54 protein-coding genes, 1 pseudogene and 2 riboswitches (1 of these 57 only partly in view) are annotated in these 56,022 nt (G+C 70.4%); of the genes and pseudogenes, 18 read left to right on the forward strand and 37 right to left on the reverse strand.

The window, feature by feature from the left end; translation table 11 throughout:
* Positions 1–471 precede the first annotated feature (471 nt).
* Positions 472–1,089: a DUF4126 domain-containing protein gene (locus tag ABTX78_RS29740; RefSeq protein WP_352209872.1), complete on the forward strand. Its 618-nt coding sequence runs from the start codon at positions 472–474 to the stop codon at positions 1,087–1,089.
* A gap of 30 nt (positions 1,090–1,119) precedes the next feature.
* Positions 1,120–2,607: a phytoene desaturase family protein gene (locus ABTX78_RS29745; protein ID WP_352209873.1), complete on the forward strand. Its 1,488-nt coding sequence runs from the start codon at positions 1,120–1,122 to the stop codon at positions 2,605–2,607.
* A gap of 67 nt (positions 2,608–2,674) precedes the next feature.
* Here ABTX78_RS29745 and ABTX78_RS29750 read toward each other — a convergent pair whose 3' ends face one another.
* From ABTX78_RS29750 to ABTX78_RS29775, 6 genes are all read right to left on the reverse strand, one after another.
* Positions 2,675–3,532: a hypothetical protein gene (locus tag ABTX78_RS29750; RefSeq protein ID WP_352209874.1), complete on the reverse strand. Its 858-nt coding sequence runs from the start codon at positions 3,530–3,532 to the stop codon at positions 2,675–2,677.
* A 51-nt stretch (positions 3,533–3,583) separates the two neighbouring features.
* Positions 3,584–4,501, reverse strand: coding sequence for a methylenetetrahydrofolate reductase [NAD(P)H] (gene metF, locus ABTX78_RS29755; protein WP_352209875.1), 918 nt, complete (start codon positions 4,499–4,501; stop codon positions 3,584–3,586).
* A gap of 75 nt (positions 4,502–4,576) precedes the next feature.
* Positions 4,577–5,227: a thiamine phosphate synthase gene (thiE, locus tag ABTX78_RS29760; RefSeq protein WP_352209876.1), complete on the reverse strand. Its 651-nt coding sequence runs from the start codon at positions 5,225–5,227 to the stop codon at positions 4,577–4,579.
* An 86-nt stretch (positions 5,228–5,313) separates the two neighbouring features.
* Positions 5,314–5,679, reverse strand: a complete 366-nt coding sequence (locus ABTX78_RS29765) for an Rv2175c family DNA-binding protein (protein WP_313946845.1) — start codon at positions 5,677–5,679, stop codon at positions 5,314–5,316.
* Positions 5,680–5,800: 121 nt separating this feature from the next.
* Positions 5,801–7,030, reverse strand: coding sequence for an NAD(P)/FAD-dependent oxidoreductase (locus ABTX78_RS29770; protein ID WP_352209877.1), 1,230 nt, complete (start codon positions 7,028–7,030; stop codon positions 5,801–5,803).
* Positions 7,031–7,071: 41 nt separating this feature from the next.
* Positions 7,072–7,413: an avidin-fold protein gene (locus ABTX78_RS29775; RefSeq protein WP_352209878.1), complete on the reverse strand. Its 342-nt coding sequence runs from the start codon at positions 7,411–7,413 to the stop codon at positions 7,072–7,074.
* Between the two features lie 83 nt (positions 7,414–7,496).
* Positions 7,497–7,609: riboswitch (TPP riboswitch) on the forward strand.
* Between ABTX78_RS29775 and thiO the strand changes: the two genes are divergently transcribed.
* From thiO to ABTX78_RS29800, 5 genes are all read left to right on the forward strand, one after another.
* Positions 7,607–8,779 (forward strand): glycine oxidase ThiO, encoded by a 1,173-nt coding sequence (gene thiO / locus ABTX78_RS29780; RefSeq protein ID WP_352209879.1) that lies wholly within the window; start codon positions 7,607–7,609, stop codon positions 8,777–8,779. Its footprint overlaps the riboswitch before it by 3 nt.
* Positions 8,776–8,976, forward strand: coding sequence for a sulfur carrier protein ThiS (gene thiS, locus ABTX78_RS29785; protein WP_352209880.1), 201 nt, complete (start codon positions 8,776–8,778; stop codon positions 8,974–8,976). The genes thiO and thiS overlap by 4 nt, the downstream gene beginning before the upstream one ends.
* A gap of 6 nt (positions 8,977–8,982) precedes the next feature.
* On the forward strand, positions 8,983–9,777 hold the full coding sequence (locus tag ABTX78_RS29790) for a thiazole synthase (RefSeq protein WP_352209881.1): 795 nt from the start codon (positions 8,983–8,985) through the stop codon (positions 9,775–9,777).
* Between the two features lie 449 nt (positions 9,778–10,226).
* A complete protein-coding gene (gene pknB, locus ABTX78_RS29795) occupies positions 10,227–12,167 on the forward strand; it encodes a Stk1 family PASTA domain-containing Ser/Thr kinase (protein WP_352209882.1) in 1,941 nt (646 codons plus the stop codon).
* Positions 12,168–12,173: 6 nt separating this feature from the next.
* Entirely contained in the window at positions 12,174–13,025 is an 852-nt protein-coding gene (locus tag ABTX78_RS29800; RefSeq protein ID WP_352209883.1) for a deoxyribonuclease IV, read from the forward strand.
* Between the two features lie 43 nt (positions 13,026–13,068).
* Here the strand turns inward: ABTX78_RS29800 and ABTX78_RS29805 are convergent, their stop codons facing one another.
* A complete protein-coding gene (locus ABTX78_RS29805) occupies positions 13,069–13,701 on the reverse strand; it encodes a sulfite oxidase-like oxidoreductase (protein ID WP_352209884.1) in 633 nt (210 codons plus the stop codon).
* Positions 13,702–13,857: 156 nt separating this feature from the next.
* Here ABTX78_RS29805 and bfr point away from each other — a divergent pair, with 156 nt between their 5' ends.
* A complete protein-coding gene (bfr, locus tag ABTX78_RS29810) occupies positions 13,858–14,337 on the forward strand; it encodes a bacterioferritin (protein ID WP_313946836.1) in 480 nt (159 codons plus the stop codon).
* Between the two features lie 135 nt (positions 14,338–14,472).
* Here the strand turns inward: bfr and ABTX78_RS29815 are convergent, their stop codons facing one another.
* Together ABTX78_RS29815 and ABTX78_RS29820 are read right to left on the reverse strand one after the other, a co-directional pair.
* Entirely contained in the window at positions 14,473–14,718 is a 246-nt protein-coding gene (locus ABTX78_RS29815; RefSeq protein ID WP_313946835.1) for a (2Fe-2S)-binding protein, read from the reverse strand.
* Between the two features lie 134 nt (positions 14,719–14,852).
* Complete coding sequence (locus ABTX78_RS29820; protein ID WP_352209885.1) at positions 14,853–16,205, reverse strand: class II 3-deoxy-7-phosphoheptulonate synthase; 1,353 nt, start codon at positions 16,203–16,205, stop codon at positions 14,853–14,855.
* Positions 16,206–16,300: 95 nt separating this feature from the next.
* On the opposite strand from ABTX78_RS29820, the gene ABTX78_RS29825 reads away from it, so the two are divergent.
* Positions 16,301–16,357, forward strand: coding sequence for a trp operon leader peptide (locus tag ABTX78_RS29825; protein ID WP_352209957.1), 57 nt, complete (start codon positions 16,301–16,303; stop codon positions 16,355–16,357).
* A 97-nt stretch (positions 16,358–16,454) separates the two neighbouring features.
* Positions 16,455–18,320 (forward strand): anthranilate synthase family protein, encoded by a 1,866-nt coding sequence (locus ABTX78_RS29830; protein WP_352209886.1) that lies wholly within the window; start codon positions 16,455–16,457, stop codon positions 18,318–18,320.
* 71 nt (positions 18,321–18,391) lie between these two features.
* On the opposite strand, the pseudogene ABTX78_RS29835 reads toward ABTX78_RS29830, so the two are convergent.
* The 5 genes and pseudogenes from ABTX78_RS29835 to ABTX78_RS29855 all read right to left on the reverse strand — a co-directional run.
* A pseudogene (locus ABTX78_RS29835) lies at positions 18,392–19,373 on the reverse strand (2-hydroxyacid dehydrogenase); the annotation flags it as partial.
* A 111-nt stretch (positions 19,374–19,484) separates the two neighbouring features.
* A complete protein-coding gene (locus ABTX78_RS29840) occupies positions 19,485–20,513 on the reverse strand; it encodes a 6-phosphofructokinase (protein ID WP_352209887.1) in 1,029 nt (342 codons plus the stop codon).
* A 169-nt stretch (positions 20,514–20,682) separates the two neighbouring features.
* Positions 20,683–21,369 carry a response regulator gene (locus ABTX78_RS29845; RefSeq protein WP_352209888.1) on the reverse strand — a complete coding sequence of 229 codons (687 nt, stop codon included), beginning with the start codon at positions 21,367–21,369 and terminating at the stop codon, positions 20,683–20,685.
* The gene (gene macS, locus ABTX78_RS29850) at positions 21,366–22,583 is read right to left on the reverse strand and encodes a MacS family sensor histidine kinase (RefSeq protein WP_352209889.1); all 1,218 of its coding nucleotides are present in this window, start codon (positions 22,581–22,583) and stop codon (positions 21,366–21,368) included. Before macS ends, ABTX78_RS29845 begins: the two co-directional genes overlap by 4 nt.
* 29 nt (positions 22,584–22,612) lie before the next feature.
* On the reverse strand, positions 22,613–23,371 hold the full coding sequence (locus ABTX78_RS29855) for a lysophospholipid acyltransferase family protein (RefSeq protein ID WP_352209890.1): 759 nt from the start codon (positions 23,369–23,371) through the stop codon (positions 22,613–22,615).
* Positions 23,372–23,523: 152 nt separating this feature from the next.
* Between ABTX78_RS29855 and ABTX78_RS29860 the strand changes: the two genes are divergently transcribed.
* Positions 23,524–24,303, forward strand: a complete 780-nt coding sequence (locus ABTX78_RS29860) for an alpha/beta hydrolase (protein WP_352209891.1) — start codon at positions 23,524–23,526, stop codon at positions 24,301–24,303.
* Positions 24,296–24,868: a hypothetical protein gene (locus ABTX78_RS29865; RefSeq protein ID WP_352209892.1), complete on the forward strand. Its 573-nt coding sequence runs from the start codon at positions 24,296–24,298 to the stop codon at positions 24,866–24,868. The genes ABTX78_RS29860 and ABTX78_RS29865 overlap by 8 nt, the downstream gene beginning before the upstream one ends.
* A gap of 109 nt (positions 24,869–24,977) precedes the next feature.
* On the opposite strand, the gene ABTX78_RS29870 is transcribed toward ABTX78_RS29865, so the two are convergent.
* The 6 genes from ABTX78_RS29870 to ABTX78_RS29895 form a co-directional block, all read right to left on the reverse strand.
* Complete coding sequence (locus ABTX78_RS29870; RefSeq protein ID WP_352209893.1) at positions 24,978–25,739, reverse strand: endonuclease/exonuclease/phosphatase family protein; 762 nt, start codon at positions 25,737–25,739, stop codon at positions 24,978–24,980.
* A 146-nt stretch (positions 25,740–25,885) separates the two neighbouring features.
* Positions 25,886–26,827 (reverse strand): ROK family glucokinase, encoded by a 942-nt coding sequence (locus tag ABTX78_RS29875; RefSeq protein ID WP_352209894.1) that lies wholly within the window; start codon positions 26,825–26,827, stop codon positions 25,886–25,888.
* A 65-nt stretch (positions 26,828–26,892) separates the two neighbouring features.
* Positions 26,893–27,339: a DUF5304 domain-containing protein gene (locus ABTX78_RS29880; protein WP_352209895.1), complete on the reverse strand. Its 447-nt coding sequence runs from the start codon at positions 27,337–27,339 to the stop codon at positions 26,893–26,895.
* Between the two features lie 84 nt (positions 27,340–27,423).
* Entirely contained in the window at positions 27,424–28,635 is a 1,212-nt protein-coding gene (locus tag ABTX78_RS29885; RefSeq protein WP_352209896.1) for an ArsA family ATPase, read from the reverse strand.
* Complete coding sequence (locus ABTX78_RS29890; protein ID WP_352209897.1) at positions 28,635–29,084, reverse strand: SRPBCC family protein; 450 nt, start codon at positions 29,082–29,084, stop codon at positions 28,635–28,637. The genes ABTX78_RS29885 and ABTX78_RS29890 overlap by 1 nt, the downstream gene beginning before the upstream one ends.
* Before the next feature lie 203 nt (positions 29,085–29,287).
* On the reverse strand, positions 29,288–30,055 hold the full coding sequence (locus ABTX78_RS29895) for a metallophosphoesterase family protein (protein WP_352209958.1): 768 nt from the start codon (positions 30,053–30,055) through the stop codon (positions 29,288–29,290).
* A gap of 291 nt (positions 30,056–30,346) precedes the next feature.
* On the opposite strand from ABTX78_RS29895, the gene ABTX78_RS29900 reads away from it, so the two are divergent.
* The gene (locus tag ABTX78_RS29900; RefSeq protein ID WP_352209898.1) at positions 30,347–32,143 is read left to right on the forward strand and encodes an AMP-dependent synthetase/ligase; all 1,797 of its coding nucleotides are present in this window, start codon (positions 30,347–30,349) and stop codon (positions 32,141–32,143) included.
* Between the two features lie 196 nt (positions 32,144–32,339).
* On the opposite strand, the gene ABTX78_RS29905 is transcribed toward ABTX78_RS29900, so the two are convergent.
* A complete protein-coding gene (locus ABTX78_RS29905; protein WP_352209899.1) occupies positions 32,340–33,482 on the reverse strand; it encodes a glycosyltransferase family 4 protein in 1,143 nt (380 codons plus the stop codon).
* A 102-nt stretch (positions 33,483–33,584) separates the two neighbouring features.
* Here ABTX78_RS29905 and ABTX78_RS29910 point away from each other — a divergent pair, with 102 nt between their 5' ends.
* Positions 33,585–34,823, forward strand: coding sequence for a glycosyltransferase 87 family protein (locus tag ABTX78_RS29910; protein WP_352209900.1), 1,239 nt, complete (start codon positions 33,585–33,587; stop codon positions 34,821–34,823).
* Positions 34,824–34,842: 19 nt separating this feature from the next.
* Here the strand turns inward: ABTX78_RS29910 and ABTX78_RS29915 are convergent, their stop codons facing one another.
* From ABTX78_RS29915 to ABTX78_RS29935, 5 genes are all read right to left on the reverse strand, one after another.
* Positions 34,843–36,033 carry a hypothetical protein gene (locus ABTX78_RS29915; RefSeq protein ID WP_352209959.1) on the reverse strand — a complete coding sequence of 397 codons (1,191 nt, stop codon included), beginning with the start codon at positions 36,031–36,033 and terminating at the stop codon, positions 34,843–34,845.
* A 166-nt stretch (positions 36,034–36,199) separates the two neighbouring features.
* On the reverse strand, positions 36,200–37,231 hold the full coding sequence (locus ABTX78_RS29920; RefSeq protein WP_352209901.1) for a C40 family peptidase: 1,032 nt from the start codon (positions 37,229–37,231) through the stop codon (positions 36,200–36,202).
* A gap of 182 nt (positions 37,232–37,413) precedes the next feature.
* Positions 37,414–38,439 (reverse strand): C40 family peptidase, encoded by a 1,026-nt coding sequence (locus ABTX78_RS29925; RefSeq protein WP_352209902.1) that lies wholly within the window; start codon positions 38,437–38,439, stop codon positions 37,414–37,416.
* 318 nt (positions 38,440–38,757) lie between these two features.
* On the reverse strand, positions 38,758–40,119 hold the full coding sequence (locus ABTX78_RS29930) for an NYN domain-containing protein (protein WP_352209903.1): 1,362 nt from the start codon (positions 40,117–40,119) through the stop codon (positions 38,758–38,760).
* Positions 40,120–40,154: 35 nt separating this feature from the next.
* Complete coding sequence (locus ABTX78_RS29935; RefSeq protein ID WP_313946813.1) at positions 40,155–40,397, reverse strand: hypothetical protein; 243 nt, start codon at positions 40,395–40,397, stop codon at positions 40,155–40,157.
* A gap of 187 nt (positions 40,398–40,584) precedes the next feature.
* Here ABTX78_RS29935 and ABTX78_RS29940 point away from each other — a divergent pair, with 187 nt between their 5' ends.
* Both ABTX78_RS29940 and ABTX78_RS29945 read left to right on the forward strand, forming a co-directional pair.
* Positions 40,585–41,310 (forward strand): rhomboid family intramembrane serine protease, encoded by a 726-nt coding sequence (locus ABTX78_RS29940; protein WP_352209904.1) that lies wholly within the window; start codon positions 40,585–40,587, stop codon positions 41,308–41,310.
* Positions 41,307–41,588: an Lrp/AsnC family transcriptional regulator gene (locus ABTX78_RS29945; RefSeq protein ID WP_307663983.1), complete on the forward strand. Its 282-nt coding sequence runs from the start codon at positions 41,307–41,309 to the stop codon at positions 41,586–41,588. The genes ABTX78_RS29940 and ABTX78_RS29945 overlap by 4 nt, the downstream gene beginning before the upstream one ends.
* 87 nt (positions 41,589–41,675) lie before the next feature.
* On the opposite strand, the gene ABTX78_RS29950 is transcribed toward ABTX78_RS29945, so the two are convergent.
* The 6 genes from ABTX78_RS29950 to ctaE all read right to left on the reverse strand — a co-directional run bounded on the left by ABTX78_RS29950 (position 41,676) and on the right by ctaE (position 48,956).
* On the reverse strand, positions 41,676–43,124 hold the full coding sequence (locus ABTX78_RS29950) for an aminotransferase class V-fold PLP-dependent enzyme (RefSeq protein ID WP_352209905.1): 1,449 nt from the start codon (positions 43,122–43,124) through the stop codon (positions 41,676–41,678).
* A gap of 176 nt (positions 43,125–43,300) precedes the next feature.
* A riboswitch (SAM riboswitch) is annotated at positions 43,301–43,418 on the reverse strand.
* Positions 43,419–43,525: 107 nt separating this feature from the next.
* Positions 43,526–44,596, reverse strand: coding sequence for an anthranilate phosphoribosyltransferase (gene trpD, locus ABTX78_RS29955; protein ID WP_352209906.1), 1,071 nt, complete (start codon positions 44,594–44,596; stop codon positions 43,526–43,528).
* 159 nt (positions 44,597–44,755) lie between these two features.
* Positions 44,756–46,381 carry a cytochrome bc1 complex cytochrome b subunit gene (gene qcrB / locus ABTX78_RS29960; RefSeq protein ID WP_352209907.1) on the reverse strand — a complete coding sequence of 542 codons (1,626 nt, stop codon included), beginning with the start codon at positions 46,379–46,381 and terminating at the stop codon, positions 44,756–44,758.
* Positions 46,378–47,451: a cytochrome bc1 complex Rieske iron-sulfur subunit gene (gene qcrA, locus ABTX78_RS29965; RefSeq protein WP_352209908.1), complete on the reverse strand. Its 1,074-nt coding sequence runs from the start codon at positions 47,449–47,451 to the stop codon at positions 46,378–46,380. Before qcrA ends, qcrB begins: the two co-directional genes overlap by 4 nt.
* Positions 47,448–48,257: a cytochrome bc1 complex diheme cytochrome c subunit gene (qcrC, locus tag ABTX78_RS29970; RefSeq protein WP_352209909.1), complete on the reverse strand. Its 810-nt coding sequence runs from the start codon at positions 48,255–48,257 to the stop codon at positions 47,448–47,450. Before qcrC ends, qcrA begins: the two co-directional genes overlap by 4 nt.
* A gap of 78 nt (positions 48,258–48,335) precedes the next feature.
* The gene (gene ctaE / locus ABTX78_RS29975) at positions 48,336–48,956 is read right to left on the reverse strand and encodes an aa3-type cytochrome oxidase subunit III (protein ID WP_352209910.1); all 621 of its coding nucleotides are present in this window, start codon (positions 48,954–48,956) and stop codon (positions 48,336–48,338) included.
* Positions 48,957–49,134: 178 nt separating this feature from the next.
* On the opposite strand from ctaE, the gene ABTX78_RS29980 reads away from it, so the two are divergent.
* Entirely contained in the window at positions 49,135–49,536 is a 402-nt protein-coding gene (locus ABTX78_RS29980) for a DNA-binding transcriptional response regulator (protein ID WP_352209911.1), read from the forward strand.
* A 19-nt stretch (positions 49,537–49,555) separates the two neighbouring features.
* Here the strand turns inward: ABTX78_RS29980 and ABTX78_RS29985 are convergent, their stop codons facing one another.
* The 4 genes from ABTX78_RS29985 to ctaC all read right to left on the reverse strand — a co-directional run bounded on the left by ABTX78_RS29985 (position 49,556) and on the right by ctaC (position 54,061).
* Positions 49,556–50,818, reverse strand: a complete 1,263-nt coding sequence (locus ABTX78_RS29985) for a L,D-transpeptidase (RefSeq protein WP_352209912.1) — start codon at positions 50,816–50,818, stop codon at positions 49,556–49,558.
* Between the two features lie 119 nt (positions 50,819–50,937).
* A complete protein-coding gene (locus tag ABTX78_RS29990) occupies positions 50,938–51,336 on the reverse strand; it encodes a cytochrome c oxidase subunit 4 (protein WP_352209913.1) in 399 nt (132 codons plus the stop codon).
* Complete coding sequence (gene ctaD / locus ABTX78_RS29995; protein ID WP_352209914.1) at positions 51,333–53,072, reverse strand: aa3-type cytochrome oxidase subunit I; 1,740 nt, start codon at positions 53,070–53,072, stop codon at positions 51,333–51,335. The genes ABTX78_RS29990 and ctaD overlap by 4 nt, the downstream gene beginning before the upstream one ends.
* The gene (ctaC, locus tag ABTX78_RS30000; RefSeq protein WP_352209915.1) at positions 53,069–54,061 is read right to left on the reverse strand and encodes an aa3-type cytochrome oxidase subunit II; all 993 of its coding nucleotides are present in this window, start codon (positions 54,059–54,061) and stop codon (positions 53,069–53,071) included. Before ctaC ends, ctaD begins: the two co-directional genes overlap by 4 nt.
* A gap of 249 nt (positions 54,062–54,310) precedes the next feature.
* Between ctaC and ABTX78_RS30005 the strand changes: the two genes are divergently transcribed.
* Positions 54,311–55,672 carry a cysteine desulfurase/sulfurtransferase TusA family protein gene (locus tag ABTX78_RS30005; RefSeq protein ID WP_352209916.1) on the forward strand — a complete coding sequence of 454 codons (1,362 nt, stop codon included), beginning with the start codon at positions 54,311–54,313 and terminating at the stop codon, positions 55,670–55,672.
* 193 nt (positions 55,673–55,865) lie between these two features.
* Here ABTX78_RS30005 and ABTX78_RS30010 read toward each other — a convergent pair whose 3' ends face one another.
* Positions 55,866–56,022: the 3' end of a carbohydrate kinase family protein gene (locus ABTX78_RS30010; protein ID WP_352209917.1), read on the reverse strand. 818 nt of this gene lie beyond the right edge of the window; 157 of the gene's 975 nt are visible here — the last part of the coding sequence; its start codon lies beyond the right edge, outside the window; the stop codon is at positions 55,866–55,868.

The raw sequence follows: 56,022 nt of genomic DNA on the forward strand, positions 1-56,022 counted from the left end.
ACGTCGAGGCCTCGTCCAAGGCGGAGTAGAAGCAGTGGGCGGCGGAACTCGACGCGGTGCTGGACGCCCGTTTCGAGGACTCCGACGCGTAGGAGATCTCCGTGGCGGCCAAGGCGGTTCGGTCTCCCGAGCCGTGCCGGACCGGCGTCCTTGTCCCCCGTAGGTCCCCCGTGCTTCCCCATCCCCCGTCCCCCCGGGGCCCCGTGCTCCGCGTCCCCCCTGTGGTGCCGGACAACCCGTGGTCGACGAGTTCTCCGTCGTGCACCCCCCGTTCCGTCAGGGGAGCCGCGCCGTTCCGCCGCCCCGTGTCGGCGGTGCCGGCGCCGCGCCCCTTCCGTGGTCTCCACTCTTCCCTCTGCGCAGGTGGCGCCCCATCCGCCCGCCTACTCATCTCTCCCCCTAGGTACAGGTACTCAGTCGTCCGCGCTCGTCCCCACCCGCGGCGGCCCGCCTCTGGTTACGATCGCGTCCGTGTCCGTACTCCCCCTCGTCTTCACCAGTGGCTGGGCCAGCGGGATCAACGCCTATGCGGTGATCCTCCTGTTCGGCGTCTTCGGCGCCACCGGGGTCTCCGACGAGGTGCCCGAGTCGCTGCAACGCACCGACGTCCTGATCGTCGCCGGTGTGCTCTTCCTCTGCGAGGCGGTGGCGGACAAGATCCCTTACGTCGACTCGATATGGGATGCGGTGCACACCGTGATCCGACCGGTTGCGGGCGCGGTCGTGGCCGCGCTGCTGGCCGGGGAGAGCGGGTCGCTGCCGGAGATCACGGCCGGCGCCATCGGCGGCTCGACCGCCCTGATGAGCCATCTCGTCAAGTCCGGCACCCGGATGGCGATCAACACCTCGCCCGAGCCGTTCAGCAATGTCGCGATGAGCGTCGCCGAGGACCTGGGCGTCGCGGGGATCATCACCTTCGCCGTCTTCAACCCGGTGGCCGCGGCGATCATCGCCGCCACGCTGCTGGTCCTCGGCATGGTCGTCGTGGTGTTCCTGGCCTCCAAAATCCGCCGGTTCCTGCGCCGCAGAGCGCAGCGGCGCGAGGAGAAACGACTGGCCGCCACGGTGGCCGGCCGCCCACCGGACTGAGTGTCACAGGCTGCCGATACAGTCCCTGACATGGCACGGATTGCGGTGATCGGCGCCGGGATGGGCGCCATGGCGGCTGCCGCCCGGCTGGCCGTGGCAGGCCACCGGGTGACGGTGTACGAGCGCTCGGCGACGTACGGCGGCGCGCTGGGCGCCTTCGAGCACGACGGGTTCGTCTTCGACACCGGCCCGGGTCTGCTGCATCTACCCGCCGTCTGGCGGGACTTGTTCCTGAAAACCGGCAAGGAGCCGCTGGAGCGGTGCGTCGGTCTGAGCGAGGTCGACCCCGCGAGCCGGCACCTGTTCGCCGACGGCTCGGCGGTGACCCTGCCGAACGCCTCGCGGGCCGGCATCGTCTCCGCGCTGGAGTCGTCGCTGGGCGCCGGAGCCGGTGAGCGGTGGGGCGACTTCCTCGGACGGGCGCGGGACACCTGGGACCGCTCCCGCCGGCCGCTGCTTGAGGAGCCCCTGTGGGACGACTGGCAGGTGCTGGGCCGGGATCCCTACCCGGCCGTGCGGCAGCGCAGAATGTTGCGCACCCGGCAGGCAGCCACCGTCGCCGAGGTCGGCGTCCTGGAGCTGGCCGACCCCCGGCTGGCCGCGCTCTTCGAGGGCTGCGCCCTGGCGTACGGCCTGGACCCCCGGCTCGCCCCCGCGAGCGCCGCCCTGCTGCCGTACATGGAACAGACCTTCGGCAGCTGGTATGTCGCGGGCGGCATGCGGGAGTTGGCCCGCGCGGTGTACGAGCGCTGTCTGGCCCGCAAGGTGGAGTTCGTCTTCGGGTCGGAGGTGACGTCGGTCGTGGTGCGGGACGGTCGCGCGGCCGGTGTCGAGCTCGCCGAGGGCGCTTTCGCCGGAGCCGACCATGTGGTGGCAGGCGCGGACACCCCGCTTCCGGCCGGGCAGGAGCTGTGGGGGGAAGGTGACGTTCGTCCGCAAGTGGCGCCCGAGGGAGGGCAGTTGACGGGCCGGTTCACCGTTTTGCTGGGGCTGCGCGGGGCACGGCCCGCCTCGGCCGTCCACCGGAGCGTGGTTCACTCCCCCGACACCGGCGCGGAGGCGGCGGCCGTCTTCGGCGGCCGACTCGCCGAGCGGCCCACGGTCACCGTGCTGCGGCCCGACGACCCGCGCACCCGCCCGGACGACACACACGAGGCGGTCACCGTCACCGCGACGGTGACCGGCCACGGCGGCGCGGTCGACTGGAGGGACAAGGCGCTGCGCGAGCGCTGCACGGAAGCGCTGATCGACGCAGCGGGCACAGCGGTCGAGGACCTGCGCGCACGGGCGCTGTGGCACGAGATCCTGACGCCCGCCGAGACGGGTGCCGTCCCGGCGCCGTCGCTCGCCGGGTTCGGCGGCCGGTATCTGCACCCCGCGAACAGCACCCGGCTGCCCGGGCTTCATCTGGTCGGCGGACGCTCGCATCCCGGCGGCGGACTGGCGCACGCCGGCATGTCGGGGGCGCTCGTGGCCGGACTCGTCGTGGAGGGCGCGGACTTCCGCGGCTCGCGGTGAGGCGCGGGGGGCTCCGCCGCTGACGTTACGACAGTCGGCGCCGGCTCGGACGGGGTCCGACCGCGGCTCAGAAGCGGTACTGCTGCTCGTTGTACTCGTTGTCGTAGCCGTACGGCGACTGCTGTTCCCCGGGCACCTGCTGGTCGGTGTCCCGCTGCTGCGGAACCCACACCCCGCCGGGCGGAGTGTCGCTGTACGACGGCTGCGCGTAGTACGGATCGGTGTACTGCTGCTGCTGCGGGCTGCCGAAGCTGTCGTAGTTCTCGTAGGTGCTGTACTGCTGGCCGCCCACGTAGGGGTCGGAGTACGCGGCGTACTGCTGCTGGTCGGTGCCGTAGTCGTACTGCCCGGCGAAGGCGTCCTGGCCCGTGGGCTGCTGGTCGTAGCCGTAGTACGGGTCGTACTGGCTGTCGGTGCTGCTCGCGGGCTGCCCGTAGTTATCGGCGTTCTGGGCGTTCTGGTCCTGCTGCATCGCCGCGTAGGCCGCGTCGCTGTAGACGCCGTACTGCCCGGTGTCGTCGGGCAGCGGCTGCGGCTCGTAGACCGGCTCGGGGTCCAGGTCGGGGGCGGCGGGAGCCTCGTAGGCGAGGTCCGACACCTCCAGCGTGGGTTCACGCGTAACGGCTTCGCCCTGCCGCCCACCGGACTTGCGGCGGCGGCTCGCGCCGGGGCTGCCGCCGAGGGCCCAGCCGGTGGAGAAGCCGCGACGGAAGGAGAGCGTCACATAGGTCTGTCCCACGGCGAAGGCGATGGCACCGAGCGCGATCACGACCACGGACGGCAGCAGCACGCCGAAGACGACGCACAGGAATCCGCCGAAGGCCAACAGCCGCCAGCGCAGCCGCGCCTTGTACTGCAGCAGCACCTCGCCGAGCAGCCACAGCGCGACGACTCCGAACGCGACGTAGAGGACCGTCCAGCCCATGCCCGCCCCTCTCCTTCGGCCGCCGCCCCCGGTCGGGTCGGGTACGACCGATCACAACTGCTCGTGCAGTCCGAGATTCTCGTAGATTTCGAGCGTCGCCGTGGAGTTGTTGAGCGTAATGAAGTGCAGTCCGGGGACACCCTCGGAGAGCAGCTCGGCGCAGAACTCCGTTGCGAACTCGATCCCCATGGAGCGTACAGCCGCCGGATCGTCCTTGACCGTGAGGATGCTCTCTTTCAGGTCCCCAGGGATGGATGCGTTGCTGAGCTGGGCAAACCGCTCGAGCTGTTTGACGCTGGTGACGGGCATGATCTCGGGGATGATCGGGGTGGTGCAGTCCGCGGCCGCGACCCGGTCACGCAGCCGCAGATAGTCCTCGGCCTTGAAGAACATCTGGGTGATCGCGTAGTCCGCGCCCGCGCGGCACTTGTCGACGAAGTGCCGGGTGTCGGTCTCCCAGTCGGCGGACCGGGGATGCATCTCCGGGAAGGCTGCCACGCCGACACAGAAGTCGCCCGACTCCTTGATCAGGCGCACCAGTTCGGCCGCGTACTGCACGCCGTCGGGGTGCTTGACCCAGTCGCCCATCGGGTCGCCGGGCGGGTCGCCCCGGACGGCGAGGATGTTGCGGATCCCGGCGTCGGCGTACTGACCGATCATGTTCCGCAGTTCGGCGATCGAGTGGTTGACCGCGGTGAGGTGCGCGACGGGGGTGAGTGTCGTGTCCGCGGCGATCTGCTCGGTGGCCTTGACCGTGCCGGCGCGGGTGGAGCCGCCGGCGCCGTAGGTCACGGAGACGAAGCTGGGGGCGACCGCCTCGACCCGGCGCAGAGCGTTCCAGAGGTTGCGCTCGCCCTTTTCCGTCTTAGGCGCCCAGAACTCGAAGGAGTAGGACGTCTTGCCGGTCGCGAGCAGCTCACGCACCGTCCGTGCGCGGTCCGTCCTGGTGGAAGCTGTTCCGAGGGCCATACCCGCAGGTTATCCACGCCCAGGGGGTGACCCAACCGGAGTCCACCCATCGGACACCGATTGTTCGCCCTCGGCCTACTCTCCGCGCTCGCGGATCCGCTTGGCCAGATGGGCCGCCGCGGCCGCCGGATCGGCCGCCTCGGTGACCGCCCGGACGACGACGGCCCGGCGGGCGCCCGCGTCGAGGACTTCGTCAAGATTGCCCGCGTCGATGCCGCCGATCGCGAACCAGGGGCGGTCGGTGCCCAGCGCGGCGGTGGAGCGCACGAGGTCCAGGCCGGGGGCGTGCCGGCCGGGCTTGGTGGGCGTCGGCCAGCAGGGGCCCGTGCAGAAGTAGTCCACGCCGGGCTCGACGGCCGCCGCGGCGGCCTCGGAGGCGGCGTGCGTGGAGCGGCCGATGAGGACCTCGTCACCGAGAATGGCGCGGGCGGCCGGGACGGGCAGATCGCCCTGGCCCAGATGCAGGACCGCGGCGCCGATGGCATGGGCGACGTCCGCGCGGTCGTTCACGGCGAGCAGCTTGCCGTGCCGGCGGCAGGCGTCGGCGAAGACCTGGAGGTGCTCCAGCTCCTCGGCCGCCTCCATGCCCTTGTCGCGCAGCTGCACGATGTCGACGCCGGAGGCGAGCACCGTGTCGAGGAACGCGGCGAGGTCGCCCTGCTTCTTGCGGGCGTCCGTGCACAGATACAGCCGGGCGTCGGACAGCAGCGCGCGAGCCGTGGACATGGCGATTCCCCCCGGGGCGGGTCGGCGGTGTGCGGGCAGGGCGCTACGGCCCCGTCCGCACACCGCTTGATGGTGTCTTCAGGGCGTCAGACGGCGAGCGCCTGGGCCCGGCGCTTCACCTCCGTGCCGCGATTCTCGCTGAGCGCCTGCGCGGGGGTGCCGGGCAGGGTCGGGTCGGGGGTGAAGAGCCACTCCAGCATCTCTTCGTCGGAGAAGCCGTCGTCCCTCAGGAGCGTCAGGGTGCCGGAGAGGCCCTTGACGACCTTCTCGCCGCTGATGAAGGCGGCGGGAACCTGGAGCACCCGGTTCTCACCTCGGCGCACCGCGATCAGCTGGCCCTCCTTGACCAGCTGCCGGACGCGCGTCACCTCGACATCGAGCATTTCCGCGATGTCGGGGAGGGTGAGCCAGGCGGGGACGAGAGCATCGATCTTTGCGTCAATCTCGGTCACAGGACAAGCCTGCCATCTGGGACTGACAGTGGGTAGCGCTGCCTCGCGCACCGACGCCCCGATCAGCCCGGAATCGGGAAGAATGCGCAGGTCAGCGCGGAACTGTCGGGAGAGAGCCTGCTCACAGCGAAGCGGCCTTCAGAGGGACCGAGGGGTCCGCGGCCGTCGTCGGATCCAGCCGTGTGCCCGTCAGGACGAGTTTGCGGCCCTGCGCCAGATCGCGCGGCCTGCCCACCGCGAGGAGGGCGACGAGCGCTCCCTCCCGCAGCCACAGCACCGACCAGGAGGCACCCGCCGGGTCCCCGCGCCACACCATCGTGTCGGCGACGGCGTGGTGGCCCACGTACTGCACGAACCGGCCGAACTGCTCGGACCAGAAGTACGGGACGGGGTCGTAGATCTGCGCCGGTTCGCCGAGATCCTCCGCGATCACGTTGGCGGCGACCGTGCGCGGTCCCTGGAGTGCGTTGTCCCAGTGGTGCACGAGCAGCCGCTGCCCGTACCGGGAGGACGGGAAGGAGGCGCAGTCACCGACGGCGTACACATCGGGCAGCGAGGTGCGCAGATACTCGTCGGCGGTGATCGCGCCGTCCGGACCGAGCGCGATGCCGCAGCCGGTGAGCCAGCGGGTGGCGGGCCGTGCGCCGATGCCGACGACGACGGCCCCGGCGGCGAGCCGCCTGCCGTCCGAGAGAATCACCGTGCCGGGCTCGATCTCCTCCACCCGTGAGCCCGTGAGCAGTTCGATGCCGTACTCCGCGTACCAGTCGGTCATCGTGGCGGCGACCTCGCCGGGCAGCGCGCCGGCGAGGGGGCGGTCCGCGGCCTCGACGACTGTGACCGTGCAGCCGGCCTCGCGCGCCGCGGTCGCGAACTCCGCGCCGATCCAGCCCGCGCCGACGACCACGATGTCGTGCTGCCGCGCGAGCACGGGACGCAGCCGGGCGGCGTCGTCGAGGGTGCGCAGCAGATGGACGCCGGGCACCGACGCGGCCCCCGGCAGATGGACGGGTTCGGCGCCGCTGGCGACGACCAGGACGTCGTAGGGGACGGGCCCGGCCTCGGTGTCCAGTTCGTGTTCCTGCGGACGGACACCGGTCACCTCGCAGCCGAGCCGCAGCCCGATGCCGAGGGCCTCGAAATCGACGTCGAAGGCCGAGCCCTCCGCCTTGCCGAGGAGGACGGCCTTGGACAGCGGGGGACGGTCGTACGGCTGATGGGGTTCGGCGCCGATGAGGGTGACCGGACCGGTGAAGCCCTGTTCGCGCAGGGCCACGGCGGTCTGCACGCCCGCCATCCCGGCTCCGACGACGACCACGCGCCGCGCCTGCTGTGTCTGCTGCTCGCTCACCCGTCAACCTTACGCATCCCGCGACCTCACCTGACACCTCGTCAGGACAGCGGCTGCTCCACGACGCTCGTCCCGCTGCCCTCCTGCGACTCCCACTCCCAGCTCTCCTCCAGGCGCAGTCTGCCGTCCGGCAGCTCGGCGACCGTCGAGACGCAGTGCCCTGACGCGGTACGGCCGTCGGTCTTCAACTGCACGTACCGGAAGTCGATCCGGTCCCCCTCACGGGTGCCCACCAGATGACCGCGGACGACGTCGCCGCCCGCGTACTCGGCCCAGATGTGCCCGTCCCGCTCGTGGTACGTGAAGCGGGTACGGGTGCCGACCTGGCCCGGAGCCTGGTCCGCGACCGGCACCAGAACGACTCCGTCGAGCGACCCCGCCATCGGATACACCTCCTGTACCGCAGGCCATGGGAGGCCGTCGCTCCCTTACTGCGACACCGGGCCCGGGGTTAGGCTGGCCACCGTAAGACACTCGCGGGAGTCCGGACGCACCGGGCTGAGAGGGAGGCTGGACGGCCTCCGACCGTACGAACCTGATCCGGGTCATGCCGGCGAAGGGAGGGGCTGGACGCCCATGTCGCGTATCCCACACACGCGCGCCTCAGACGTTCTCGTCGTCGGGGGCGGAATCATCGGACTGGTCACGGCCTGGCGCGCGGCCCAGCGCGGACTGGCCGTCACCGTCGCCGATCCGGAGCCGGGCGGCGGCGCGGCGCAGGTCGCCGCGGGCATGCTCGCCGCCGTCACCGAACTGCACTACGGCGAGCAGACGCTGCTCGCGCTCAACGTCGCGTCCGCACAGCGCTATCCGGCGTTCGTCGCCGAGCTGGAGGAGGCGAGCGGACAGGGCGTCGGCTACCGCGCCTGCGGGACGCTCGCCGTCGCTCTCGACGCCGACGACCGCGCCCATCTGCGGGAACTGCACGCCCTGCAACGGCGTTCCGGGCTCGCCTCCGAGTGGCTGACCGGCCGTGAGTGCCGGCGCCTGGAGCCCATGCTCGCTCCCGGTGTCCGCGGCGGTCTGCGGGTGGACGGCGACCACCAGGTCGACCCGCGCCGCCTCGCGTCCGCGCTGGTCACGGCGTGCGAGCGGGCGGGAGTGGTCTTCCGTCACGGCTGGGCGGAACGGCTGACCGTCACGGGCGACCGGGCGGCCGGTGTCGTCCTCGCCGACGGGGAGGAGCTCACCGCCGACCAGGTGGTGCTCGCCGGCGGCAGTCTGAGCGGCAGGCTCCAGGGCGTCCCGGCGGACGTGCTGCCTCCCGTCCGTCCGGTGAAGGGCCAGGTCCTGCGGCTGACCGTGCCTTCCGCGTACGCGCCCTTCCTGTCCAGGACCGTCCGTGCGGTGGTCCGCGGCAGCGATGTCTATCTGGTGCCGCGCGAGAACGGCGAGCTGGTCGTCGGCGCGACCAGCGAGGAGCTCGGCTGGGACACCACGGTCACCGCGGGCGGTGTGTACGAGCTGCTGCGCGACGCCCACGAGCTGGTGCCCGGCATCACGGAGCTGCCGCTCACCGAGACCCGCGCGGGCTTGCGCCCCGCCTCCCCCGACAACGCGCCGCTGCTCGGCCCGACCGCGCTGCCCGGCCTGCACCTGGCCACCGGTCACCACCGCAACGGGGTCCTCCTGACGCCCGTCACCGGTGATGTGATGGCCGCGGCCCTGGTCTCCGGCTCGCTCCCCGACGAGGCCCGCCCCTTCACCCCTCGCCGCTTCTCCACCGTCTCCCAGGAGCAGCCCGCATGAACGTCTCCGTCAACGGCGAGACCAGGATGCTCGCCACCGGAACCACACTCGACACCCTGGTCACGGAGCTGACCGCCGCCCCGTCCGGCGTCGCCGCCGCCGTCAACGAGACCGTGGTCCCGCGCAGCGCGTGGGCGGGCACCCAGCTCGACGACGGCGACCGTGTCGAGGTCCTCACCGCAGTCCAGGGAGGCTGATCAGCCATGGCCGACGACCGTCTCACCATCGGTGACACCACCTTCAACTCCCGGCTGATCATGGGCACCGGCGGTGCGCCCAGCCTCGATGTCCTGGAGCGCTCCCTGATCGCGAGCGGCACCGAACTCACCACCGTCGCGATGCGCCGCCTGGACCCGACGGTCCAGGGTTCCGTGCTCTCCGTCCTGGAGCGGCTCGGCATCCGCGTCCTGCCCAACACGGCCGGCTGCTTCACCGCGGGCGAGGCCGTCCTGACCGCCCGGCTCGCGCGCGAGGCGCTCGGGACGGACTGGGTGAAACTCGAGGTCGTCGCGGACGAGCGCACCCTGCTGCCCGATCCGATCGAGCTGCTCGACGCGGCGGAAACCCTGGTCGACGACGGGTTCACGGTCCTGCCGTACACCAACGACGATCCGGTGCTCGCGCGCAAGCTGGAGGACGTGGGGTGCGCGGCGATCATGCCGCTGGGCTCCCCCATCGGCTCCGGCCTCGGCATCCGCAACCCGCACAACTTCCAGCTGATCGTCGAGCACGCGCGCGTCCCGGTGATCCTGGACGCGGGCGCGGGCACGGCGTCCGACGCTGCGCTGGCGATGGAGCTGGGGTGCACGGCGGTGATGCTGGCGTCGGCGGTCACCCGGGCGCAGGAGCCGGTCCTGATGGCGGAGGCGATGCGGCACGCGGTGGAGGCGGGCCGCCTGGCGTACCGGGCGGGCCGCATCCCCCGCCGCCACTTCGCCGCGGCGTCGTCGCCCCAGGAGGGCCGAGCCCGTCTGGACCCGGAACGCCCGGCGTTCTGACAACATCGAGCCCCCGCTGACGGTGGCGGGTGGTCCGGGGGCAGCGCCGCCGCACCCGCCGACGGTGGCGGAGGTCCGGGGGCAGTGCCCCCGCAAGCCCCCGCACCGGCCCGGCTCGGCCCCATCCGGCGGCGCACGCTTCGTCCTCGACCGCCGGACGGGCCGACACCGCCCACCCCCAGGAGTCACATCGAGTCCCGCCGGCGATGGAGGCGGGGGGCGAGTTTCAGCCGCGCCGGTGATTGAGGCGCGACCCCCCGAACACCACCGCCCCGCAACGCCCCGCACCCGTCCCCCTCCGCCCGTCCCGCCGGCCGTCCCACGTCGAAAGCCGGTCGCGCGGGACCCGGCCCGCACAAGCGCGTCTGCTGTCACAGCTCGGCTGCAGTACGGCTCCGGTCCCGCCCCGGGACGTCAGGGGTGTCCGTGGTGACTCGTAGAATCTCCACGTGGACACGACCCTCAAGGACCCCCTCGTCGGGCAGCTGCTCGACGGCCGCTACCGCGTCGACGCGCGTATCGCCGTCGGCGGTATGGCCACGGTCTACCGGGCGGTCGACACCAGACTCGACCGGGAGCTCGCCCTCAAGGTGATGCACCCGGCCCTCGCGACGGACGCCGCCTTCGTGGAGCGATTCATCCGCGAGGCCAAGTCCGTCGCCCGGCTCTCCCACCCCAATGTGGTGGGGGTCTTCGACCAGGGCGCCGAAGGTGCGTACGTCTATCTGGCCATGGAGTACGTGGCGGGCTGCACCCTGCGTGACGTCCTGCGCGAGCGCGGCGCGCTCCAGCCGCGGGCCGCGCTGGACATCCTGGAGCCCGTGCTCGCCGCGCTCGGCGCGGCGCACCGGGCCGGGTTCGTCCACCGGGACATGAAGCCGGAGAACGTGCTGATAGGGGACGACGGCAGGGTCAAGGTCGCCGACTTCGGCCTGGTGCGCGCGGTCGGCTCCGTCACCAACACCACCGGCACCGTCCTCGGCACCGTCTCCTACCTCGCCCCGGAGCAGATCGAGTACGGCACGGCCGACACCCGCGCCGATGTGTACGCCTGCGGTGTCGTCCTCTACGAGATGCTGACCGGGGGCAAGCCGCACTCCGGCGACACCCCGGCCCAGGTACTCTTCCAGCATCTGAACGAGGACATTCCGGCGCCGTCCGCGCTCGTCCCGGGCCTCGCCGTCGAGCTCGACGAGCTGGTCGCGAGTGCCACCGCCCGCAATCCCGAGATCCGCCCGTACGACGCGGTGGCGCTGCTCGCGCTGGTCCGCGAGGCCCGTGCCGCGCTCGGCGACGACCAGCTGGACCTGGTGCCTCCGCAGGCGCTCCAGCAGGAGCCGCAGACGTACGCGACCGGCGCGGACACGGGCCCGGAGGAGCGTACGGACGTCATCCCGCGCGTGCTGCCCGGCGAAGAACCGCAGGTCAACCACACGGCCAGGATGGCGATGCCGCCCGCGCCTCCGCAGCACCGCCCGGACCGTGCCGGCCGCTCCCGCGTGCCGCGGCGCGGTGTGGTCGCGATCCTTGTCGCCGTCTTCCTGGTGCTCGGTGCCGGGGCCGGCGTCTGGTACATCAATTCCGGCCAGTTCACTCGCGTCCCGGCCCTGATCGGCAAGTCCGAGCAGGACGCCCGGCAGGAGCTCAAGGACGCCGGCCTCGAGGTGAAGACCGTCCGGCGCGACTTCAGCGAGACGGTCGACCGCGGCTCGGTCATCAACAGCGACCCCGGCACCAACGAACGCATCCGCGGCAACGACTCGGTGACGCTCATCGTCTCGCGCGGCCCGAAGATCGTCCGGGTCCCCGACGTCGGCGGCGACCCGCTCGCCACGGCCGAGAGCAAGCTCAAGAAGGCCGGGCTCGCGCCCGGGGTGGTCACCAAGGAGTTCAGCGAGGATGTGCCCCAGGGCCGTGTCGTGAGCACCGAGCCGGCGGCCGGGGCCCGGCGCAGCCCGGACTCGGCGGTCGCGATCGTCGTCAGCAAGGGCTCCCCCGTCGAGGTCCCCGGCGTGATCGGCGACTCCGTCGAGGATGCGACCGGCGAGCTGGAGGACGCCGGCTTCACGGTCAAGGTCGCCCCCGCGCAGGTCAACTCGCCACAGGAGGCCGGCACCGTCGCCCGCCAGTCGGCGGCCGAGGGAGCCGAGCTGGCCTCGGGCGACACGATCACGCTGACCGTCTCCAAGGGGCCGCGCGCGATCGACGTCCCCGATGTCGTCGGGATGAGCGTCGACGAGGCCACCGCCGAGCTGGAGGACGCGGGCTTCGAGGTGGACGTCGAGAAGACCTTCCCCTTCCTCGGCGACACCGTCGCGAGCCAGTCCCCGGCCGCGGACGGCAAGGCGCCCGAGGGCAGCACGATCACCATCAAGACCAAGGGAATCTAGCGACACATGCGCAATCCCGTCGGCGGCCACGTCCCCGTGGCCGGCGGACTCGCCAAGGTCGGTCTCGGCTACGCGACGGAGCTACGGGCGGAGACCGTCCAGGTCTTCGTCGCCAATCCGCGCGGCTGGGCGACACCGCCGGGCAATCCCGCGCAGGACGAGCTGTTCCGCTCCGAGTGCGCCGCCGCGGACATGCCGGCGTACGTCCATGCTCCGTATCTGATCAACTTCGGCTCCCACACCGAGGCGACCGTCGAGCGGTCCGTGGACTCGTTGCGCCACTCGCTGCGCCGCGCCCGGGAGATAGGTGCCCAGGGCGTCGTCGTGCACACCGGGTCGGCGACGGGCGGGCGTCCGCGGGAGGTGGCGCTGGCGCAGGTGCGCGAGCGGATGCTGCCGCTGCTGGACGAGCTGACGCACGACGACGATCCGTTCCTGCTGCTGGAGTCGACGGCCGGGCAGGGGTTCTCGCTCTGCTCGCGGACCTGGGACTTCGGGCCGTACTTCGCCGCTCTGGACGCCCATCCCAAACTCGGGGTCTGTCTCGACACCTGCCATCTGTTCGCGGCCGGACACGACCTGGCGGCACCGGGCGGTATGGCGCAGGCGCTGGACCTGCTGGTGGAGACGGTCGGCGAAGGGCGCCTCAAGCTGATCCACGCCAACGACTCGAAGGATGTGGCGGGAGCCCACAAGGACCGTCACGAGAACATCGGCGCGGGTCACATCGGTGAGGAACCGTTCCGGGAGCTCATGCGCCACCCCGCGACCGAGGGGGTGCCGCTGATCATCGAGACCCCGGGCGGCAAGGAGGGCCACGCGGCGGACGTGGCCCGGCTGAAAGCACTCCGCGACTGACCGTCCCACGCTTCCCGGCGGCCGGCGCGGACGACGACGGGCCCTACAGCTCGGGGCCGTCCCCCGGCTCCTCCTGGTACGAGTAGCGCTGCTCGCGCCAGGGATCGCCGAGGTTGTGATAGCCCCGCTCCTCCCAGAAGCCACGCCGGTCGTCGGTCATGTACTCCACACCGCGGACCCACTTGGGCCCTTTCCAGGCGTAGAGATGCGGCACGACCAGACGCAGGGGGAAGCCGTGCTCGGCGGTGAGCAGTTCACCGTCCTTGTGGGTGGCGAAGATCGTGCGCTCCGAGGTGAAGTCGGAGAGCCGCACATTGGCGCTGTAGCCGTACTCGGCCCAGACCATGACATGGGTGACGTTCGTGGCCGGCGGCGCGAGGGCGACCAGTTCGCGGGCGGGAACACCACCCCATTCGGCCCCCAGCATGCTGAACTTCGTCACGCAGTGCAGATCGGCGACGACCGACGAGAAGGGCAGCGCCGAGAACTCCTCGTGGTTCCAGCAGTGTTTGTCGCCGTCGGCCGTGGCGCCGAAAATCCTGAACTCCCAGCGGTCCGGCTTGAACTTGGGTACGGGCCCGTAGTGGGTGACCGGCCAGCCTCGCTGCAGTCGCTGACCCGGCGGAAGCTCGGACTCCTCTGATGCGCGGTATTCCCGGCTTTCCGGCTGACCCATGTCTTCCATGGTGACAGACCGCATGGGGTGGTCATGACCAGGTCTGGGCCGATTCGGGCAACTCCTACTAAGGAGGCACTTACTGGACGGGCTGACGGACACGGTGGAAGGATGCGGCCACTTGCCCCGGTACCAAGCGCGGAAGGAGCCTCTGCGATGCAGGGCGACCCCGAGGTCATCGAGTTCCTCAACGAGCAGCTGACCGCCGAATTGACCGCGATCAACCAGTACTTCCTGCACGCGAAGATGCAGGAGAACTTCGGCTGGACGAAGCTTGCCAAGTACACCCGGTCGGAGTCGTTCGACGAGATGAAGCACGCGGAAGTGCTCACCGACCGGATTCTCTTCCTCGACGGACTTCCGAACTACCAGCGCCTGTTCCACGTACGCATCGGCCAGACGGTCACCGAGATGTTCCAGGCGGACCGGCAGGTCGAGGTGGAGGCGATCGACCGTCTCCGGCGCGGTATCGACATCATGCGCGCCAAGGGTGACGTCACGTCCGCGAACATCTTCGAGTCGATCCTCGAGGACGAGGAGCACCACATCGACTATCTCGACACCCAGCTGGACCTGATCGAGAAGCTCGGTGAGCCGCTCTACATCGCGCAGCTGATCGAGCAGCCCGACAGCTGACGTACGCCGAGGGCGGCGGCCCGGGCCCTGTCGGGCTCTGCGGGCACCGCAGCGGTGCGGTGCGGTGCGGTGCGGTGCGGTGCGGTGCGGTGCGGTGCGGTGCGGTGCGGTGCGGTGCGGTGCGGTGCGGTCAGGCTAGGCGGCCTCGTCGAGCTCCGCGAGGCCGGCTGTGAGAGCGGGTTTGCCCTGCTCCAGCAACTCACGCCGCGGACAGGTGCCGCGGCCGAGGATCGACTGGATCGTGCGCACGCACGAGCCGCAGTCGGTACCCGCCTTGGAGGCGGAGGCGATCTGACGGGGAGTGCAGGCACCCGCGTCCGCGTGCTCCTTGACCTGCTTCTCGGTGACGCCGAAGCATGAGCATACGTACACGCGGTTCACCTCCCGGCCGGTCGTTCGTCTGCCTTCCGATTGCTCGGTGAGGCTAACCTAACCTTACCCGCCATGGCCAGTGCACGAAAGCGGTGTGGGGCGCGGATCACATCGATCCACGCCCCACAGCCGTACTCACAAGATCACTGGTCGCGGTACATCTCCGCGACCAGGAACGCCAGATCCAGGGACTGGCTGCGGTTCAGTCGCGGGTCACAGGCCGTCTCGTAGCGCTGGTGCAGATCGTCGACGAAGATCTCGTCACCACCGCCCACGCACTCGGTGACGTCGTCACCGGTGAGCTCGACATGGATGCCGCCCGGGTGCGTGCCCAGGGCCTTGTGGACCTCGAAGAAGCCCTTGACCTCGTCGAGCACGTCGTCGAAGCGCCGGGTCTTGTGGCCGGACGCCGCCTCGAAGGTGTTGCCGTGCATCGGGTCGGTCACCCAGGCCACCGTCGCACCGGACGCGGTGACCTTCTCGACCAGCTCGGGGAGCTTGTCGCGGACCTTGTCGGCGCCCATGCGGACGACGAAGGTCAGCCGGCCGGGCTCGCGCTCCGGGTCGAGCCTGTCGATGTACTGCAGGGCGTCGTCGACCGTGGTCGTCGGGCCGAGCTTCACACCGATGGGGTTGCGGATGCGCGAGGCGAACTCGACGTGGGCGCCGTCCAGCTGCCGGGTGCGCTCACCGATCCAGACCATGTGACCGGAGGTGTTGTAGAGCCGGCCGGTACGCGAATCGGTGCGGGTCAGCGCGCCCTCGTAATCGAGGAGCAGCGCCTCGTGGGAGGAGTAGAACTCGACCGTGCGGAACTCCGCCGGGTCGGTGCCACACGCCTCCATGAAGTTCAGCGCGTTGTCGATCTCCCGCGCGAGCTGCTCGTAGCGCTGACCCGACGGGGACGACTTCACGAAGTCCTGGTTCCAGGCGTGCACCTGGCGCAGATCGGCGTAGCCACCGGTGGTGAAGGCGCGCACCAGGTTCAGCGTCGCGGCGGACGCGTGGTACATCCGCTTCAGGCGCTCGGGGTCCGGGATGCGGGCCGCTTCGGTGAACTCGAAGCCGTTGACGGAGTCGCCCCGGTAGGTGGGCAGCGTCACGCCGTCGCGGGTCTCGGTCGGCTTGGACCGCGGCTTGGAGTACTGGCCGGCGATACGGCCGACCTTCACCACCGGCACGGAGGCCGCGTAGGTGAGGACCGCTCCCATCTGGAGGAGGGTCTTCAGCTTGTTGCGGATGTGGTCGGCGGACACGGCGTCGAAGGCCTCGGCGCAGTCGCCGCCCTGCAGCAGGAACGCCTCGCCCTTGGCGACGGCCCCCATCCGGGCGCGCAGCTGGTCGCACTCGCCCGCGAAGACGAGCGGCGGATACGACTCGAGGTCCGCGATCACATCGCGCAGAGCCTCGGCATCGGGGTACTCGGGCTGCTGCGCCGCGGGCAGGTCTCGCCAGGTGTTGCCACCGGCGGGGGTGGTTTTAGCGTTCACGGTCACACCGCCCACAGTACGGGGTTGCCGCCGGGCCGTTTCCGTCCGCCCAGCAAATGAGACGAGAAGTCCAGCATTTCTCATGCGGTAGGGTTCCGGACATGCTGACGCACTCGATCCAGAACTGGTGGTGGACCGCACATCCGGCGGCCCACTGACTGATCGCGTGCGAGCAGGAATCGCGAAGGCCGCCCGAGGGGCGGCCTTCGGTGTTTCCGGGAATCGGCCGTTCCTCCCACTCGGAAGGAACACCGGATGCCCCTCGCCCGACTGCTGGACGACGACTGCCCTCCCTTCGCCCTGCTGCGCAGGCGCACCCCCTGCCGCGACCACGACACCGTCGAGGTACTGATCGGCCCGGTGCACGAGGCGCAGGCGCTCGCCGACATCCCCGTCACCGACCGTCCCTCGCTCGCCCTCGTGCCGTTCCGGCAGATCCGGGAGCGCGGCTTCGACGTGCGCGACGACGGCACGCCGTTGAGCGTGCTGGTCGCGGACGAGTACACGGAGATGCCGCTCGCCGAGGCGCTGGAGAGACTTCCCTCGCACCGGGTCCGGGTGGAGGGGGGTTCCTTCGACGTGGACGACGCGGCGTACGCGGACATCGTCCGGCGGGTCGTCGAGGAGGAGATCGGCAGCGGAGAGGGGGCGAACTTCGTCATCCGCCGCACGTACACCGGCAGCGTTCCCGGTTTCGGCCGGGCCGACGCGCTGGCCCTGTTCCGGCGGCTGCTGTCCGGGGAGCGCGGGGCGTACTGGACCTTCGTGGTGCACACCGGCGAGCGCACGCTGGTCGGCGCCAGCCCCGAGGTGCATGTGCGGATGAGCGGCGGGACGGTCGTGATGAATCCGATCAGCGGCACCTTCCGCTATCCCCCCGAGGGGCCGACCCCGGAGGGCCTGCTCCGGTTCCTGGACGACCGCAAGGAGCGCGAGGAGCTCTCCATGGTCGTGGACGAGGAGCTGAAGATGATGTGCACGGTCGGGGACATGGGCGGCGTGGTCGTCGGGCCGCGGCTCAAGGAGATGGCCCATCTCGCGCACACCGAGTACGAGTTGCGCGGGCGGTCCTCGCTCGATGTGCGGGAGGTGCTGCGGGAGACGATGTTCGCGGCGACCGTCACCGGTTCTCCCGTACAGAACGCGTGCCGGGTCATCGAGCGGCACGAGGTGGGCGGCCGCGGCTACTACGCGGGGGCGCTCGCGCTGATCGGTACGGACGCGGGCGGAGCGCAGACCCTCGACTCCCCCATCCTGATCCGCACGGCCGACATCGACTCCCGCGGAGCCCTGCGCGTGCCGGTCGGAGCGACCCTGGTGCGGCACTCCGATCCGGAGGGCGAGGTCGCCGAGACCCATGCGAAGGCGGCCGGTGTGCTGGCCGCGCTGGGGGTACGCCCGGGGCGGCCCCGGGAGGACGCCGAGCGGCCCCGGCTCGCCGACGACCCCCGGGTGCGCGCGGCGCTGGACGCCCGCCGGGCCGACCTCGCGCCGTTCTGGCTGCGGATGCAGGACCGCAGTGCCGAGCTGACCGGCGATGCGCTGGTGATCGACGGGGAGGACACCTTCACCGCGATGCTGGCGCATCTGCTGCGCTCGACGGGTCTCACGGTGACGGTGCGACGGTACGACGAGCCGGGCCTCAGGGAGGCGGCACTGCGTCACCCGGGTCCGGTGGTGCTCGGACCCGGCCCCGGCGATCCGGCGGACGCCACCGATCCGAAGATGCGTTTCCTGCGACCGCTCACCGCCGATCTGCTGCGCGATCACCGCCACGGTCTGCTGGGCGTGTGTCTGGGGCATGAGCTGATGGCCGCCGAACTGGGCCTGGAGATCGTCAGGAAGGACGCGCCGCACCAGGGGGCGCAGGAGCGGATCGACTTCTTCGGACGGGAGGAGACGGTGGGCTTCTACAACAGCTTCACCGCGCGGTGCGACGAGCGGACCGCGGCCGAGCTGGCGATGCACCGCGTCGAGCTGAGCCGGGACGAGGTGAGCGGCGATGTGCACGCGATGCGCGGGCCGGGCTTCGCGGGCGTCCAGTTCCATCCGGAGTCGGTGCTCACGACGGACGGCGCGGCGCTGACGGCGACGATGATCGCGGGTGTGCTGGTCGGCTAGGACGGTACATCCGGCCTTCGGCGCACCCGGCCGGGTGGAGCAGCGACCGGTGTCTGGAGAGTGCCGGGCGGCGCGGCGGGGACCAGGACGTTCTCGCTGCGCCGCCCCGCCGCGTAGTCGTCGATGTTCCGCACCGTCGCCTCGACGATCTGGCCGACCGCGTCCTCGGTGTAGTACGCCTGGTGCGAGGTGACCAGCACGTTCGGGAAGGTGACCAGCCGCGCCAGGGTGTCGTCCTGGAGCGGCTCCAGGAACTTGTCGAGGAAGAAGAGCCCGGCCTCCGCCTCGTACACGTCCAGGCCCATGCCCGTGAAGCGGCCCCTGCGCAGCTCCGTGACGAGGGCGTCCGTGTCGACGAGTCCGCCGCGGCTGGAGTTGACCAGGATCGCGTCGTCCTTCATCGCCCGCAGCGCGTCCCGGCCGATGAGGTGTTGTGTCGTGGGCAGCAGTGGCAGATGGAGGCTGATCAGGTCGGACGCGGCCAGCAGTTCGTCCTTGTCGACGTACCGCATGCCGAGTTCGACGCGGGCGGGGTTCTCGGCGGTGTCCCAGCCGAGGAGGTTCATGCCGAAGCCGTGGGCGATCCTGGTGAACGCCTCACCGATCTTGCCGGTGCCGAGCACTCCGGCCGTACGGCCGCGCAGATCTCGTCCCATCAACCCGTCGAGACGGAAGTCGAATTCGCGGGTGCGGCCCGAGGCGCCGGTTGACGGCCATGGCCAGTGTCCAGGCGAACTCCGCGACGGAGTACGGCGAGTAGGAGGAGACCCGGGCGACGGTGAGGCCGAGTTCCTCGGCCACATCGAGGTCGATGTTGTTGAAGCCGGTGGAGCGCTGGGCGATCATCGACGTGCCGCCGGCGGCCGGCAGCCGGAGCACGCGGCCGTCGAGAATCGCGTTGACGCTGGTGGAGATCGCCTCGTGGCCGGCCGCGATGAGCGCGGTGTCCTCGGTGAGGAAGACATCGAGGCAGTGGATGTCGTGGTGTCCCGCGAAGGCCTTTTCCAGTATCGGCTTCTCGTCGGCCTGCACACCGAAGGCAAGGATCCGCACGGATTCTCCCGGAACGCGTGACCTATGAGCTATGGGCCGGATATCGCGAATATACGGCCCGCAGCCCAGCCGTGCCGGTCTGTGCGGGTGATCGGGGTACGAGCCGGACCGTCAGCCGAAGAAGACGCCGACCTCCTCGTAGAGCTTGGGGTCGACCGTCTTCAGCTTGGCGGTGGCCTCGGCGATCGGCACCCGCACGATGTCCGTGCCCTGGAGCGCGACCATCTTGCCGAAGTCACCGTCGCGTACGGCCTCGATGGCGTGCAGCCCGAAGCGGGTGGCCAGCCAGCGGTCGAAGGCGCTCGGGGTGCCGCCGCGCTGGACGTGGCCGAGGACCGTGGTGCGGGCCTCCTTGCCGGTGCGCTTCTCGATCTCCTTGGCCAGCCACTCGCCGACGCCGGAGAGCCGGACATGCCCGAAGGAGTCGAGCGAACCGTCCTTGAGGACCGCGTCGCCGTCCTTCGGCATGGCGCCTTCGGCGACCACGACGATCGGGGCGTAACTGGCCTTGAAACGCGAGGTCACCCAGGTGCAGACCTGGTCGACGTCGAAGCGCTGTTCCGGGATGAGGATGACGTTGGCCCCGCCCGCCAGGCCCGAGTGCAGGGCGATCCAGCCGGCGTGCCGCCCCATCACCTCGACGACCAGGACCCGCATGTGCGACTCGGCGGTGGTGTGAAGCCGGTCGATCGCCTCGGTGGCGATGCCGACGGCGGTGTCGAAACCGAAGGTGTAGTCGGTGGCGGACAGGTCGTTGTCGATGGTCTTGGGTACGCCGACGCACTTGATGCCGTACTCGTCGTGCAGCCGGGCGGCGACGCCGAGGGTGTCCTCGCCGCCGATCGCGATCAGCGCGTCGACCTCCGCCTTGGCGAGGTTCTCCTTGATGCGGCGGATGCCGTTCTCCGCCTTGAGGGGGTTGGTGCGCGAAGAGCCGAGGATGGTGCCGCCGCGGGGCAGGATGCCGCGCACGGCCGGGATGGCGAGCGGCACCGTGTCACCTTCCAGCGGCCCGCGCCATCCGTCGCGGTAGCCCACGAACTCGTACGCGTACTCCTGAACGCCCTTGCGGACGATGCCACGGATGACCGCATTGAGGCCGGGGCAGTCGCCGCCCCCGGTCAGTACTCCGACGCGCATGGAAAACTTCCCTTCGCCTGATGAGCCCTATGACCGTCACGCTAATGGTGATCCAGGTCACTGCGGGATGGGAGGGAAGGTCAATTCCTGTACGGGATGCGGTGTTTGAGCCGCACCCCCTGTCCGGTTTCACTCGTACGAGGGTCGCCCCGGCGGCGGTACGCCGGCCTCAGACGTCGTCGAGTCCCCGCTCGATCGCGTAGCGCACCAATTCGACGCGGTTGTGCAGCTGAAGCTTGCCGAGGGTGTTCTGCACATGGTTCTGCACGGTGCGGTGGGAGATCACCAGCCGCTCGGCGATCTGCTTGTACGACAGCCCCTTGGCGACCAGGCGCAGCACCTCGGTCTCGCGGTCGGTGAGTTGGGGAGCCTTCGGCTCGTCCCCGCCGGAAGCGGGAACCGGCTCGGAGGCGAGCCTGCGGTACTCGCCGAGCACGAGGCCCGCGAGGCCCGGTGTGAAGACCGGGTCGCCGACGGCCGTACGCCGCACCGCGTCGGTGAGCTCCTCGGTACTGGCCGACTTGAGGAGATAGCCGGTCGCGCCGGACTTGACCGCCTCCAGGACGTCCGCGTGCTCCCCGCTCGCCGACAGCACCAGGACCCGCAGCCCGGGGCGGGAGCCGACGAGTTCCTTGCACACCTGGACCCCGGGCATACCGGGAAGATTGAGGTCGAGGACGAGGACGTCGGGACCGGCCGCGTGGGCGCGGCGGACAGCCTGGGGTCCGTCGCCCGCCGTCGCCACCACCTCGAAGCCGGCGGCGGTCAGATCGCGGGCGACCGCGTCCCGCCACATCGGGTGGTCGTCGACGACCATCACCTTGATCGTCTGCTGGTCCGTCTGCCGGTCCGTCATGCGTGTGCCTTCCCCCGTGGAATCTTCAGTTCGACTTCTGTGCCCTGGCCCGGGACCGAGATCAGCTCGGCGGTGCCGCCCAGGTCCCTCAGCCGCCCGCGGATGGAGAGGGCGACTCCGAGCCGGCCCTCGCCCTCGGCCTGGGCGAGACGGCCCTCCGGAATGCCCGGCCCGTCGTCCCTGACCGTCACGACGACCTCGTCCGGCCAGTCCTCGACGAGGATCCAGGTCCGGGCGTCCTGACCGGCGTGCTGACGGACATTGTCCAGGGCGGCACCGACAGCCGCGGCGAGTTCGGTGGCGGAGCCCGCCGGCAGCAGCACCGGAGCGCCCGGCTCGGAGAGCGTGACTCGGGATCCGGCGTGCCGGGCGAGCAGCGACCGCAGATCGTACTCGTCGGGCGTCCCGTCCGGCGCGTCGTCCTCGTCGACGTCGACGCTGCGCACCACGGCCCCGAGGGAGACGTCCTCGGAGGCACGGGTCGCGGGCACCAGCCCGCTGGAGACCAGCGTCCGCAGGGCGACTTCCTGCTCGCCCGCCATCCGTCCGAGGTCCGCGGCCTCACCACCGATGGCGGCGCCCCGCCGCTGCACCATGGCCAGCACCTGGAGCACGCTGTCGTGGATGTCGCGGGCGAGACGCTCGCGCTCCCGCGTCGCGGCCTCGATCTCCAGGGCGCGGGCGAGGGTGCGTTCCGAGGCCCGGGCGACCTCGACGACGTAACCGATCGCGATGGAGGCGATCCAGACCAGCAGGACGTTGTGGAAGGTGTCCCGGCTCGGCTCGCCCCGCTCGATGATGTTGGCGACCGCGACGAAGGAGGACGCGACGGCGGCCCATCGCCAGCCGCCCTTGATGGCGAACGCGAGGACGGAGCCCGCCGTCCATATCGACGGCAGGGTGGGTCCGTCGATCTGCTGCGCGTGGGTGTCGGCGAGCGGTGTCAGCAGGATGCCGGTGAGCGCGACGGTGAGGTCGGTGACGAGGAAGGGCTTGGTGCAGCGGGCCGCGCTGGAGACCTGGGGCAGCGTGGCGAGGGTCCAGACGCCCATCACCGCCAGGAACACGATCGCCACCCAGGGGCGCTCGAACTTGTCGGGTATGAAGACGAGCAGCAGCACCGCGTAGATCATCGTCAGTACGCGATAGCCGGCGAGCGCACGCCACAGCGGCAGCTCCACCGACATCCGCACGACCCGTTCGCGCTTGACCATGTCCCCCACCCCGGTCCGGACGACGCTCCCTAGGCCGCCGACCGGTCCGTCGTCTCGGCCTGCTGCTCGGCCTTCGCCTTCGCCGCCGCCTTCGCCGCCTTCTCCGCGTCCGCGATCTGCCGCTTGGCGGCGGTGGCGTAGATGTCGACGTACTCCTGGCCGGACAGCTTCATGATCTCGTACATGACCTCGTCGGTCAGCGAGCGCAGGATGAACCGGTCGCTCTCCATACCGCGGTAGCGGCTGAAGTCGAGCGGTTCGCCGATCCTGATCCCCGGGCGCATCAGCTTGGGAACCACCTTGCCGGGCGGCTGGATCTTCTCGGTGTCGATCATGGCCACCGGGATGACCGGCGCGCCGCTGGCGAGTGCCACCCGGGCCAGACCGCCCGGCTTGCCGCGGTAGAGCCTGCCGTCCGGGGAGCGGGTGCCCTCCGGGTAGATGCCGAACAGTCCGCCGGCGTCGAGGACGTCGAGACCGGCCCTGATCGCCGCCTCGCCGGCGCCCCGCGCGCCCGAGCGGTCGACCGGGAGCTGGCCGACACCCTTGAAGAAGGCGGCCGTCAGCCTGCCCTTGACTCCGGGCGAGGTGAAGTACTCGGCCTTGGCGATGAAGGTGACCTTGCGGTCGAGCATCGTCGGCAGGAAGAAGGAGTCCGAGAAGGACAGATGGTTGCTCGCGAGGATCGCCGGGCCGTCGACGGGAATGTTCTCCAGCCCCTCCACCCAGGGCCGGAAGGCAAGCTTCAGCGACCCTCCGATGGAGAACTTCATGGCGCCGTAGATCAACTCGAATTCCTCCTGTTGCTGTCGAACAGACCTTATCCCGGCGCAGGCCGGGGAACCCCGCGGCGGCGGGCTTACGGGCCTGGTCGGTGTCGGTCCGGTCGCGTACGGTGAGGTACACCCTTCGAGCTTCATGCACAGAACAGGAGACCCCGGTGCCGGTGCTTCCCGGAGCCGAGCCGTACCGCCACGAGGGCGGAGAGGTCGGCGTTCTTCTCTGTCACGGATTCACCGGCTCCCCTCAGTCCCTGCGCCCCTGGGCCGAGTTTCTGGCGGAGCGCGGGCTGACCGTGTCGCTGCCGCTGCTCCCCGGGCACGGCACCCGCTGGCAGGACATGCAGCTCACCGGCTGGCAGGACTGGTACGCCGAGGTGGACCGCGAGCTGCGTGAGCTCACCGGCCGGTGCAGCCAGGTCTTCGTCATGGGGCTCTCCATGGGCGGTGCGCTCACGCTGCGGCTCGCCGCCAAGCACGGTGACGCGGTCAGCGGTGTCGTCGTGGTGAACCCGGCGAACAAGGTGCACGGCCTCTCGGCGTACGCCCTGCCGGTGGCCCGCCACCTGGTGCGCACGACGAAGGGGCTGACGAACGACATCGCCAGGGAAGGCATGGACGAGGTCGGGTACGACCGGGTGCCGCTGCACGCGGCGCACTCCCTGCGCCAGTTCTTCCGGCTGGTCGACGGTGAGCTGCCGCAGGTGACGCAGCCGATGGTGCTGCTGCGCAGCCCGCAGGACCATGTGGTGCCGTCGATGGACTCGGCCAGGATCCTCAGCCGGGTCTCCTCGACCGATGTTCAGGAGATCCTGCTGGAACAGAGCTACCACGTGGCGACGTTGGACCACGATGCGGAGCGGATTTTCGAGGAGAGTTACGCGTTCATCGGCCGGCTCGCTCCGAATGTCGGGAAGAAAGGGAGCACCACCGGTGGCTGAGCAGCACGACGCGGACCGCGAGCCGCAGCCGATCGACGAGGAGGCGGCCTGGGCCGCCATCGTGGCGGGGTACGGCGACGAGCCGGTGGACCCGCCGGGCGCCAAGCCGTTCAAGTCGGTCGACGACCTCGCTCTGCTGGAGAGTGAGGTGAACGAGACGCCGAAGGCGGCGAAGGCCGAGCCGCAGCCCGATCCCGACCCGGACGAGGACCGGCCCGGCCTGGGCAGCTCGGTCACCTTCGCACCCGGCGTCGGCGGTCCTCGGGACTACGGTCTGGCGGAGGCCAAGGAGGACGACCTCGACGAGAGCGACGAGGGTCACTTCGTGCCGCCGGAGCCGCCGCCGCTGCCCGAGGCGGACGTCACCGCCAAGTTCGCCTGGCTCGCGGTGGTCGGCGGACCGCTGCTGATGCTGGTCGCGGTGCTTCTCCAGTGGGACATGACCTGGTGGCTGACGACGATCTGCGTGGGCGGCTTCCTGGGCGGCTTCGCCACCCTGGTGGCCCGCATGGCGCACGGCGACGACGAGGACGAGGACGACCCGGGCCGCGGAGCGGTGGTCTGAAGCTCCGGATCGGAGCGGTGGTCCGAACCGGGCGGGAGCGGTCGTTCGACCGCTCCGGAGCCGCCGCGGATCGCGAGGCCGGTCCCGTCCGTCAGACCGGTCCCGTCCGTCAGGCGGGACCCGACGCCGGGATTCTCAGGGCGGCCAGCACCGGCAGATGATCGGTGGCCGCGCTCAGGTCCGCCGTGGTGACGCCGGGAACGTCCAGCGGCACACCGCAGCCCAGCACCTCGATCCCCGCACTGGCGAAGATCGCGTCGATCCGCTGGTGCGGACGGTCCGGCGTCGAGGTGTACTCACCGCCCCAGGGCGCGACCGCCCAGGCGTCCTGGAGTTCGCGGGCGAGCCGGGTGAAGCTCCGCCCGGTGGGCCGCTCGTTGATGTCACCGGCCGCGATCGTGTACGGCACGTCCATGGCGGCGAGCCGGTCGAGCAGCATCCCCGTCTGGGCCAGCCGCTCGTCCGTCTGAAGGCTCAGATGGCAGCTGAGCAGCCCGACGCGGGCGCCGGCGAACCGTACGACCGCGGTGGCGAAACCCCGCCGGTGCAGTCCGCGCGTCAGCGGCAGCAGCACGTCCTCCGTGCGCTCCACGGTCGCGCGCAGTGAGCAGAGCAGCAGAGGTCCCGCGGCACTCGCGCCTCCGCTGAGCACCACGAGATCGGTCTTGGCCGCGAGCCGCGCGGCGTGCTTGCGCCAGCGGAAGAAGCGCGGCGCCTCCTGGACGAACACGAGGTCGGGTTCGCACGCCCGGATCACCCGGGCGAGCGCTTCCTCGTCGTCCCGCAGCGAACGGATGTTGTAGCTGAGCACCCGGATCACGGCCGAACCGTCGGGTTCGGTGCGGGAGTTGGGCAGTGCGGTGATCGCCATGCGAGCACGATACGACGGCGCGGGGGGTGTTCCCGAGCTCCGCCGCGAGCTGCGCGCGGCTGTCGCGGGACCGGCCGGACACTCCGGCCCGTCCCGCGGTCACCGACGTGGCGATGCAGGCGGTTCCGGCCCTGACGGGCCAGGTCCTAGCCCTGTCGGGCCAGGTCCGCCGCGCCCACCAGGCCCGCCTTTCCGCCCAGTTGGGCGGCGAGGACCTGGGCGTGCGGACGCCACTGGCCACCGATGAGCCAGCGGCGGAACGACTTGCGGATCGGGTCCAGGACGAGCTCGCCCTCGTCCGAGACGCCACCGCCGACGATGAACGCCGAGGGGTCGAACAGCGAGGCCAGGTCGGCCAGGCCGGCGCCGGCCCAACGGGCCAGCTCGCGGAAGGAGTCGACCGCCACCGCGTCGCCCTGCCGTGCGGCGGCGCTGATGTGCTTGCCCTCGATGCCCTCGATGGTGCCGTCGCCGAGGCCGAGGAGGATCTGCGCGTTGTCCGGTGTGGCGTTGGCGCGCTGCCTGGCGTACCGCACGAGCGCGCGGCCGGAGGCGTACTGCTCCCAGCAACCCTGGCTGCCGCAGCCGCACAGCAGACCGTCCGGCACCACCCTGATGTGCCCGAATTCCGCGGCCACACCGAAGCGTCCGCGGCGCAGCTTGTTGCCGATGATGATGCCACCGCCGAGACCGGTGCCGAGGGTGATGCAGATGACGTCCTCGTGGCCCTGGCCGGCACCGAAGCGGTACTCGCCCCAGGCCGCGGCGTTCGCGTCGTTCTCGACGACCACCGGCATGCCGACGCGCTGCTCGACCTTGTCCTTCAGCGGCTCGTGCCGCCAGTGGATGTTGGGCGCGAAGAGGACGGTGGCTCGCTTGTCGTCGACGTATCCGGCGGCACCGATGCCGACGGCCTCGATGTCGTGCCCCTTGCCGGCTCCGGCGACGGCGGAGGCGATCGCGTCGACGATGCCTTCGGGAGTCGACGGGGTGGGCACCTTGTGCGTTTCGAGAATGGTGCCCTCTTCGTCGACCACGCCCGCCGCGATCTTGGTGCCGCCGATGTCGACGCCGATGGTGAGTCCCATGTGTCCCTCAGTTTTCGGTCGAGCCCCGCTACGGCAACCGTACCCGAGGGCGGGCACACGGCCGGTCAGTCCAGGTCGATGTGCTCGCTCGGTCCGGGCCCGTCATCACGCGGGTCCTGGGCGTCCTTGGCGGTGCGCGGCTCCTGGGTCCAGCGCCGCTCGTGGCCCTCGACCGCGGACCGGTAGGCGGCCAGCAGCTCGCCGCCCGCGGCGGCCAGGTGGTCGAAGATCTGGGGGTTGCGCTCGATCACCGGCTCGACCGCGGCCTTCGCCTGGTCGACCAGCTGCTGCACGGCGCTCTGGGCGGCCATGCCGGGCAGCGAGCTCTGGATTCCGGACACCTTGTCGGCGACCACGTCCAGGAGGCGGCGCAGTTCCTCGGAGGCGGACCCGGTGGGCTGACCGTACTGGGCCCGGCGGCGGGCCTTCTCCGCCTCGAGGTCCTCCGCGCACGCGTCGGCCCAGGCGTCGGCGTCTGCATCGACTGCGGGACGCTCGGTGGCATCACTCATGGCGTACTCCTGCACAGGGCATGAACCGGCTGACCGGATGTGGGCTCTCGTAAGCTCGACGGTACCCGAACGGCGGTGGCCCGTTCAGTGCCCGCGCGGCCACAGCTGCGGGTCCGGCGCGAAGCGGACCCTCAGCGCACCGTCCGCGAGGGCCGCGCCCGCCACGGTGCAGCGGCGCAGTACGGACGGCAGCGGCAGGATCCTGCGGAACGGTCCGACGGTGAGCAGCAGTTCATCCCCGCGGCGGACCAGGCCGACGTCTCCCTTGACGGCGCCGGGCAGCTCGAGCGTCCAGACGAGGATGCCCTCGTCGGCACGGCGGTCCTCGATCTGCTGCCGGGGGCTGCCGTGGTCCACGCCCGCGTCGGCACCGTCCTGCGATCCGCCGCCGTCCGGCACGGAGAGGTCGCCCAGCAGGGCGAGGTCGTCGAGGCCGCGGGGGTCACGGCCGGCATGGGGAACTTCGAGGAGGGCGGTGCCGGGCAGCCAGTCCTCGGACCACTCGTGCAGGCACTTCTCCTGCTGGGCCGCGAGGGACGCGAGCCAGGTGTCGGCGGAATGCCGGGGCAGGACACGGTTGGCCAGCAGGGCTTCGACCCGCAGGCCGTGCAGTGCGAGTCCGCTGCGGGCGGTCCGCAGGGCGGCGGCGGCCGCGGGTCCGGGTTCGGCGACCACGCGCAGGGCGGTGTCGCCGGACTCGATCACGCTCTGGACGCGGGCCAGTTCGGCGTCCCAGCGCGCGGCTGTCGCGTACAGCCACTGGGCGGGCATCGGGACGCCCGCGAGCTGGGCGAGCACCGGGCGCAGGGCGCGGGCGGCCTGGCGTTCCTGCGGCAGCAGCCGGCGCAGATAGCGGCGCAGTTGCTCGGGCAGGGCGAGCAGGGCGATCGTCTCGCGCAGCGGCGGCAGGTCGACGACGGCCGTGTCCCAGTCACCGGAGGCGGCGACGGTGAGCGCCCGCAGGAGGGCGAACTGCTCGCTCCCGGGGAGCTCGGTGAGCTCGGCCTCTTCGAGCCGGGCGGCGCCGAGCAGGTCGAGCGCGGTCGCGCTGCGCTCCTGGAGGGAGAGGAACTCCGCCCGGAAGTCGGCGCCGGTGTGGACACGGGCCGCCCAGAGGCCGTCCGTGATCTCCTCGGGCGCATCGGGGCGACCGGTGACCGGGGTGCCGAGCACCTCGCCGGGACCGGTGGAGAGGAAGAGCACGCGCTCGCCGCGCTTCACCGCCGCGTGGGCGGTCGCCGCGGCGACGGTCGTACGGCCCGCGCCGCCGAGGCCGGTGACGAGGACCGTGCGCATCAGACGGTGGGTCCGCTCTCGACGCGCTTCTTCAGACCGGCCAGGGCGCGGTCGATGATGACCTTCTCGGCCTTGCGCTTGATCATGCCGAGCATGGGGATCTTGACGTCGACGGTCAGCTGGTAGGTGACCTCGGTGCGGTCGCCGCCGCCGACGGGGGCGAGCGTGTACGAGCCGTCGATGGCGCGCAGCATCTGGGACTTCACCAGCGTCCAGCTGACCTGGTTGTCGCCGTTCCAGGTGTACGCGAGCGTGTGGTCGTCCTTGATCGCACCGGCGTCCAGCACCAGACGGACCTGCTCGGCGCGGCCGTTGCCGTCGGTGGCGAGTACCTCCGCCTCCTTCACCTCGCCGGTCCACTCCGGGTAGCGGGCGAAGTCCGAGATCACCCCCATCACATCGGCCGGCGCCGCCTCGATCGTGATGCTCGAGCTGGTGTGTTCCGCCATCGCTGCGGCTCCTCGGAGTGCGGGTACGGACCGGGGGTGGTGTGGTGTGCAGGCTATCGCGCCTCAGCAGGTCGGATTCCCAGGGCCCGTGCTCACCACTCCACGGACCGCGCTCACTCCTGCGGGGCCGTGCCCGGCAGTCCACGGCACGTGGTCAATGCGCCGCGGCCCTGTTCACCACTCCGGCGTCGCCGCAGCCGTGTTCACCACTCCAGCGTCCAGGGCCGGCCGGTCGAGGCGAAGTGCCCGACGTTCACGCACTCGGTCGCGCCGACCCGCATCCGCCGGACGAGCGGCTGGTGCACATGACCGAACAGCGAGTAGCGCGGCCGGGTGCGGTGGATCGCGTCCAGCAGGGCCCGGCTGCCGCGCTCGAAACGGCGGGCGACCGTGTCGTAGGTCAGCTCGGGGACCTCCGGCGGAATGTGCGAGCACAGGACGTCGACCTCGCCGAGCGCCTCGACCTTCGCCGCGTACTCCTCGTCGGAGATCTCGTAGGGCGTGCGCATGGGCGTGCGCAGTCCGCCGCCGACGAACCCGAAGACGAGGCCGCCGATCTCGACGCGTTCACCGTCCAGGACGGAGACGCCCGGGTGCGCGTACTCCGGCCAGAGTGTCGGCATATCGACATTGCCGTACGTGGCGTACGTCGGGGTGGGGAAGGCGGCGAACAGTTCGGCGTACTGGCGTCGTACGGCCGACTCGATGGCGCTCTCGCGGTCCGTTGCGACCTCGGCCCACAGGCTCCGCCCCAGGTCACGGGCCTCGTCGAAGCGCCGGGCGGTGCGCAGTTCGACGAGCCGGTGGGCGTTCTCGGCGCCGAAGAGATCCGGGAAGATGCCGCGCGAATGGTCGGCGTAGTCGAGGAAGAGGACGAGGTCGCCGAGGCAGATCAGGGCGTCGGCGCCGTCGCCCGCGTGGGCGAGATCCGCAGCATTGCCGTGCACGTCACTGACCACATTGACTCGCATGCCTCGCATGCCGATCACCCTAGGACGCCGCCGCGGCGGCTGGGTAGAGGGGGCGGGACCAGCCGTTCTTCCGACCGCGCACAGGGGTGGAATACTCTGCGCGAAGCACTGCCATACACGTGTGACGCAGGGAACATCTGGCCGGGACCCCCTATCCGGAACCGAGTACTGGTGGGTAACGTCCGGGCAGTCCAGTCGTGCTCACCCCCCATGAGCACCTGCCCGATCTTGGACCGCAGCCGGTGCATCACACAGAGCCGTGGCGCCGGCGCCCGATGAGGAGCAGCAGTCTTGCGCGAGTTCAGCCTTCCGGCCCTGTACGAGGTCCCTTCGGACGGCAACCTGACGGATCTGATCCGCCGCAATGCCTCTCAGCATCCGGATGTCGCGGTGATGGGCAGAAAGGTGGCGGGAGCCTGGGCGGATGTCTCCGCCCGTCAGTTCCTCGACGAGGTACGTGCCGCCGCCAAGGGCCTGATCGCGGCGGGCGTCCGGCCCGGCGACCGGGTCGCACTGATGTCCCGCACCCGCTACGAGTGGGTGCAGATGGACTTCGCCATCTGGAGCGCGGGCGCGGTCACCGTGCCGGTGTACGAGACGAGTTCGGCCGAGCAGGTCCAGTGGATCCTCGGTGACTCGGGCGCGGTCGCGGTGATCGTGGAGGGCGAGGCCCACGCGGCCGCCGTCGAGTCCGTACGGGACCGGCTGCCGAGCCTGCGCGACGTCTGGCAGATCGAGGCCGGCGCGGTCGACGCGCTGATCGCCTCGGGCGCCGGGATCTCCGACGAGGCCGTCGACGCGAGCAGCGCGCACGCCAAGGCGGACGACCCCGCGACGATCGTCTACACCTCGGGCACGACCGGCCGCCCCAAGGGCTGTGTGCTCACCCACCGCAGCTTCTTCGCCGAGTGCGGCAACCTCGTGGAACGCCTCAAGCCGCTGTTCCGTACGGGCGAGAGCTCCGTGCTGCTGTTCCTCCCCGCCGCACACGTCTTCGGACGCATGGTCGAGGTCGCGGCCGTGATGGCTCCGATCAAGCTCGGCTGTGTCCCGGACATCAAGAACCTCACCGACGAGCTGGCCTCGTTCCGGCCGACGCTCATCCTCGGTGTGCCGCGCGTCTTCGAGAAGGTCTACAACTCCGCCCGCGCGAAGGCCCAGGCCGACGGCAAGGGCAAGATCTTCGACAAGGCGGCGCAGACGGCGATCTCCTACAGCCGTGCGCTCGGCACGTCCGAAGGCCCCTCGATCGGGCTGAAGTTCAAGCACAAGGTCTTCGACCGGCTCGTCTTCAGCAAGCTGCGGGCGGTGCTGGGCGGCCGCGGCGAGTACGCGGTCTCCGGCGGCGCGCCCCTCGGCGAGCGGCTCGGGCACTTCTTCCGCGGTATCGGCTTCACCGTGCTGGAGGGCTACGGCCTCACCGAGTCGTGCGCGGCGACGGCGTTCAACCCGTGGGACCGGCAGAAGATCGGCACGGTCGGACAGCCGCTGCCGGGTTCGGTGGTGCGGATCGCGGACGACGGCGAGGTGCTGCTGCACGGCGAGCACCTCTTCCAGGGCTACTGGCAGAACGAGTCGGCGACCGCGGAGGCGCTGGCCGACGGCTGGTTCCACACGGGTGACATCGGCACGCTCGACGAGGACGGCTACCTCGCGATCACCGGCCGCAAGAAGGAGATCCTGGTCACCGCGGGCGGCAAGAACGTCGCTCCCGCGGTGATCGAGGACCGCATCCGCGCGCACGCGCTGGTCGCGGAGTGCATGGTGGTCGGCGACGGCCGTCCCTTCGTGGGCGCGCTGGTCACGATCGACGAGGAGTTCCTGGGCCGCTGGGCCTCGGACCACGGCAAGCCGGCGGGCTCGACGGCCGCCTCGCTGAACGACGACACGGAACTGCTGGCGGAGATCCAGCAGGCGGTGGACGAGGGCAACGCGGCGGTCTCCAAGGCGGAGTCGGTCCGCAAGTTCCGCATCCTGAATGCCCAGTTCACGGAAGAGGCGGGACACATCACGCCGTCGCTGAAGCTGAAGCGGAACGTGGTGGCGAAGGACTTCGCGGACGAGATCGAGGCGATCTACCGCGGCTGAGGTCGTGCGGGGGCGGCAGCCCCCCCCCCCCGGCGGTCCGACAGCCCGGGCAGCCGGCTTCCGTCCCCGCGGGCCACGGCCTGCGGGGACGTCGCGTCAGCGGGAACGGGCAGTCGGCCGGGCGACCCGGCGGCCCGGCCGCCCCCCGACCCGGCGCTCCGCGACCCAGCGGCGCGGCGGCCCCGCAGCTCACAGCTCACAGAAGCGTTCTGAGCTTCTCCGCCAGCAGGTCCCAGCGCCACTTCTCCTCGACCCACTGCCTGCCCCGCTCCCCCATGCGCGCCCGCAGTTCGGGGTCCTCCAGCAGCGTCACGATCCGGTCCGATGCGTCCTCCGCCGAGCCGCCGCGTACCACCCAGCCGGTTTCGCCGTCGAGAACGGCGTCCGGGGCGCCGCCGGAGTCGCCCGCCACCACGGGCAGGCCCGTCGCCGACGCCTCCAGGTACACGATGCCGAGGCCCTCGACGTCCAGGCCGCCCCTGCGGGTGCGGCACGGCATCGCGAAGACATCGCCGGCGCCGTAGTGGGCGGGCAGTTCGGCCCAGGGCACCGCGCCGGTGAAACGGACCGACCCCGCGACTCCGGTGTCCTGCGCGAGTGTGCGCAGGTCCTTCTCGTACGGGCCGCCTCCCACGATCAGCAGCACCGCGTCCGGCACCTTCGAGAGGATCGCAGGCATCGCGAGGATCAGGGTGTCCTGGCCCTTGCGGGGCACCAGCCGGGAGACACAGACGACCACGGGCCGGTCGGTGAGCCCGAGCCGCTCGCGGACCGCTTCGCCGCCGGAGCCCGGGTGGAAGGTCTTCTCGTCGACGCCCGGCGGCAGTTGGACCATCCGGCCCGCCGCCGCGGGCGTGAGCGCGGCGGCGATGCGCGAGCGCGTGTACTCGCCCAGATACGTGATGGTGTCGGTGCCCTCACCGATCCGCCGCAGCAGTTGCCGGGACGCGGGGAGCTGGGCCCAGCCGGCCTCGTGGCCGTGCGTCGTGGCCACCAGCCGCTTCGCGCCCGCCCTGCGCAGGGCGGGACCCATCAGCCCGAGCGGGGCCGCCGCCCCGAACCACACGGACTCGCAGCCGTGTTCCCGCAGGAGCCCGACCGCCCGCCGGGTGACCCGCGGGGTCGGCAGCAGCATGGTCGTACGGTCCCGCACGACGGTGAAGGGCTGCTCCGCGTCGAAGGCCGCCGTCGCCTCCGCGCCCTCCTGCCCGCGCTTCCAGGTGGAGGCGTAGACGACGAGCCGATCGGGGTCCAGCCGCAGCGCCATGTTGTGCAGGAAGGCCTGGATACCGCCGGGCCGGGGCGGGAAGTCGTTGGTCACGATCAAGGTCTTGTGCATCGTCCGCCGACAGTACCGAACGGCCCTGCCTCGTCGCTCCGGCACGGTCCCGCCCGGCATCATGAGCATCTCTCATTTCCGTACGAACAGGACGATACGCTCATGGCGGACGCAGGCGGCACCCGGCTCCCCCTCGCGGTGTGGATCCTCACCAGGACGGCGCTGCTGCTGTGCGTCTTCAAGGTGGTCACCTTCCCCGGCCCCGACGTCACCACCGACGTCTCGGTGATCTACCAGGGCTGGTACGAGACGCTCAGCAGCGGCACCTTCCCACTGGACGACGTCACCTGGCAGTACCCGCCCGCCGCCGCGCTCGCCATCCTCTCGCCCGCAGTGGTCCCCTTCATCGGCTATGCCTCCGCCTTCTTCGTCCTCGCCGCCCTCTGCGACGCCTTCGTCCTCGCGCTGCTGCTCCACGCGGGAGGGCGACCGGGTGCGACCCGGCGGGGCGCCTGGATGTGGGTCGGCGGTGTGGCGCTCCTCGGGCCGACGGCGTACGCGCGCTACGACCTGATGGTCACCGCGGTCGCCGCGGCCGCGCTCGTCGCGGGAGCCCGCCGGCCCCGCCTGCTCGGGGTGCTCGCGGGCCTGGGCGCCATGCTCAAGGTCTGGCCGGTCCTGTTGCTGCTGGGGCTGCCGCGCGGCCGGGCGTCCCGAAGTGCCTGGGCAGCCGCGGCGGCCACGGCGGCCGGCCTCACCCTGTTCTTCGTCGCGGCGATGCCCGGCGCCCTGGCCTTTCTCACCGCCCAGCGCGACCGGGGCACCGAGATCGAGTCACTGGGGGCGCTCGTCTTCCACGGGGCGCGGCACCTCGGCTGGGAGGGCCGGGTGGCGCTGAACTACGGGTCCGTGGAGTTCCTCGGCCCCTGGGTCCCCCTCGTGTCCACGCTGGCCATGTTCCTCGGGCTGGCGGCCCTCGGCTGGCTGGTGCTGTGGCGGCTGCGGGCGCGGGAGTTCGGCCCCTCCACCGTGTGCGACGCGGCGTTCGCCGCCGTGCTGCTGTTCACCACCACCAGCCGGGTGATCAGCCCGCAGTACATGATCTGGCTGGTCGGGCTGGCGGCGGTCTGCCTCACCTTCCGGGCCGGCCGCATGACCCTGCCCGCCTGGCTGGTGCTGGCCGCCTGCGCGATGACGGTGCTGGAGTTCCCCGTCCACTTCGCGCACGTGGTGGAGAGCGACCCGCTGGGCGTGCTGCTGCTGGCGGTGCGCAACGGTCTGCTGGTCGCGGCGACGGTGACCGCCTGCGTACGGCTGTGGCGGCACACGGTCCACGGGCCCGGCAACCGCGGGAGCCTGCCGCTGCGGCCCGCGCCCGACAAGGAGCTGCTCTCCTCCTGAAGCGCCGGTGCGGCCGCCGTCAGCCCAGGCGCTCCCGCAGATACCCCCGCCACGTCACCGTGAACTCCTCCGGCGAGATCCCCAGCACGTCGAGCATCGCCTTCTCGACCGCGCCCGCCCGGTGCTTCTGCTCCCCCACCGCGCGGTAGAAGGCGGTCAGCTTCGCCTCGCCCCATCGCTCGGCGATCAGCTCACAGGCCATCCAGCCGCCCTCGTAAGCCCGCGCCAGCACGTCCGCGTCCCCGCCGAAGGCGAAGGCCTTGTCGTCCGGCAGGGCGGCCGGGGTCTCGCCGCCGCGGACCGCGCGCTGGAGTTCGGGCGCGGTCTGTCCGTCCGTGCGGGAGGTGCCGCGGTAGGCGACCCAGTCCGCGAAGCCCTCCGACAGCCACATGGGAGTGGCCTGCGAGGTGTACGCCCGGGTCGCCACGTGTGTCGTCTCGTGCGTGAGCACGACGGCCTGCCCGAAGTCGCCGAGCACCCCGTACGCCTCGGGGTTGACGATCACCCGGTCCGCGGGGGCCTTGCCGGACGACCCGATCTCGCCGGTGGTGACGGCCGCGATGCCCCGGTAGCCGGCCGCGGGGGCGCCCAGCAGCTCACCCATGGCCTCCAGCGAGGACGGCACGAGGACGACGACGCGTCCGGCCCAGGGGGACGGCCAGGCACCCGCGACGGCCGGCACCGCACGGTCGGCGGTCGCCGCGAGCGCCTTCTGCCGGACGGTGTCCCGGTCGACGGCTAGCACGAGGCTGCGGCTGCCGCGTACGACATGGACGTCGCCCTGCTGCCAGAGCTGCTGGGCGCTCTTCCCACGGGGCTCGTCCGCCTTCAGATACCAGCGGCCGTCGCGCCGGACGAATGCGAAGGTGCGGGCGGCGATGACGGGTGCGGTGTCGTATCCGGCGATGCGGTAACGGAGTTCGGCGTCGGCGACCGCGGTGGAGCCGTCGCGGCGTACGTCCACGAGCCGGTACTCCCAGGACCCGAAGGGGATGTCCGCCATGTTGCGGAACTGCCGCAGCTCGTCGGCCCGCAGGGCGCTCGCGTCGGAGGCCAGCGCACCGAGGTAGGCGTTCTCGTCGTGCCCGAGGACGGCGGCGGCGCGGCCGTCGAGGGTGCGCTGGATCTCCTGGACGGTGCTGTCGGACGCCCCGGGAGCACCGCAGCCGGAGGTCAGCAGAGCGACGGCGAGGCCGAGCCCCGCCGCCATCCGTATCGCCCGGCGCCCGACGCGCCCGTGACCTGCCACCCTGCGATCGTACGGAACACGGAGAGCAAGCGGACGGGCCAGGACGCTGCCCGTGCCCGGACGAGGAACCGTCCCATCCGCCCAGCCGCCTCGGACGGCGGACCGGGAGCGGGCGCCGGACCGGGAATCAGACGCGCGTGACCGAGGAGACCGGCATCATGCCGACCGGGTCGTAGCGCACCGGGGCGCCCGGGTAGGGCGCGTGCACCACCTGGCCGTTGCCCATGTACATCGCGATGTGACTGGCGTCGCTGCGGTACGCCACCAGGTCGCCGGGGCGGGCCTCGGAGAGGGAGACCTGCCGGCCGGCGTAGCGCTGTGCCTGGGAGGTGCGCGGCAGTCCGACGCCCGCCTGGGCGTACGACCACTGGGTGAGCCCCGAACAGTCGAAGCCCGAGGGCCCGTTGGCGCCCCAGACGTAGGGGCGGCCCACCGCGTTGCGGGCGGCCATCACCGCGGCGGCGGCCCGGGAGGAGGAGGGGGCGAGGCCGGAGAGCTCGGGCAGGTTGCCGCGTCCCGAGCGGGAGGCGCGGTCGAAGTCCGCGCGGTCCTCGGAGGGCAGCGAGTTGAGCAGGCGCCGGGCCTCTCCCAGCTTGCGTTCGACGGTGCGCTTGTGGTGGGCGACGGCCGCCCGGCTGCGCTCCAGATCGACGAGGTCGCGAGTGGCTTCCGCACGCTCCTGGCCGAGTCTTCGCTGCGCCTGCTGGAGATCCCGCAGGGCGGTGGCCTGACGCTCGCTGATGCGGTCCAGGGTCGCGGCCTTCTCCAGATAGTCGTCGGGTTCCGCGGAGAGGAGCAGTTCGAGCGCCGGATCCATGCCGCCGGAGCGGTACTGCGCCTCCGCGACCGAACCGAGCGCGCCGCGCATGCGGTTGATGCGCTCCTGGCCCCGGGCGACGCTGTCCTGCGCGTGGCTCACCTCCTCACGCAGCCGGCCGGCCTTCTCATTGGCCTTGTTGAACTGCTCGGTGGCCTTCTCAGCCTCTTCGAAGAGCCGGTCGACCGTGGCGCGCGAGGAGTCCGGCCCGTCGCCCGGGTCGGCGATGGCCGCCGGTGCGGCCCCGAGCGCCGCAGCGGCCGTTGCCGCCGCGGCGGACAGAACGGTGACCCTGGCGCTGTGAGTGAGACCGGGCTGTGAGGGCCGTCGATGGGACGCCACGAACCGCGCTCCCTTCCGCTGGACGAGGTGCACGAGGGATGGTGCGCGGCAGACAGTAGCCGGGCGATCACGCGGCGGCCAACGACCGTATCGTGCACAGACAGTGACGCCCCGCCGGAGACCACAGGTCACCGGCGGGGCGCAGCGTCAGCAGGAGGTGCGGGAAATCGCCCGATTGGGCGTCAGATGCGCACGCCGAACTGGAAGGGCATGTTGTTGATGGACTCGTAGCGCACGTTGGTTCCGCTCCGCGGCGCGTGCAGCACCTGGCCGTTGCCCGCGTAGAAGCCGACGTGGTGCAGGTCGCCGTAGAAGATCACCAGGTCGCCCTGCTTGAGGGCGCTCTGGGAGTAGATCCGGGTGCCGGCGTTGGCCTGCGACTGCGAGGTGCGCGGTATGCCGACACCGGCCTGGGCGAACGCCCAGGAGGTGAGGCCGGAGCAGTCGAAGGAGTTGGGGCCGGAGGCGCCGTAGACGTACGGCGTACCGATCTTGCTCTGGGCGGCCGCGAACGCGGCGGACGCGCGCTGCGAGGCGGGCACCGCGGCACCGAGGTCCACCCGCTCGCTCGCCCGGTCGGCGCGGGTCTCGTCGGCGGCGAGGGAGGCACGCTCCTGCGCGCTCAGGGAGTTCAGCAGCTTCTGCGCGGACGCGAGCTTCGACTGGACTTCCTTCTTCTTCGTGCCGAGCTGCTTGCGCGTGTCCGCCAGGTCGCCGAGCTTGCTCTGGGCTTCCTGGCGCTGCTGCGCGAGGGTGCGCTGCTTGGTCTGGATCTCGGTGAGCGCCTCGGTCTGCTTGGCGCCGAGCTGGTCCAGCGCGGAGGCCTTGTCGAGGTAGCTGTCCGGGTCCGAGGAGAGGAAGAGCTGTACGGCCGGGTCGATGCCGCCGGAGCGGTACTGGGCGCTGGCCACCGAACCGAGGCCGTCCCGCAGGGTGTTGAGCTCGTCCTGACCGCGGGCGACCTTGTCCTGGATGGCGTCGACCTGCTTCTGGAGCTTGTCCTGCTGCTCCTTGGCGCCGTTGTACTTCTCGGTGGCCTTCTCGGCCTCCTCGTAGAGCTTGTCGACCTTTTCCTTGACGTCGCTCTTGCTCGGCTTCGGATCGGCCTGGGCGGCCTGGGAAGTGAGGGCGACGGCCGCTGCCGCGGTCGCGGTGAGCACGGTCACGCGGGTGCGGCTCGGCTGCTTGGGACGACGGTGGGACGCCACGCGGGCGAGCTCCTTCTTCCTCAGCCGCCTACCGGGCAGTGGGGGGTCAACCCCGGCTCTGCGCACACAGCTCCCCCGGAACAAGCCGAAGTGCGCAGAAAGTGGCGGTTCCTTCGCTGTCACCCCGGGTGGGTGATCAACCGCGCGAAGGTTCGAGGCCTGACCTTAGTGACCTTCTTGTGATCACTTCAAATCCTGTCGGGAAAAATGTTTGGCGCGGAGAGCATTCTTTACTCACATCACACGCGTTGTGATTGCCACTTGACGCAACGTTCCACCGACAGTGGTGCGAATGGGCGCAATGAGTACGCCAGTTGCTCAGACTCGCGAAAGCCGCTTCAGCAACAAAACGGACGCGACCGGCCTGGCTCCCGCCTTCGCCACACCGTCGGCGACCTCGCGGTCGGTGGAGACCACCACGACGGGCCGGCCGGGCGGCTCCGCGCGCACCAGCTGGCGGATCAGTTCGTCGGCCGTCACACCCGGCTTGGAGAACAGCACCCGCACGCCGCGCGGCGGTGCCAGCAGCACCGGGGCTGCCAGCTCGGCCCCGTCGAAGACACAGGTGATCTCGGCCCCGGTCTGCGCCGCGAGCATGGAGAGCCCGCCGAGCAGCCGCAGCCGCTGCTTCTCCAGCGGCATCGTCGGATACCCGGTCTTGGTGACGTTGTAGCCGTCGACGACGAGATGCGCCTGCGGCAGCGCGAGCAGTTGGTCGAGCAGCGCGGGGTCGGTCTCCGACAGTGCGCGGGCCGCGATGTCCTTGGGCGACATCCGTCCGGGCTCGACCGCGTCGACCGTGTCCGCGGGATGAACGGACGCGGGCGGCAGGGCCAGTTCACGGCGCAGCCCCTGCGCGGACTCCAGCACGGTGTCCAGCAGCAGCCGCAGCCGCATGTCCTCGACGGAGCGCCCCTCACGGGCGGCACGGCGTCCGGCCTCGACCGCCGCCTCCGCCTCGCCCAGACGTGCCTTGAGGCGCCTGCTCTCGCTCTCGGCGGCCGAGACCTGGGCCGCGGCCTCGGACCTGATGGTGTCGATCTCGGCGTTCACCCGGCGCAGCGCGGCCTCACCGCGCTTGACATCGCTCTGGGCGCTGCGCAGCTTGCGGCGAAGCGATTCGGCTTCCTTGCGGACCGTCTCCAGCTCGCTGCGCAGCCGTTCGGTCTCGCTCTTGGTCAGCCCACGCGCCTCGACCAGTTCCTCACGCAGCCGCTCCAGTTCGCGCCGGCCGGCCTCGTCCGCACGCTCGGCGTCGGCGCGTTGCGCCTCCTCGCCGGCGGCGGCGACAAGTTTCACCCATCCGGTGGGCCGCAGAACGTAGGCGGCGGCCGCCACGTCGAGTGGATCGGCCGCCGCGGGCGGCGATCCCGCCGTCAACGCCCCACACAGTTCGGGCTGCGCCTGTGTGAGCCGTTCGGCGATGCGCTGCCGGAAGACGGGGTCGCTCTCCAGGGCTGCGGCCATCGCGTTGCCCGCGAACTTGGCGCGGCGGGAGGGGGTGAAACGGGCGTACTGCCGCAATTGGGCGGGCAGTTCCGCGACGGTGAGCCCACCGAAGGCGTCCGAGACCAGCCCCACGACCCGGCGCCGCACACCTTCCGGCAACGGCCGGTCGAGCGCCTCTGCGGCGCCACCGGCCGCACCGGCCGGCTCGGCGCCGCTGTCAGGCTGCTCCACGATCCGTCACCCCACTACCCGTTCGGGCCACTCCCTCAGGAGGCGGCGCCCGGCCTGTCCACCAGCTCGATCTTGTCCACCGCGTTGCACCAGCGGCAGCGCACCGACTCGATGGTCTCACTGACCACGTCACGCTCTTCGACGGTCGGTTCTCCGGCCAGGTCCAGATGGACGTACTCCACGACCTTCGACGAACGCGTGACGTCGAAGCGGGTGAGGTTCCCGCAGAGCGTGCAGCGCCAGCGGGTCTGGTCCGTCGGCGAGGGAACCGTCGTCATCGTTCCGTCCTCGTTTCGTCGTGCGGATGCGGGTGCCGCGGTGCGCCGTCGAACTGCGGATGTACTCCCTGTAACCCTACGGGCTCGGGGGCATCCCCTGCTCACGCGGAGCGGAGCTCGGGGAGGGTACCCAACGGCACGGCGAGGCACTCTGTACCGTTCCGGCCCGCTACGCCATGCTCTGTCCATGATCGGTTGGCGCAGGGCGGTACGGGGTGTGGTGGCCGGGCCCTCGGTGACGTACGGCCTGATCGCCGTCTGCTGCGCGGTCTTCCTCATCAGCCCGGTCTCGGGGCTGAACCCGTCGTACGGCACGGGTGACGCGTGGCTCGCGGCGCAGAGCGCGTACTTCGAGCGTTGGGGCGTGATCCCGGCCCAGCTGATGACCGGCTCCCCGGACACGCTGCTCACGCCGTTCACCGCGCTCTTCGTGCACGGGAACTGGCTGCACCTGCTCGGCAACCTGCTCTTCCTCTACGTCTTCGGCGCGATGGTGGAGGAACGCATGGGGCCGCTGGAGTTCGCCCTGTTCTACCTGGGCACCGGCGCCTTCGCCCTGCTCGCCTACGCGGCGGCCAACGCCGAGTCCGGGCAGACCCTGGTGGGAGCGTCCGGGGCGATCTCGGGGGTGCTCGGCGCCTTCCTTCTCCTCTTCCCGAAGGCCCGGGTCACCAGTCTCTTCCCTTTCCTCTTCTTCCTGCCGCTGCGCTTCCCGGCCTGGATCGTGCTGATCTTCTGGTTCGTCCTCCAGTGGCTGGCCGTGTCGGGGGCCGGTCAGGGCGGCCCCGGGGTCGCCTACCTCGCGCATGTGGTGGGGTTCGGCACCGGGTTCCTCTATGCCTGGGGACGGTTCCGGCGTCCGGCTAGAGTGAAGGCCCCAGCAGCGGCCACCGAGGGAGAAAGCCAGCCGTGATCACTGCGATCGTGCTCATCAAGACCAGCGTGGACCGCATTCCGGAGATCGCGGAGTCCATCGCGGCGCTGGACAGCGTCAGCGAGGTCTTCTCCGTCACGGGCACCTACGACCTGATCGCCATGGTCCGCGTGGCGAAGCACGACGACCTGGCGGATGTGATCCCCGGCCGTATCAGCAAGATCCAGGGTGTCGAGGGCACGGACACGCACGTCGCGTTCCGTACGTACTCGCAGCACGACCTGGAGGCGGCGTTCGCGATCGGTCTGGACTCCTAGCGCCCGTCGGCCACTGCGACCAGGGGACGGGCCCCGGAACACGAAGAAGCCCGCGCCTCTCGGCGCGGGCTTCTGTCGTGGCCGGTCTCAGACGGCGGGCACGCAGCGGCCGTCCTCCGTGCGGTACTGCCACTTCGCGCCCTCGCGCACCAGCTCCTTCACCGCGCCGACGAAGCGCTCCACGTGCTCGTCGGGCGTCCCGGCACCGAAGCTCACCCGGATCGCGTTGAGCGAGACCTCGCCCGGCCGGGCCTCCGGGGCGCCGCACTCGCCCGGGTCCTGCGGGGCACTGCCCAGCAGGGTGCGGACCAGCGGATGGGCGCAGAACAGGCCGTCGCGCACCCCGATGCCGTACTCCGCCGACAGGGCGGCCGCGAAGTGCGAGCTGTTCCACCCCTCCACCACGAAGGAGATGACGCCCACCCGCGGTGCGTCGTCGCCGAACAGCGACAGCACCTTGACCTCCGGAACCGCGGCCAGGCCCGCCCGGACCCGGTCGACCAGATGCTGCTCACGGGCGACCAGGTTCTCGAAGCCGGCGTCGGTGAGCGCCTTGCAGGCCGAGGCGATGGAGTAGACGCCGATGACGTTGGGCGAGCCCGCCTCGTGGCGCGCGGCCGTCGTGTGCCACTCGACGTCGACCCCGCCGTCCGCACGCCGCGCCACCTTGCGCGACGCACCGCCGCCCGCGAGGTAGGGCTCCGCCTCCTGCAGCCAGTCCGCACGGCCGGCGAGCACGCCCGAGCCGAACGGCGCGTACAGCTTGTGCCCGGAGAAGGCCACCCAGTCGACGTCCAGGTCCCGCACCGAGACGGCGTGGTGCGGGGCGAGCTGCGCCGCGTCCAGGACGATCCGCGCGCCGTGGGCGTGCGCCACCTCCGCGAGCTCCTTCACCGGCCACAGTTCACCCGTCACATTGGACGCTCCGGTCACGCAGACCAGCGCCGGGCCGCTGGGGTCTCCCCAGCTCGAAGAGCGAGGGGAAGGGTCGCGGCCGGCGAGAGCCTCCTCCAGCGTCCGTACCGCCTCGGCGTGGGTGCGCGGCGCGTTCAGATACGTCACCCGCGCATCACCCCAGGGCAGCAGCGAGGCGTGGTGCTCGGTCTCGAAGACGAAGACGCGGCAGTCCGCGGGCAGCGCGGACGCCAGCAGGTTCAGCGAGTCGGTGGTGGACCGGGTGAAGACGACCTGGTCGCCTTCGCGGCAGTCGAGGAAACCGGCGACCGTGGCGCGGCTGTTCTCGAAGAGGTCGGTGGACAGCTGCGAGAGGTACCCGGCACCACGGTGGACGCTGCCGTAGTAGGGGGCGTACGCGGCGACGTCGTCCCACACGCGCTGAAGCGCCGGTGCGCTGGCCGCGTAGTCGAGGGCCGCGTAGGTGACCTCGCCGCCGGTCACGAGCGGGACCGTCACATCGCGGCCGAGGACCGGCAGCGGCTCGGCACAGCAGGGTTCGGACCCGGCGGCGGCGACGACCGTGTCCGAGGAGGGGCCGGAGGCGGCAGGAGCGATGGCGGTGTTCAGGCGTGCGGACATGGCGGTATCTCCCGGCAGGAAAGGCGAAATCGGCTTCAAGAACCCGGCGGTGCGGGGACCTCGACACACGGCGGACACCGTGCGGAGGGTGTGCTGAAGAAGGGGCTGTACGCCCTATCGCATTCGCTTGCTCACGAGACTGCTCCCTTGAGGACCAGGACCCCAGGGTGTGCAGGGGTCCGCGCTTGCCACAGACCTCGCTGCCTGCGGCCTGGTCTTCACCCGGGGCACCCCGCCACGGACGGAGGGTTGCCGGACAGCGGGCCGGGGCCGTAATCGCTGTCACTCATGACCTTGGAGAGCATCCTGCCATACCTCGCGGACGCCGCAAGGGCGCGGTCCACCATCCGGACCGCGCCCTCGCGTGACGTATCGATCGGTGCTGCCGGCCCCTCGCCGGATCAGCCCTGGCTGTTGGTGGCGGCCACCCAGCGCTGGAGCGCGTCGTTCGCCGCCCCCGAGTCGATGGCCTTGGCGGCCTGGGCGACCCCTGCCGCCAACTGTTCGTTGAGCGTGCCGTCCGTCGGGTCCAGCGCCACCAGGGCGGCCGCCGAGTTCAGCAGGACGGCGTCCCGGACCGGCCCGGTCTCCCCGCCGAGCAGCCGTCTCGCCACATCGGCGTTGTACGAGGCGTCGGCGCCGCGCAGCGCCTCCACCGGCACCAGGTCGATGCCGATGTCCCGCGGGTCGAACGCCTCTTCGCGCACCTCGCCGTCGCGAACGACCCACACCCGAGAGGTGGCGGTCGTCGTCAGCTCGTCCAGGCCGTCGTCGCCGCGGAAGACCAGTGCCGACGAGCCGCGCTCGGCGAGCACCCCGGCCATGATGGGCGCCATCCGTGCGTCCGCGACCCCGGTGGCCTGCGCCCCGACCTGTGCCGGATTGGTCAGCGGTCCGAGGAAGTTGAACGTGGTGCGGATGCCCAGCTCCTTGCGCGCCGCGGCCACATGCCGCAGGGCGGGGTGGAACTTCACGGCGAAGCAGAAGGTGATGCCCGCCTCCTCCGCGACCTCGGCCACCCGCTGCGGGGTCAGCTGGAGATTGACGCCGAGCTTCTCCAGCACGTCGGACGCGCCGCTCGCGGACGAGGCCGCGCGGTTTCCGTGCTTGACGACCTTGGCTCCGGTGCCGGCCACGACGATGGCCGACATCGTGGAGATGTTCACCGTCTTGGCCCCGTCGCCGCCCGTGCCGACGATGTCGACGCTGCGGCCGGGCACCTGGATCAGGTTCGCGTGCGCGTACATGGTGCGCACGAGGCCGGAGATCTCCTCGACCGTCTCGCCCTTCGCCCGCAGCGCGACCGCGAACCCGGCGATCTGGGCGTTCGTCGCCTCGCCGCTGAGGATGCGGTCCATCGCCCAGGCGGTCGCGTCCGCGCTCTGGTCGCGGTTGTCGAGCAGCGCGTTCAGCACACTCGGCCAGGAGTGAGCCGCCACGCTGTCGCCGCCGACCGGGGTCACAACGTTCATGGTCCACTCCTGGGTCCACAGCCGATAAGGGAATGCGTCCACCCTATCCAGCCCCGGAGACGGCGAAGGGCCCCGTCCGACGAATGGACAGGGCCCTTCACCTGCTACTGCCGGGAGGTGTCTCCGGCGCTGTGGCGGCGATGCACTCGCTTCAGGCGATCAGTGGTGGCCGTGGCCGCTGCTGATCTCCTTGAACTCCTCGGGCCTCGGCTTGGGGATCTGGTTCTCCTCGCCGTAGTAGGACTTGCTGAGCTTGACCCGCAGCTTCTGGGCGGCCGAGAGCTTGCGCCGGACACCGTTCTCGTCCGTCTCCGGACCGAGCTCCGCGGGCTTGTACTGCTCGTGCGCGGTGAGCGCGTGCAGCTCGCTCTGGCTGAGCGGCTCGTGGACCTCGACGAACTCACCGTGCGGCAGGCGCTTGATGACGCCGGACTCGCGTCCGTGCAGCACCTTGTCCCGGTCGCGACGCTGCAGACCCAGGCAGATCCGCTTCGTGACGATGAAGGCGATGACCGGTCCGGCGAAGAAGAAGATCCGGACGAACCAGGTGATCGCGTTGATCGACAGATGGAAGTGGGTCGCCCACAGGTCGTTGCCGCCACCGACCAGCAACACGAAGTAGAGGGTCAGCCACGCCACACCGAAGGCCGTTCGGGTCGGGGCGTTGCGCGGGCGGTCCAGGATGTGGTGCTCGCGCTTGTCCCCGGTGACCCAGGACTCGATGAACGGGTAGACGGCGATCGCGACCAGAACCAGCGGGAAGATCATCAGCGGGATGAACACACCCAGGACGAGTGTGTGGCCCCAGGCGTTGATCTCCCAGCCTGGCATCACACGGATCAGACCCTCGGAGAAGCCCATGTACCAGTCGGGCTGCGCGCCGGTGGAGACCTGGTCGGGCCGGTAGGGACCGAGCGCCCAGATCGGGTTGATCGAGGCGACCGCGGCCATCACCGAGATGACACCGAAGACCAGGAAGAAGAAGCCTCCGGCCTTGGCCATGTAGACCGGCAGCAGCGGCATGCCCACGACGTTGTTGTTCGTCCGGCCGGGGCCCGCGAACTGCGTGTGCTTGTGGTAGAAGACCAGGATCAGGTGGCCCACCAGCAGACCGAGCATGATGCCCGGCAACAGCAGGATGTGGACCGAGTAGAACCTCGCCACGAAGTCGCCGCCGGGGAACTCCCCGCCGAACAGGAACATCGACAGGTACGTGCCGACGACCGGCACGGACAGGACCGCTCCCTGCATGAACCGCACACCGGTGCCCGACAACAGGTCGTCCGGCAGCGAGTAACCGGTGAAGCCGGTGAACATGCCGAGGACGAACAGCAGGAAGCCGAACAGCCAGTTGACTTCGCGCGGCTTGCGGAACGCGCCCGTGAAGAAGACGCGCATCATGTGCACCAGCATGCCGGCGAGGAACACCAGCGCGGCCCAGTGGTGGATCTGCCGGATCAGCAGACCCCCGCGGACGTCGAAGCTGATGTCCAGGGTCGAGGCGTACGCCTCCGACATCCGCACACCCTGCATCGGGATGTAGCTGCCGTGGTACTCCACCTCGTTCATCGACGGGTGGAAGAACAGCGTCAGATACACACCCGTGAGGATGATGATGATGAAGCTGTAGAGGCAGATCTCACCGAGCATGAAGGACCAGTGGTCCGGGAAGATCTTGCGCATGTTGGCCTTGGCCAGGGAGTAGATCCCCAGCCGGCCGTCCGCCCAGTCGGCAACCTTCTCGCCGGCCGGTGCTTTGCGCTTGGACTCTGTCGTGGTACTCATCCGCGCTCCCAGAAGGCAGGACCGACAGGCTCGTCGAAGTCGCCGAGCGCCTCGAGGTGGCCCTCGGCATTCACACCGATCCGCAGCTGCGGAAGGGCGTGACCGGCGGGACCGAAGATGACGCGGGCGCCGTCGGCGAGGTCGAAGGTGGACTGGTGGCACGGGCAGAGCACGTGGTGCGTCTGCTGCTCGTACAGGCTGATCGGGCAGCCGACGTGCGTGCAGATCTTCGAGAAGGCCACGATGCCCTCGTGCGACCACTCGAGCTCGCGCTTGTCCTTGATGTCCTCCGGCTGGATGCGGACGATCATCAGGGCCGTCTTCGCGATCTCCTTCTGGAAATCGTGACTGTCCTCCTCCAGGCCCTCGGGCTTGGCGAAGGTCAGCGAACCGACGGCGACGTCCTCGGGACGCAGCGGCTCATTGGTGTTCATGTTGATGAGCTGCTTGCCCTTGGCCCACAGCGTCGAGCGGAGCTTCTTCTCGGGCAGCGGACCGAGGTCGCGCAGCAGCACCACACTGGAGAGCGGCAGCAGCGTCAGCGCACCGAGCATCGTGTTGCGGATCAGCTTACGCCGGCCGATCCCGGACTCCCTGGCGCCCTCCGCGAAGTCGGCCATGACCTTGGCGCGGACCTCGGGCGGTGCGGCGATGGGGTGCCGCTCGTCGACCATCTCCACGTCCGACATCAGGGTGCGGGCCCAGTGGACCGCGCCCGCGCCGATGCAGAAGAGGGCGACACCGAGCGTCATACCCAGCGCGAAGTTCAGCGCGCTGATGTGGCCGAGCGGCCAGATGTAGACGATCTCGTTGACCGGGAAGATCACGAACGACGCGATGAACGCGACCGTTGCCAGCATCGACAGCAGGAACAGGAAGGCGACCGTGCGCTCGGAGCGCTTGGCGGCCCTTTCGTCGATGTCCTGGATACGCGGTTTGTGGGCCGGCAGTCCCGGGTCGGCGAACGGGTCCGCGTCGTGCTTGACGACGGTGGTGCCCTCGTGTCCCGCGCCGTGCGCGGCGGCCTGCTCTGCGGGCAGGTTCTCTTCTGGATTCTCTTGGCTACTCATGACTTCTTGGCCTTAGCGGTGTGGGCCGCGACCCAGATGGCGACTGCGATCAGCGCACCCAGACCGAAGATCCAGCCGAACAGTCCCTCACTGACGGGGCCGAGGCCACCCAGATTGAGGCCGCCGGGGCTCTCCGACTCCTCGCCGTTCACATTCTTGATGTAAGCGATGATGTCCCGCTTTTCCTGCTCCGGCAACGTCGTGTCGGGGAAGGAGGGCATGTTCTGCGGGCCGGTCTGCATGGCCTCGTAGATGTGCTTCGGGCTCACGCCTTCCAGGCTCGGGGCGTACTTGCCGTTGGTCAGCGCACCGCCCTCACCCGTGAAGTTGTGACACTGGGCGCAGTTGGTGCGGAACAGGTCGCCACCCTTGGCGATGTCGGCACCCGCGGGGTTGTACTGCTTCTCGGTCGGCGTGATCGGACCGGCGCCGAGCGAGGCGATGTACGCCGCCAGCTGGTCGATCTCGGCCTGCGAGTAGATGACCTTCTTCTTCGGCACCTGGGCGCCCGGCTGCTGGGCCGGCATACGGCCGGTGCCGACCTGGAAGTCGACGGCTGCGGAGCCCACGCCGACCAGGCTCGGGCCGTCAGAGGTGCCCTGACCGCCGGTACCGTGGCAGCTGGCGCAGCCGACGGTGTAGAGCTTCTTGCCCTCCTCGATGGCGAGGGACTGGGCGGTTTCATCGGCCTGCGCCTTGTCCGCGGGTGCGAACGCGGCGTACAGCCCCCCAGTTGCCGCCAGCGCGAGGAGTAGGACGACGACCGCCGCCAGCGGATGGCGTCGTCGTGCGGAGAGCTTTTTCACGGATTACCCCGGTGTCAGGATCTTCTGCGTCGATGCTTCTGGACTGTGTCTGCTTCAGGCAGCGTGTGCCTGCGCCGTTTACTTGATCATGTAGATCGTGGCGAAGAGGCCGATCCAGACGACATCGACGAAGTGCCAGTAGTAGGACACGACGATGGCGGCGGTTGCCTGCTCGTGGGTGAACCTCCTGGCTGCGTACGTTCTGCCGAGAACCAGCAGGAAGGCAATGAGTCCGCCCGTCACGTGCAGACCGTGGAAGCCGGTGGTCAGGTAGAACACCGAGCCGTACGGGTCCGACGAGAGCGAGAGGCCCTCGTGTTTGACCAGCTCGGTGTACTCGAACACCTGGCCGCCGATGAAGATCGCACCCATCACGAACGTGATCACGAACCAGGAGCGGAGCTTCTTCACGTCACCGCGCTCGGCGGCGAAGACGCCGAGCTGACAGGTGAGGGAGGAGAGCACCAGGATCGTGGTGTTGGTCGCCGAGAACGGGAAGTTCAAGGTGGAAGCCTTCTCCGACCAGAACTCGGTCCCCGTCACCGATCGCAGGGTGAAGTACATCGCGAAGAGGGCCGCGAAGAACATCAGCTCGGAACTCAGCCAGATGATGGTTCCGACGCTGGTGAGGTTCGGTCGATTGACCGACGGGTGCGCGTGCCCGGTTTCTACTGTCGTTGCTGTCGCCACGACCGACATTATGTCGGTCGCTTATCCCGCCCTCACTCCGGGGGGTGCCGTTCGGTGTGTCAGCGGCTCCCGTCCAGCCCGAACGGCCCATCGAAGCGGTGTCCGAACGGCTGTTGACCGGCTGTGGAACCGAGTAGCATCCGGCCCATCGGTTCCTGAGCCGAGCCGCCGTCGAATCGGAGGAAGAATGCAGCCGACCGCCACCGTGCTGGTCTACAGCGACGACGCCAACACCCGCGAGCAGGTGCGGCTGGCGACCGGACGCAGGCCGGCGACCGACGTTCCGCCGGTCGAGTTCATCGAGTGCGCCACGCTGCCCGCCGTGCTGAAGCAGCTGGACCGGGGCGGCGTCGATGTCTGTGTGCTGGACGGCGAGACGGTTCCCGCGGGCGGTATGGGCGTGTGCCGGCAGATCAAGGACGAGATCTTCGACTGCCCGCCCGTGCTGCTGCTGATCGGCCGCCCGCAGGACGCCTGGCTGGCCACCTGGAGCCGCGCGGAGGCCGCTGTGACCCTTCCGGTGGACCCGGTGGAGTTCGCGGACGCACTGGCGGCCCTGCTGCGCGGCAGGCTGGCCGTGGAGGCCTGACGAGCCTGCCGCGTGCCGGTCAGACCTGGGGACGCAGCCGTGCCGTGTCGACGGGGTTCGTGACGGCACCGGTGCCACCTCCGGCCACCAGGGCACTGCCCGTGCGCCACTTGTCCCAGTCCAGGTTCCAGTCGCCGAAGCCGTTGCCGAACGGGTCCATCTCGTTTCCGGCACTGTTGACGACCTTCACCACGTCGCCCTCGCGGACGGTATTGAAGAACCACTGGGCGTTGCTGGTCGACATGCCCGTGCAGCCGTGGCTGACGTTCGCGGCGCCCTGCGATCCGACGGACCACGGGGCGGCGTGCACGTACTCACCGCTCCAGGTGACGCGCGTGGCGTAGTAGACCGGCAGGTCGTACGACTCCGAACTGCCCTCGGCGATGCCGATGCTGGTGCCGCGCATCCGGACGAAGTACTCCTTGGCGAGCACGACCTTGATGCCGTTGCGGGTGGAGAAGCCGGGCTTGCCCGTGGTCACCGGAATGGTGTTGATCACTTCTCCGTTGCGCAGAACCGTCATCTGGTGCGAGGCAGCGTCGGTGATGGCCTCGATCCGGTCGCCGATGGTGAGCTTCAGGCCCTTGGAGGAGCCTCCGTAGAGCTTGTTGGAGACCTTGACGCCCTGGAGGTTGCTGGAGGCGCTCACGGTCGCTCCGGTGGGCCAGTACTCCTTCGGGCGGAAGTGCAGCTTCTTGTCGTCGACCCAGTGCCAGGCTCCCTCCACCGAGGGCTGGGAGTCGACCTTGAGCGCACGTTCGACGACTTGCCGGGCGGCCTTGTCCTTGACGGGGAGGCTGAGGTCGGCCGTGATGGGCTGCCCGACCCCGTACGTGCCCGTCTTCGGGCCGAACGCGACCGTCAGCAGGCGTTTGGCCGGGGCGGTCTCGAAGGTGAGGGTGCGGCTGCCGGGCGAGCCGTCGGAGTCCTCCGTGGAGACCTTGACGGTGTACTTCGCACCGGCCGAGAGCGGGGCGGTGGAGCGCCAGCGGCTGCCGTCCGCGGAGAGTTCGCCGGCGAGGAAGTGCCCGGCGCCGTCAATGACGGTCACATCCGTGATGCGGCCGCTGTCATCCTTGGTGGTGACTTCCAGGGGCTTGTCGGGGTCGACCTTCTTCCCACTGGAGTGGGGCGTGTTGAAGGATATCTGCTCCGCCGCGTCGAACGGTGTGGCGGAGAGCGGGTGGGTGTCGGGTTCGCCGCACGCGGTCGCTACCGCCCCGAGGGACACGACCAGCAGGGTGCAGCTCAGAATGGTGCGAAACCGAGGCGTCTGACTCATAAGCACACGTTATGAAGATCAGTCGGCAGCGGCGCGCCGAGAGGCTGCAAATGGGCGGACCCGGGTCCCCCTCGCGAGTGAAGGGGATCCGGGTCCGCCCGTGCGTTGCTGATGCGGTGTTACTGGTTCTGGCTCTCACCGCGGTAGTACTCGAACACCCAGCCGAAGATTCCGACGAGGATCAGCGGCGCCGAGAAGTACAGCAGCCACCAGCCCATCGCGACGGCGAGGAAGGCGAGCGCGCCACCGACGGCCAGCGAGAGCGGCTGCCAGCTGTGCGGGGAGAAGAACCCCACCTCGCCGGCCTCGTCCGCGACGTCGGCGTCCTTGTTGTCCTGCGCCATCGCGTCGACCCGCCGGGCCGTGAAGGCCAGGTAGAAGCCGATCATGATGCTCAGGCCGAAGGCCAGGAAGAGCGCGGTCGTACCGGCCGGATCCTTCGACCACACGCCGTACAGGATGGCGACGGCGAGGATGAAGAAGCTCAGCCACAGGAACATCTTGCCCTGGATCTTCACTTCCCGACCTCCTTGCCGCCGAACATCTTGGTGTCCTTCTGGCCGGCGTTCTCGAGGGTCTCGAGAGCCGCGACCTCAGGGTGATGGAGGTCGAAGGCCGGGGATTCCGAGCGGATCCGCGGCAGAGTGATGAAGTTGTGCCGGGGCGGCGGGCAGGACGTGGCCCATTCGAGCGAACGGCCGTAGCCCCACGGGTCGTCGACCTCGATCTTCTTGCCGTACTTCGCCGTCTTCCACACGTTGTAGAAGAACGGCAGGACCGAGAGGCCCAGGACGAACGAGCTGATCGTGGAGATGGTGTTCAGCGCGGTGAAGCCGTCGGCGGCCAGGTAGTCCGCGTACCGCCGCGGCATGCCCTCGGCGCCCAGCCAGTGCTGGACCAGGAAGGTGCCGTGGAAGCCGATGAACAGCGTCCAGAAGGTCATCTTGCCGAGCCGCTCGTCCAGCATCTTGCCCGTGAACTTCGGCCACCAGAAGTGGAACCCGGCGAACATCGCGAAGACCACGGTGCCGAAGACGACGTAGTGGAAGTGCGCGACGACGAAGTACGAGTCGGAGACGTGGAAGTCCATCGGCGGCGAGGCCAGGATGACGCCGGTCAGACCACCGAAGGTGAAGGTGACCAGGAAGCCGATCGTCCACAGCATCGGTGTCTCGAAGGACAGTGAGCCCTTCCACATCGTGCCGATCCAGTTGAAGAACTTCACACCGGTCGGCACCGCGATGAGGAACGTCATGAACGCGAAGAACGGTAGGAGTACCCCGCCTGTCACGTACATGTGGTGCGCCCACACCGTCACCGACAGACCGGCGATCGCGATCGTCGCACCGATCAGGCCGATGTAACCGAACATCGGCTTGCGGCTGAAAACCGGGATCACTTCGGAGACGATCCCGAAGAACGGCAAGGCGATGATGTACACCTCTGGATGGCCGAAGAACCAGAAGAGGTGTTGCCACAGCAGCGCGCCGCCGTTGGACGCGTCGAAGACGTGGGCGCCGAACTTGCGGTCCGCCTCCAGCGCGAAGAGCGCGGCGGCGAGGACCGGGAAGGCGAGCAGGACCAGGACACCGGTCAGCAGCACGTTCCAGGTGAAGATCGGCATCCGGAACATCGTCATGCCGGGCGCGCGCATGCAGATGATCGTGGTGATGAAGTTGACCGAGCCGAGGATCGTGCCGAAGCCGGAGAAGGCCAGACCCATGATCCACATGTCGGCGCCGATACCCGGCGAGCGAACGGCGTCCGACAGCGGCGAGTAGGCGAACCAGCCGAAGTCGGCAGCACCGTTCGGCGTGATGAAGCCCGCGACGGCGATGATCGAGCCGAAGAGGTACAGCCAGTACGCGAACATGTTCAGCCGCGGGAACGCCACGTCGGGCGCGCCGATCTGCAGCGGCATGATCCAGTTCGCGAAACCGGCGAACAGCGGCGTCGCGAACATCAGCAGCATGATCGTGCCGTGCATCGTGAACGCCTGGTTGAACTGCTCGTTCGACATGATCTGCGTGCCCGGCCGGGCGAGCTCGGCGCGCATGAAGAGCGCCATCACTCCGCCGATGCAGAAGAAGACGAACGACGTGACCAGGTAGAGCGTGCCGATGGTCTTGTGGTCGGTGGTGGTCATCCACTTCACCACCACATTGCCGGGCTGCTTGCGCCGTACCGGCAGCTCGTTCTCGTACGAGTCGTCAGCTGCTGCGGCGGCACCCTGGGGTTCGTTGAGGATGCTCACAGTAGGTTCTTCTCCGCATTCCTGGCCGGGTCCGTCTGCTCAATGCCCGACGGGATGTAGCCGGTCTGCCCCTTCTCCGCCAGCTCCTTCAGGTGCTGCTGGTAGCGCTCCGGGGAGACCACCTTGACGTTGAAGAGCATCCGGGAGTGGTCGACGCCGCAGAGCTCGGCGCACTTGCCCATGAAGGTGCCCTCCTGGGTCGGAGTCACCTCGAAGGAGTTGGTGTGGCCCGGGATGACGTCCTGCTTCATCAGGAAGGGAACCACCCAGAAGGAGTGGATCACGTCACGAGAGGTCAGGACGAACCGGACCTTCTCCCCCTTGGGCAGCCACAGCGTCGGACCCGGGTTGCCGTTCTGCGGGTTCCGCGTGCCGGGGATACCGGCGTCGTAGACTCCGCCGGCGTTGGCCGGGAAGTCGTCGCGGTACCTGTCGGGGATGGCCCGCAGGTCCTCGGACGTCTTCGCGTCGCCCGCGGAGCCCGCGACGTTCTCGATGTAGTTGAAGCCCCAGCTCCACTGGTACCCGACCACGTTGACCGTGTGGGCGGGCTTGTCGGCCATGGAGAGAAGCTTGGACTCGTCACGCGCGGTGAAGTAGAAGAGCACCGAGACGATGATGAGCGGAACGACCGTGTACAGGGCCTCGATGGGCATGTTGTACCGGGTCTGCGGAGGAACCTCCACCTTGGTGCGGCTGCGCCGGTGGAAGATGACACTCCACACGATCAGGCCCCACACCAGGACGCCCGTGGCGAGCGCTGCCGCCCACGAGCCCTGCCAGAGGGACAGGATGCGCGGCGCCTCCTCCGTGACCGGGGTGGGCATACCAAGGCGGGGGAAATCCTTGTAGGTGCAACCAGTGGCGGTCGCCAGGATCAGGCCCGCAGTCAGCAGCTGCGTCAGCTTCCGCCGCATCGGGCGCCGCGACATGGGGGTACCGCCCGCGCCCCCCAGGGCGTGGGGGAGGTCGGAGCCGTTGGGACTCACGTAGCGCCTTCCCGAGAGTCTCGGCCCGCGCGGCATGCCGCGGCCGTCTCGCTGGTCGGTCGCCGGCCCTGACGCGGGCAGGGGTTTGGATGTTTATGCGGACCAAACCCTACTGGACGCTATTTGGGGTCGCGCGGGGAGGGTGCCCAACGCGCCGTCCGACACCCCGAAGGGATGGAAAGCGTCCGGAATGCCTGCCTCCGGCGGGCATCTGACGCTGCTTCCGGGTCCTGGGGTTAGCGTGGCGACGTGCCCTACTTCGATGCCGCGTCCTCCGCTCCCCTGCACCCGGTTGCCCGCCAGGCCCTGCAGGCCTCCCTGGACGAGGGGTGGGCCGATCCCTCGCGGCTGTACCGCGAAGGGCGGCGGGCGAGGCTGTTGCTGGACGCGGCGCGGGAGGCCGCGGCGGAGGCCGTGGGGTGCCGCCCGGACGAGCTCGTGTTCACTCCTTCAGGGACGCGCGCGGTTCACCTCGGAGTTTCCGGGGCGCTCGCGGGCCGTCGGCGTGTCGGACGGCATGTGGTGGTCTCGGCGGTGGAGCACTCCTCCGTCCTGCACGCGGCCGGCGACACCGCGACCGAGGTGCCGGTGGACCGGGCGGGGCGCGTGGACCCCGCGGCGTACGCGGCGGCGCTGCGCGAGGACACCGCGCTGGCCTGTCTGCAGTCCGCCAACCACGAGGTGGGCACGGAACAGCCGGTGGACCGGGTCGCCGAGGCGTGCCGGGCCGCCGGGGTGCCCCTGCTGGTGGACGCCGCCCAGTCGCTCGCGTGGGGGCCGGTCGGCGGGGACTGGTCGCTGCTCGCCGCCAGCGCGCACAAGTGGGGCGGCCCCGCGGGGGCCGGGCTGCTCGTCGTGCGCAAGGGCGTCCGATTCGCCCCCCAGGAGCCCGCCGACGAGAGGGAGTCCGGCCGGGCCGCGGGCTTCGAGAACCTCCCCGCGATCGTCGCGGCGGCCGCATCCCTGCGGGCGGTACGCGCCGAGGCGGCGGAGGAGGCGGTACGGCTGCGGGCCCTGGTGGACCGTATCCGCGCCCGGGTGCCGGAACTGGTCCCGGACGTCGAGGTGGTGGGCGATGCGGTGCACCGGCTGCCCCACCTCGTCACCTTCTCCTGTCTCTATGTCGACGGGGAGACTCTGCTGCACGAACTGGACCGGCAGGGCTTCTCGGTGTCCTCGGGGTCCTCGTGCACGTCGAGCACCCTCACGCCGAGCCATGTGCTGCGGGCGATGGGGGTGCTGAGCGAGGGCAATGTGCGGGTCTCGCTGCCGCCCGGCACGACCGGGGAGGACGTGGACCGGTTCCTGGAGGTGCTGCCGTCGGTGGTGTCCGCGGTACGGGAACGACTCGGCGCGCCGACCGCCGCGCAGAGCCCCGGCCAGGGAGCGTCCCTCGTGGTGGACGCGCTCGGGAAGCGGTGCCCGATCCCGGTGATCGAGCTGGCGAAGGTGATCGGCGACGTACCGCTGGGCGGCACGGTGACGGTGCTGTCGGACGACGAGGCGGCCCGTCTGGACATCCCGGCGTGGTGTGTGATGCGGGACCAGGAGTACGTGGGCGAGGAGGCGGCGGAGCGCGGGACGGCGTACGTCGTGAGGCGGCTGGTGTAGGTCGCGCTTCTGGGCGCGGGGGCCGTCGGCGGGGCGGGGCCGGAGCCCGGGCCGGGTTCGGGACCGGGCCTACCGAGCGGCCTCCCGGGCCGCGGCGCCGGGTCCAGTCGTACGCCGTGGACGGGCGGGCTTCCGGAAACGACGCTCCCCCCGGACGGTCGTCCGGGGGGAGCGCGACGGAGCAGGGGGCCGGTCAGCCCAGGTGGCCGCGGACCTCGGCCGCCGCGTCGTGGCCGTACGCCTTGGTGAAGCGGTCCATGAAGTGCGCCCGCCGCAGCGTGTACTCCTGCGTGCCCAGCGTCTCGATCACCAGCGTCGCGAGCATGCAGCCGACCTGCGCCGCCCGCTCC

The sequence above is a fragment of the Streptomyces sp. NPDC096193 genome (assembly GCF_040302905.1).
Classification (GTDB): domain Bacteria; phylum Actinomycetota; class Actinomycetes; order Streptomycetales; family Streptomycetaceae; genus Streptomyces.

What these genes read in the sequence shown, in the direction of transcription:
- ABTX78_RS29775 (WP_352209878.1), bottom strand. Translation starts at nt 7,413, where the DNA reads ATGGCGGGGTCGCTCGACGGAGTCGTTCTGGTGCCGGTCGCGGACCAG.
- macS (WP_352209889.1), bottom strand. Translation starts at nt 22,583, where the DNA reads ATGGTCAAGCGCGAACGGGTCGTGCGGATGTCGGTGGAGCTGCCGCTG.
- ABTX78_RS29935 (WP_313946813.1), bottom strand. Translation starts at nt 40,397, where the DNA reads ATGACGACGGTTCCCTCGCCGACGGACCAGACCCGCTGGCGCTGCACG.
- ABTX78_RS29845 (WP_352209888.1), bottom strand. Translation starts at nt 21,369, where the DNA reads ATGACGGACCGGCAGACGGACCAGCAGACGATCAAGGTGATGGTCGTC.
- ABTX78_RS29940 (WP_352209904.1), top strand. Translation starts at nt 40,585, where the DNA reads ATGATCGGTTGGCGCAGGGCGGTACGGGGTGTGGTGGCCGGGCCCTCG.
- qcrB (WP_352209907.1), bottom strand. Translation starts at nt 46,381, where the DNA reads ATGAGTACCACGACAGAGTCCAAGCGCAAAGCACCGGCCGGCGAGAAG.
- bfr (WP_313946836.1), top strand. Translation starts at nt 13,858, where the DNA reads ATGCAGGGCGACCCCGAGGTCATCGAGTTCCTCAACGAGCAGCTGACC.
- ABTX78_RS29750 (WP_352209874.1), bottom strand. Translation starts at nt 3,532, where the DNA reads ATGGGCTGGACGGTCCTCTACGTCGCGTTCGGAGTCGTCGCGCTGTGG.
- ABTX78_RS29840 (WP_352209887.1), bottom strand. Translation starts at nt 20,513, where the DNA reads ATGCGCGTCGGAGTACTGACCGGGGGCGGCGACTGCCCCGGCCTCAAT.
- ABTX78_RS29905 (WP_352209899.1), bottom strand. Translation starts at nt 33,482, where the DNA reads ATGCACAAGACCTTGATCGTGACCAACGACTTCCCGCCCCGGCCCGGC.
- trpD (WP_352209906.1), bottom strand. Translation starts at nt 44,596, where the DNA reads ATGAACGTTGTGACCCCGGTCGGCGGCGACAGCGTGGCGGCTCACTCC.
- thiS (WP_352209880.1), top strand. Translation starts at nt 8,776, where the DNA reads ATGAACGTCTCCGTCAACGGCGAGACCAGGATGCTCGCCACCGGAACC.
- thiE (WP_352209876.1), bottom strand. Translation starts at nt 5,227, where the DNA reads ATGTCCACGGCTCGCGCGCTGCTGTCCGACGCCCGGCTGTATCTGTGC.
- ABTX78_RS29830 (WP_352209886.1), top strand. Translation starts at nt 16,455, where the DNA reads ATGCCCCTCGCCCGACTGCTGGACGACGACTGCCCTCCCTTCGCCCTG.
- ABTX78_RS29980 (WP_352209911.1), top strand. Translation starts at nt 49,135, where the DNA reads ATGCAGCCGACCGCCACCGTGCTGGTCTACAGCGACGACGCCAACACC.
- thiO (WP_352209879.1), top strand. Translation starts at nt 7,607, where the DNA reads ATGTCGCGTATCCCACACACGCGCGCCTCAGACGTTCTCGTCGTCGGG.
- ABTX78_RS29805 (WP_352209884.1), bottom strand. Translation starts at nt 13,701, where the DNA reads ATGGGTCAGCCGGAAAGCCGGGAATACCGCGCATCAGAGGAGTCCGAG.
- ctaE (WP_352209910.1), bottom strand. Translation starts at nt 48,956, where the DNA reads ATGTCGGTCGTGGCGACAGCAACGACAGTAGAAACCGGGCACGCGCAC.
- ABTX78_RS29915 (WP_352209959.1), bottom strand. Translation starts at nt 36,033, where the DNA reads ATGGCGGCGGGGCTCGGCCTCGCCGTCGCTCTGCTGACCTCCGGCTGC.
- ABTX78_RS29950 (WP_352209905.1), bottom strand. Translation starts at nt 43,124, where the DNA reads ATGTCCGCACGCCTGAACACCGCCATCGCTCCTGCCGCCTCCGGCCCC.
- ABTX78_RS29800 (WP_352209883.1), top strand. Translation starts at nt 12,174, where the DNA reads ATGCGCAATCCCGTCGGCGGCCACGTCCCCGTGGCCGGCGGACTCGCC.
- ABTX78_RS29885 (WP_352209896.1), bottom strand. Translation starts at nt 28,635, where the DNA reads ATGCGCACGGTCCTCGTCACCGGCCTCGGCGGCGCGGGCCGTACGACC.
- ABTX78_RS29890 (WP_352209897.1), bottom strand. Translation starts at nt 29,084, where the DNA reads ATGGCGGAACACACCAGCTCGAGCATCACGATCGAGGCGGCGCCGGCC.
- ABTX78_RS29870 (WP_352209893.1), bottom strand. Translation starts at nt 25,739, where the DNA reads ATGGCGATCACCGCACTGCCCAACTCCCGCACCGAACCCGACGGTTCG.
- ABTX78_RS29875 (WP_352209894.1), bottom strand. Translation starts at nt 26,827, where the DNA reads ATGGGACTCACCATCGGCGTCGACATCGGCGGCACCAAGATCGCGGCG.
- ABTX78_RS29895 (WP_352209958.1), bottom strand. Translation starts at nt 30,055, where the DNA reads ATGCGAGTCAATGTGGTCAGTGACGTGCACGGCAATGCTGCGGATCTC.
- ABTX78_RS29910 (WP_352209900.1), top strand. Translation starts at nt 33,585, where the DNA reads ATGGCGGACGCAGGCGGCACCCGGCTCCCCCTCGCGGTGTGGATCCTC.
- ABTX78_RS29745 (WP_352209873.1), top strand. Translation starts at nt 1,120, where the DNA reads ATGGCACGGATTGCGGTGATCGGCGCCGGGATGGGCGCCATGGCGGCT.
- ABTX78_RS29985 (WP_352209912.1), bottom strand. Translation starts at nt 50,818, where the DNA reads ATGAGTCAGACGCCTCGGTTTCGCACCATTCTGAGCTGCACCCTGCTG.
- ABTX78_RS29790 (WP_352209881.1), top strand. Translation starts at nt 8,983, where the DNA reads ATGGCCGACGACCGTCTCACCATCGGTGACACCACCTTCAACTCCCGG.
- qcrA (WP_352209908.1), bottom strand. Translation starts at nt 47,451, where the DNA reads ATGAGTAGCCAAGAGAATCCAGAAGAGAACCTGCCCGCAGAGCAGGCC.
- ABTX78_RS29880 (WP_352209895.1), bottom strand. Translation starts at nt 27,339, where the DNA reads ATGAGTGATGCCACCGAGCGTCCCGCAGTCGATGCAGACGCCGACGCC.
- metF (WP_352209875.1), bottom strand. Translation starts at nt 4,501, where the DNA reads ATGGCCCTCGGAACAGCTTCCACCAGGACGGACCGCGCACGGACGGTG.